This is a genomic window from Vibrio sp. 1978 (assembly GCF_033344345.1).
Genome location: NZ_JAWPOP010000035.1, coordinates 1 through 49,144, shown reverse-complemented (window position 1 = coordinate 49,144; position 49,144 = coordinate 1). Strand labels below are relative to the sequence as shown.

The following is a 49,144-nucleotide window of genomic DNA, read 5'->3' as shown; positions in this document are numbered from 1 at the left end:
TGTTTTACCGTGGTCAACGTGGCCGATAGTACCAACGTTAACGTGCGGTTTCGTACGTTCAAATTTTTCTTTAGACACGATCGTGTTCCTTCCTAGTTATGATTCGTCGTGATCATTATTGATCGACGACGCGCCAGAAATTGTTATTTTATGCGCCAACGCCCGTTAGCGCAATATTTGGACGCCCTGATCTCGCAAAAAGTCGTAAACTTTTTGCAGTTCAATCGTCAATTAGTAACCACGCTCTGCAATAATTTTATCTGCGAAGTTTTTCGGCACTTCAGCGTACTCGTGAAACTCCATAGAGTAAGACGCACGGCCTTGAGTTGCAGAACGTAGATCAGTTGCGTAACCGAACATTTCGGATAGTGGTACTTGAGCACGGATGATCTTAAGACCAGCCACACCTTCGTCCATGCCTTCAATGATACCGCGACGACGGTTTAGGTCACCAACAACGTCACCCATCCAGTCTTCCGGAGTGGTTACTTCGACATTCATCATAGGTTCTAGAATCACAGGTTGTGCTTCTAGTGCACCTTTCTTGAATGCCATCGAGCCAGCGATCTTAAACGCCATCTCGCTTGAGTCTACATCGTGGTAAGAACCATCAAATAGTGTAGCTTTAATATCTAGTACAGGGTAACCCGCTAGAACACCACTATTCATTTGCTCTTCGATACCTTTCGATACCGAACTGATGTATTCCTTAGGAATCACACCGCCCACGATTTCGTCTACGAATACGAAACCTTCACCAGGCTCAGAAGGCTCAAGTTTGACCCAAACATGACCGTATTGACCACGACCACCTGATTGACGAACAAACTTACCTTCAACTTCCGCTTTACCACGAATGGTTTCACGGTAAGCAACCTGAGGTTTACCAACGTTACAATCAACGCTGAATTCACGCTTCATACGATCAACGATAATGTCTAGGTGAAGTTCACCCATACCGGAGATCAGAGTCTGACCTGATTCGTCGTCCGTTTCCACGCGGAATGATGGATCTTCCGCTGCTAGTTTACCTAGCGCGATAGCCATTTTCTCTTGGTCTGCCTTAGAACGAGGCTCTACAGCAATCTGAATAACTGGTTCAGGGAACTCCATGCGCTCTAGAATCACTTTGTGGTTCTGATCACACAGTGTGTCACCTGTTGTTACGTCTTTCAGACCGATAGCAGCTGCAATATCACCAGCGCGAACTTCTTTCACTTCTTCACGCTTATTCGCATGCATCTGAACGATACGACCGAAACGCTCTTTCTTCTCTTTTACTGAGTTGTAAACAGCGTCACCCGAGTTTACAACACCGGAGTAAACACGCATGAAAGTTAGCGTGCCCACGAATGGGTCAGTCGCAATCTTAAACGCTAGCGCTGAGAAAGGTTCGTTGTCGTCAGCATGACGCTCAACTTCATTTTCTCTTTCGTCGACACCTTTAATTGCAGGTACGTCAACAGGCGATGGCAAGAACTCAACTACTGCATCCAGTACCGCTTGAACACCTTTGTTCTTAAACGCACTACCACAAGTAGCCAGTACGATTTCGTTATTTAGTGTGCGAGTACGTAGAGCTTGTTTGAGCTCAGCTTCAGTCAATTCACCTTCTTCAAGGTACTTGTCCATCAGCTCTTCGCTAGCTTCAGCAGCGGATTCAACCATGTGGTTGCGCCACTCTTCAGCAAGTTCAATCATGTCAGCTGGGATGTCTTCGTAAGTAAACGAAGTGCCTTGATCGGCATCATTCCAGTTGATCATTTTCATCTTGATAAGGTCGATGACACCTCTGAACTCATCTTCCGCACCAACGTTCAGCTGGATTGGAACAGGAGTCGCACCAAGACGATTCTTAATTTGGTTCACAACGCGTAGGAAGTCTGCGCCCGCACGGTCCATCTTGTTTACAAATACCAAACGTGGAACGTGGTATTTGTCTGCTTGACGCCATACAGTTTCAGACTGAGGTTCAACACCAGATGAGCCACAGAACACAACCACAGCACCATCAAGTACACGAAGAGAACGCTCTACTTCGATAGTAAAGTCAACGTGTCCAGGGGTATCAATGATGTTTACGCGATGCTCAGGGAACTGTGCTTCCATACCACGCCAGAATGTAGTAGTCGCAGCGGATGTGATAGTGATACCACGCTCCTGCTCCTGCTCCATCCAGTCCATGGTTGCTGCACCATCGTGAACTTCGCCGATTTTGTGAGAAAGGCCAGTGTAGAACAGAATACGCTCAGTTGTGGTTGTTTTTCCTGCATCTACGTGAGCACAGATACCGATATTACGGTATAGCTCAATAGGAGTTTTACGAGCCACGATTGTATCCTCTTACTAAGGTGTACCTTAGAGTATAGAAAAGTGCTGCGAGAGAACCTCGCAGCACAGAAGGTATTACCAACGGTAATGAGCGAACGCTTTGTTTGCGTCAGCCATGCGGTGAACGTCTTCACGTTTCTTAACCGCAGTACCTTTGTTCTCAGACGCGTCTAGCATTTCAGCAGCTAGGCGTTGAGCCATAGATTTTTCACCACGCTTGCGCGCAGCTTCAACCAACCAACGCATAGCAAGTGCGTTACGGCGAACCGGACGTACTTCTACAGGTACTTGGTAAGTTGAACCACCAACACGGCGAGATTTAACCTCTACCGCTGGGCGAACGTTTTCAAGAGCTTCTTCAAAAATAGCTAAGTGGTCTTTACCAGACTTTTCAGCCATAGCATCTAGTGCAGTGTAAACGATTTTCTCTGCAGTAGATTTTTTACCGTCAACCATTAGGATGTTAACGAATTTTGCCAGCAATTCAGATTTGAATTTTGGATCTGGAAGGATCTTACGCTGACCAATGACGCGACGACGTGGCATGGATTTATCTCCGTTGTCTTCTTCAGGTTTTATCCAAAACTTTTCAGTTTTTTCAAAAAATTAAAAATAATTTAGTGTTTGGCCTTACTTAACGGAATCCATTAAGACTTAGGACGCTTCACACCGTACTTAGAACGACCTTGTTTACGGTCATTTACGCCAGCACAGTCTAGTGCGCCGCGAACAGTGTGGTAACGCACACCTGGAAGGTCTTTAACACGACCACCACGGATTAGAACAACTGAGTGCTCTTGAAGGTTGTGACCTTCACCGCCGATGTACGATGTAACTTCGAAGCCGTTTGTCAGACGTACACGACAAACTTTACGAAGTGCTGAGTTAGGTTTTTTAGGTGTAGTAGTGTAAACACGAGTACATACACCACGTTTTTGTGGGCACGCTTCTAGTGCAGGCACGTTGCTTTTAACAACTTGCTTTGCACGTGGCTTACGTACCAACTGGTTAATAGTTGCCATTAACTAGCTCCTGATTTACTTGAAAGTAAGCTTTGTGAAAAATCTATCCCCAACTGCCAATGCAGCTAGGGACGCAAAATTCTATGCAGCAGTGAGAGGTGTGTCAAGAAATATACGGATCTTTTTTGTTCAATTAGAACAATTCATCCGTAAAGCTTTGTCGACAGCAAATCTTGTTCAATCCCAAGTTAGGGATTTATCCTGTTTTGCTGTTAGTTCAACGAAGCCTGAATAATTCACAATCGTCAGCGATGGACTAATACGATTTGCAATACCGCGAGCTTGTGCATCGCTCTCTAACACAAATACGCTGCGGTTTTTTAGATGGGAAAGTGCTTTATGTTGCGAGTTAGCAGCGTACACTGCATCTTCTATAAGTAAGATGTCATCCTGTTCACTGCATAAAGGCATAGCGTCTTCTAGAGCAGAGACTGTTTTTATGATGTGTAACATAACTTCCTCAAAAAGACAGTAGCTTGCCAGCGTGTTGTAACTTATCTTTGAGCTGTTCTGAGCTTAACGCTTGGGCTTCAATGACTAAATCCGCTTGCGCCAAACCTCGCTGGGTTAACGACTCTGAACACACAAAGACTTGTTCGATGTCGTATAAATCGAAAAGCTTTAACATCGGCGCGTAATCTTTACTCAAAATATTGTTGGGGTCTTGCCCGAGTAGAAGCTGGTATACCCCGTCACCCATGAAAATGACGCTGATATCTTCACAGTAAGCCGACGCGGCTAACAGTGCATCCACACCTTCACGACCAGCTGCACTGCCATGTGGCGCACTACGAAATAGATAAGTTAACTGACTCAAAACTGTACCACTCTGTCTTGGGTTAACATCGCTTCAGCTAGGCTACCTAAGCCTGCTTGTTCAAAACCATCGGCTAGATTGTTCTGTACCAAACCATGTTGATTTGCTTCTTCTTCACTTACAATCCCGCGACGCAAAGCGGCCGCGACACAAGTTTCTAGGCGAACACCATGCTCTTTAGCCAAAAACTGCCACGCCTTATTGAGATCAAACTCATCGTTGGCTGGCACACTCAAAGCAGTACCATTAGTCACACCATCTTGATAAAAGAAGACGCTCACTAGCTGATGGCCTTGCTCTATCACCGCTTTGGCGAACTGATAAGCACTGCGCGCTGACTGGCTGCCATAAACGGGACCATTCACCACTAACGTGTAAGTCAGTTTGCTCACCTTTCATCATCCTCGGTTTTACGTTGACGAATGTACAAGTAAACGGTGTGTTTTGAAATATTAAGGCGATCCGCGACACGGTTGATGGCATCTTTAATATCGAAGATACCTTTGTCGTACAACTCCATCACGATCTGGCGATTTTTGGTGTTGTTAGACACGGACTTATCCGCATTGATCTCTTCGATGGTGCGTTCAACAGTTTGGTCCACCAGCTCTTCTACATCACTAGCAAAGTTGACCGAGGAAGCCGCTTCTTTCGCTTCTTGCGTCGGCATGAAAGACTGAAGGACTTGCGAGAAAGGCGCATCCAAGTTGACGTTGATACACAACAAACCAATCACGCGATTTTCGCCATTACGAATGGCGACAGTAATCGACTTCATCAACACGCCACCTTTTGCACGGGTAAAGTACGAACGTGAGAAGTTGCGCTCCGAGCCTTCGATGTCTTTTAGCATCTTAAGCGCTAAATCGGTGATTGGTGAGCCGACTTGGCGCCCCGTGTTTTCACCGTTAGCGATTTTAATTGCAGAGGTATTTAAGTCTTCTAGAGAGTGAAGAACGATTTCACAAAATGGACCTATCAGGCTGGCGATACCATCCACGACCGCCTCATAAGATCTTAAAATGATTTTGTCGTGCTCGGTAAACGGCATCACGTTAACGGATTCCATTTCGAGCAACATCTCCGCGTTTATTGTTTCTGTAGTTGTCATAAGCCTTCGAGCGAAAAATCAACAAATTGGTGTAAGTTTATCAGAAAATTTGAAAAGCAACCTAGCAAACTCACCAACTAGTGACCTAGAACAAAAAAGGCCCGTTAAACGGACCTTTTTCAATAACTTATCGCAGCTTATTGTTATTGCTCTGCGTTGTCGTTCTCAACTTTTAGCAGCTCAACTTCAAATACTAGCGTTGAGTTAGCAGGAATGCTTGGTGTGTCTTGGTCACCGTATGCTAGCTCTGGCGGGATAACGAATTTGAATTTAGAACCCACAGGCATTAACTGAACACCCTCTGTCCAACCTGGGATTACACGGTTAAGTGGGAACGTTGCAGGTTCACCACGATCGTATGAGCTGTCGAACTGAGTACCGTCGATCAGAGTACCTTTGTAGTGTACTTGAACCGTATCAGTGTCTTTTGGCTTCTCACCTTCAGCTGGTGTCATTACTTGGTATAGAAGACCTGTATCTGTCTTCACTACGCCTTCTTGCTTCTCAAACTCAGCTCGGAAATCATCGCCAGCTTTTTTCGCTTCAGCTGCTTTCTCAGCCGCTTGTGCTTGCATCTTTTCTGCAACACGCTTGTCTAGAGATTCTAGTGCTGCACGTGTTTCTTCTTCATTCAATTCAGCATTGCCTTTGAAGACGTCTTCGATACCTTTTAGTACCAAATCTTTGTTAAGATTAATGCCGATTTCGCTTGGCTTGTCGATGCTTGTGCTTAGGTAGTTAGCAAATGAAACACCGATTGCGTATGCCGCTTTGTCGTCGTCGGTTTTAAAGTGAACCGCTTTACCGGTTTCTGCTTGAACTTGTTCTGCTTGAGGTGCGGTTTCTGTTTTAGTTTCTTCTTTCTGACAACCTACCGCTAGCATAACTGTTGCAGCAAGTAGCGACACTTTTAAAACTGATTTCATTAAATTCTCCCAATAATGGCTCTGCCATTGGTTGTTGTGCACAAATCTTCTATGAGACTAGTGAAGACAATCGTTATACCAATATACTAGCTATATGTCTTAAGACACAAACCGGATTATTAGATGTGATGCAAAGAATTTTTCATTTATTCCTATATTTAATTGTCATCACCACGTTAAATGGTTGCTTTTTCGCCGAGCGTGAAGTGCAGCGTTGGCCGATAGAACCTCAAGGTGCGACGAGCTTCGCACTTAGCAGAGATGGACGGTTTGCTCTGCTCTATTCTCAACAACGTCATTTGATGTTGTGGGACCTAGAGCAAAACGAACAACTAGCCAATCTGGGTGAACTCGATGCCGATGCCAATGTGGTTTCCCATATCCGCATATCTGACAATGGTCGCTACGCAATTACAGCAAGCCAAATGAACTTCGCAGTTTGGGACCTAGGCTGGACGCAATCCGAAGGCCTTTGGTCTATCTCTGATGCGCTCATTCGCGACGTTGATATCACCAGTAATGGTGAACAAGTTCTGCTTGGGTTATCCAACGGTAAAGCAATTTATGTCAACTTAGTCACCGGGCGTCGCATGGAGTTCCTTGCGCATCGTGAAAAAGTCAATTCCGTGGCCATTTCTCCTAATGGGCGCTTCGCCCTAACCGGAGGTAATGACTATAAAGCGTATCTGTGGGACACCGAAACCGGACAAGTACTACGAACCTTCGAACATGAACAACGAATTGTTCGCGTGGCCCTGCAAAGAGATGGAAAATTAGCAATGACATCTGATGGCGGAAACCAAGCGATTGTTTGGGATTTAAAAACTGGACAAGAAGTCACACAGTTGAGCAGTTGGTCACGCCAATTAATTTTCTCTACCGCACGATTTTCTGACGACGGGACTCAACTAGTCACAGGAAGCCCTTCTGGCCGTGTGTCGATATGGGATACTCAAACCGGAAAACGAATGAGTGGATTTGAAGTGGAGCCCAAAAAAGACACTCGCCCTCCCCGTGCGGTCGTGTATGATGCAGCCTTTGATTCAAAACAACGCGTAATTACTGCTACTTCAGCAGGTATTGCCCAAGCTTGGCAGTTAGAGAACGGATCATGACAGAAAAAATCATTCAGCAATTGGAAGCACGCATTAATGACTTAGAATGTCAGCTTGCGTTCCAAGAACAGACTATTGAAGATCTGAACGGCGCTTTATCGCAGCAACAACTGCAAATTACCAAGATGCTCGATCAGATGAAATATGTGGTAGGTAAAGTAAAAAATATGGACTCGTCGAATTTAGCCGATCCGTCAGAAGAAACCCCACCACCGCATTATTAAAATGCAGGCTCAAATAGCATAAAGCCCAGAACATGTTCTGGGCTTTGTTGTATTAATTACTTAAGAAGGTACTCAAGAGGAAGCTATTCGTCGGCGTAGATTTTAACGCTCAGCTCGCCTTGCGTATTAATGCCTGCTCGGTACATGCCAGAACTGTTCATCGCAAAGTGCATCTCACCTTTAGCATCAATGGCAATCAAACCGCCCTCTCCGCCCATCTGTTTGAGATCACCTTGGATAATGTGTTCACAAGCCGTATGAATATCTTCTTGTAAGTAACGCATACGTGCTGCAACGTCTTCCGCAACACGTTTACGAATAAAGAACTCGCCGACACCCGTAGTGGAAACTGCCACGACGCCATTTTCGGCCACCGTACCACAACCAATAAGAGCAGAATCTCCGACTCGGTTGTATTTCTTATTCGTCACGCCACCCGTACTGGTGGCAGCGGCTAAGTTGCCTTGTTGGTCCAATGCCACCGCACCAACCGTACCGTGCTTACGGTCATCTGGGTAACGAGATTCCGACAAAGCAAACAGTCCTTTCTCACGCATAGACAGCAACTGCTCATAACGGCGATCAGTAAAGAAGTAATCTTGCTCGGTATACTCATGGCCTTGCTCAAAAGCAAACTTCTCTGCGCCCTCACCCACCAACAGCACATGATTGCTGTTTCGCATCACGTCACGAGCGAGCTCAATTGGGTTTCTGATATGACGAACACCGGCAACAGCACCTGCCGCTTGGTTTCTACCATCCATCACAGAAGCGTCCATTTCAACCATTTCGTTGTTGGTCAGCACTGAGCCTTTACCCGCATTAAAGTTAGGAGAGTCTTCCAATACTTTCACTGCCGCTACGACTGCATCTAAGGCTTCACCGCCCGTGTCTAGAATTTGATGTCCCGCTTTTACCGCAGCTTCTAAATCCGCCAAGATGGATTGTTGCAGCTCATCGCTCATCTGTTCACGCAAGATTGTGCCCGCACCACCATGAATGGCAATCGAGAAAGGTTTCGTCATCACTTTGTCCAACTGTTATTCCTTGTATGGTTGGCACTACACCTTAGATAAACAAAAAGCGCAAGTTGAAAACTCAACTTGCGCTTTTCAAAGCTTTGCTAGATAAGATTATCTAGTGAAGGCGCTTATGATTAGTGAGAACCACAGCTACCGCCGCCACAGCAGCCGCCTTCTTCTTCGTGATCGTGGTCATGATCGTGACCACCACAACAGCCACCACCTTGGTGGATGTGACCGTGTTCGATCTCTTCTGCTGTTGCTTCACGTGTAGACATAACTTCTACTTCGAAAGTTAGTGTTTGACCAGCTAACATATGGTTACCGTCAACAACCACTTCGTTGCCGTCAACTTCTGTTACTTCAACAGGGATTGGACCTTGGTCAGTGTCAGCTAGGAAGCGCATGCCCACTTCGATTTGCTCAACGCCTTGGAACACGTCCGCAGGAACGCGCTGTACTAGCGCATCGTTGTGCTCACCGTAAGCTTCTTCAGGAGCTACCGTTACTGAGAACTTGTCGCCAGCCACTTTACCTTCAAGTTCTTTTTCAAGACCTGTGATTAGGTTGTTGTGACCGTGAAGGTAATCTAGAGGTGCTTCTGCTGTTGATTGATCAACAACGACACCGTCTTCCATCATTACTTTGTATGCAAGGCTTGCAACAACGTTCTTTTCAATTTTCATACTAACTCCAGGGAGATTAATTGACTTAACCTGAATGGGGTTAAGTACTGAGATATCTGGGTGTATTATGGGGATCAATTATCGAAGTTCAATTACTCCGGCTTAAAAATTCCGATCATTTCCTGATCTGAGTGTTTATTTTTCTCTACAGATTGTGGTTTGCGCTGCTCTGTAAACTCACACTCGACACACTCAACTAATTCGATGTTATTTTCAATCCACCAGCGCAGGGTATCTTGCTGGCTGCAATTTGGGCAGCTAGCGCCGGCAATAAAACGTTTCTTGATTTTCACGCTATTTCCTTAGCTTGAGTCTTGGCTCAAGTACTACTTCCAATGATTAGGTGACTGATGGTCGCTCTCCATTTCACGACCAAATATTTCTTCTAGCTCTTTGCGGGCCTCTTTCGCTCTTTGAGCTAATTTCTTATCTTCATTGTGTTGAGGCAATAAGTCCTTAAGCATAGCATTATCTAACTTGCGAAAATGTGCTTCTGCCCGCTTTGCTTGATAAGGATGCATACCCAGTTCTACGAGCGCTTGGCGACCGAGATCTAGTGCCCCTAGAAATGTTTCACGAGAGTAATTCTCTACACCATGACTCATTAACTGGTAAGCCTCGACACGGCTTCTTGCTCGGGCTAACAACTTAAGTTTCGGGAAGTGCACGCGACAAATGTCCACGATGGCCATCACCTCATCAGGTGAATCAGTACAAATAATCAATGCTTCCGCTTTATCAGCGCCAGCAGCCCTCAATAGGTCAATTTGTGTAGCATCGCCATAAAACACTTTGTAACCATACTTACGTAATAGGTGGATTTGGCTGGCATCACTTTCTAATACTGTCACTTTGATTTTATTGGCATACATTAAACGTCCGACGATCTGACCGAAACGTCCAAAGCCTGCAATGATAACGCGTGGTCGGCGATCCACGACTTTCGTGGTCATGCCCTCTTCTTCTTGATTCAGGGTATGAGCAAACCACTTCTTTTGTCCCATCAGCAAAAGAGGAGTCGTCACCATGGATAGACTGACCACCACCAACAGAAACGCCACTTGCTCTTTGGACAAAATGCCCTCTTGGCTCGCCGCGGTAAATATGACAAAGGCAAACTCACCGCCTTGGCTCAAAATTGCAGCCATACGGCTTCTCGCTTTGGCTCCGACACGGGCAGCTCTCGCCAATGCATACAAAACCAAACCCTTAACCACGACCAAAGCCACCACCGCACCGAGAATCTCTAAAGGATGTAATGCCAATAACCCCAAGTTTACCGCCATGCCCACCGCAATAAAGAATAACCCCAACAACAGACCTTTAAATGGCTCGATAGCGATTTCCAACTCATGGCGATACTCACTCTCTGCCAGCAAAACGCCTGCTAAAAAAGTCCCCAATGCCATCGAAAGGCCGAGCTTTTGCATCACGACCGAAATGCCAAGCACAACTAAAAGTGCAGCAACGGTAAAGAGCTCACGAACGCCGCTCATCACGACAAAACGAAATAGCGGACGTAGTAAAAAGTGACCACCAATCAACAGTGCTACCACGCTGCCTAAAATAGTGAAGACATCCAACCAACTTCCACCACTATGCCCGCCTGCTAGCAAGGGCAACATCGCCAGCATCGGGATCACTGCAATATCTTGAAAGAGCAGCACCGCAAAACCAGATTGCCCCGTTTCGGTACCATTAAGCCCTTGCTCTTCAATGACTTTAAGCGCAATCGCCGTCGAGGACAGCGCCAACCCCATCCCGATCACTAAACTCACTTGCATGCTTACGCCAAACATACTGACGACACTACCAATCACGGCGGTCGTGACCACAACCTGCGCACCGCCTAAACCTAAAATCGGCCCTCGCATCTGCCACAATTTTTTAGGGTTTAATTCCAGCCCTATCAAAAACAGTAACAACACAACCCCAAGCTCGGCAAAATGCAAAATGGCATCAACGTCGCTAATTAAGCCAAGCCCCCATGGGCCAATCAACACACCAGCGAGTAAATAACCTAAAACCGAGCCAAGCCCAAGGCGCTGAGCAATCGGCACCGCAATAACCGCAGCCGAAAGAAAGACCACACTGCTTTGAAGAAACTCACTGGTGATCGCCATACTGACCTCCTCGATCTGCCGCTTGCCAGTTTTCAAGTGGGTTACTCAGCCATCCACGGTATAACTCAGCATGTTCGTAGCGTTCAATATCCGAAACATTTCTTGACCAATACAACACCAGAGGTTCAATCCAGTGCATTTGGCATAGGGCTGCCGTCAGTTCAAACGGTTGCAAGATTTGCTCAAGTGGGTATTTGTTGTACCCCTTCGCGCTGAAGGCTTCTTCTTTACCACCTGTTGTAATGACACTGCGCCAGTATTTTCCTTCTAGCGCCGCACCTCCGCCAAACGCAAAGCCTTTACCTAACACTCGGTCTAGCCACTCTTTTAATAGGGCTGGACATGAATACATATAAAGTGGGTGGTGAAATACAATCACATCGTGAGCGAGCAACAACTCATGTTCGTAATTCACATCAATAAAGAAATCAGGGTAAACACCGTAAAGATCGTGCACAGTGACGTGATCAAGCGACTGAGCTTTTTTTATCATCACTTGATTGGCAATCGAGTTATGTGGCTCTGGATGAGCATAAATGACCAGAACTTTTGGGAGAATAGACGGTGCAACAGCCAAATGGTCGTCCTTGTGGTTATTTTTATCCGTTATCAAATTGTTATACTTTTTTGTACAGCATAATGCAATTAAAGCGAATCAATCGACTTTTCCGGCCAATACCCCTACTATTCACCGCTAGATATATACCCAAGTGGCTTTAAAAACGATTGAAACCACTTCGCTATGTAACCAAGCAACGCGCACTGCGCAAAGTGAATGAAAACTTTATGATTACCTTCTCTGATATTCAGTTACTGCGTGGCGGTAAACCTCTTTTAGACCAAGCTTCTGCGACTATTCACCCTGGCGATAAAGTCGGTCTTGTGGGCAAAAACGGCTGCGGTAAATCAACGCTGTTTGCCCTACTGAAAGATGAACTGTCAATTGATGCTGGCTCATTTAGCCAACCTCAACACTGGGAGCTGGCCTGGGTCGCACAGGAAACGCCTGCGCTAGAGCGCACTGCACTGGAATACGTCATTGATGGTGATCGCGAGTACCGCGCTCTCGAAAAGCAGTTAGCTGAAGCAGAAACACAAGACAACGGAACCCTAGTTGCCGAGATACACGGTAAAATTGAAACCATTGGTGGTTACAGCATTCGCGCTCGCGCGGCAGAACTGCTCGATGGTTTAGGGTTCAGCCAAGAGCAAATGAGTTGGAGTTTGACCCAATTCTCGGGTGGTTGGCGTATGCGTCTTAACTTGGCTCAAGCGCTATTGTGTCGTTCTGATCTACTGCTACTCGACGAACCAACCAACCACTTGGATTTGGACGCGGTAATGTGGTTAGAGCGTTGGCTACAAAACTACCCTGGCACGCTGATTCTGATCTCGCACGACCGAGACTTCCTTGATCCAATTGTTGGTCGCATCATTCACATCGAGAATCAGCAGCTGAACGAATACACGGGTAACTACTCGTCATTCGAAAACCAACGCGCACAAAAGATGGTGTTGCAACAAGCGATGTTTGAAAAGCAACAGAAGCAGATGTCGCACATGCAAAGCTACATCGACCGCTTCCGTTACAAAGCATCAAAAGCACGCCAAGCCCAAAGCCGTATCAAAGCTTTGGAGCGCATGGAAAAAGTACTGCCAGCTCAATTCGATAACCCATTTAGCTTTCAATTCCGTGAGCCAGCTGCGCTGCCAAACCCAATCATGATGATGGATGAAGTATCTGCAGGTTACGGTGACAACCTCATCTTAGAGAAGATCCGCTTAAACTTGGTTCCTGGCAGTCGTATTGGTCTACTCGGCCGTAATGGTGCGGGTAAATCGACCTTAATCAAGCTGCTCTCTGGTGAACTTAACGCGCAAGGTGGTGACCTAACTTACTCACAAGGCGTGAAAATTGGTTACTTCGCTCAGCACCAGTTAGAAACGCTTCATCCTGAAGAAACGCCGCTGCAACACATGATGCAAATCGCACCCGATCAAACCGAACAGCAGCTACGTGATTACCTAGGTAGCTTTGGCTTCCAAGGTGACAAAGCACTAGAAAAAGTTGCGCCGTTTTCTGGTGGCGAAAAAGCCCGTTTGGTATTGGCTTTAATTGTGTGGCAAAAGCCAAACCTGTTGCTACTTGATGAACCGACCAACCACTTAGACTTGGACATGCGCCAAGCACTTACGATGGCACTGCAAACATTCGAAGGTGCGATGGTGATTGTTTCGCACGACCGCTATTTACTGCGCGCTACGACCGATGACTTGTATTTAGTGCATGATAGACAAGTTGCTCCGTTCGACGGTGATTTAAATGACTATTATAAATGGTTAACCGAACAACAAAGAGCGGAACGCAAAGAAGCGCAGGCTGCGCAGCCAAGCAAAGATACGGCCAACAGCGCAGCTGCGAAGAAAGAGCAAAAACGTCGCGATGCAGAGTTTCGAAAACAGACAGCGCCAATTCGCAAAACGCTGACACAACTAGAAAATAAAATGGATAAGTTAGGTGCTGCACTGGCCGAAGCTGAAGAACAATTGGCGGACAACTCACTGTATGCGGCCGAAAATAAAGCTAAACTTAACCAAGTACTGGCACTTCAAGCTTCCAGTAAAGCTGAGCTCGAAGAAATTGAAATGGAATGGATGTCTGCTCAGGAAGAACTGGAGCAGATGGAGCTAGAGTTTAATCAATGAGTAATCAACACGCTGAATACACACTCACCCTAGAACACCTTTGGCAGTTCAGTCTGCAGTTTTATGGTGTGCGAGAAGTGAAAGAAGCGTGTTTATCATTGCAGAACAATTATCACGGCAACGTGAACCTACTCCTGCTGCTCAGATGGCTCGATGAGCAGCAACTCATTTTCCAAGAAAAAGACTGGCCCTTGGTGCAAGACTGTCTAGGTAGGAGCGAAACTTTACTTCACTCCTTTCGCGACCTTCGTCGCCACCTTAAGTCTCAAGTCAATGACGCTTTGTATCGTGAGACCTTGCAGTTTGAGCTGCAACTAGAAAAGCAGCAACAAGCGGATTTGGTGGACTGCATTAACTCACTTGCACTACTCAAAAATGATGATGACCCACTGACGTTGAGATACTGTCGTCAACTCGGTGGGGAACATTTGCAGCAAGCCTTTGCTATTCCGGTGCCAAACATTCAACCACCAAAACGCCCATAAATCTGTAGAATACCTATAATCTTTATAAAGGATTATATTAATAAGTTCTTCAACGGACACCGAAGGACCGCATAAGAGCAGTTAGGTATGACACAATTTTTCGCAGCCGCCGGGATCAAAAACCCGCATCTCCAAACGCTTTTGCCGCGTTTTATTCGCAAAAAAGCGTTGTTTACGCCGATTTGGCAAACCCTCGATACATCCGATGGCGACTTTCTCGATCTCGCGTGGAGCGAGGACCCAACCCAAGAGCCTGCACAAAAAAAGCCGATTTTTGTTTTATTTCATGGATTAGAGGGGTGCTTCTATAGCCCTTATGCCAATGGGCTAATGAATGCATTTGCTCAATCTGGATGGCTGTCGGTGATGATGCATTTCCGCGGTTGTAGCGGTAAGCCAAACAAGAAAGCTCGCGCCTATCATTCTGGTGAAGTGACTGACGCCCTCCACTTCTTAGAGCACCTTGAGCAACGCTTTCCTGATAACCCCAAGGTTGCGGTTGGTATTTCTCTTGGCGGTAACATGTTGGCGAATTATTTAGCCCAATATAAAGACCACCCTATTTTGAATGCAGCGACTATTATCTCAGCGCCTTTAGACCTAGCGGCGTGTGCGAACCGTATAGAACAAGGCTTTTCAAAAGTGTATCGCCGTTATCTGCTTTCTTCACTGAAACGTAACGCGTTACAAAAGCATCATCTACTGCATGGCGAGCTGGCGCTGTCCTACAACTCAATCAAACGTGTCACACGGCTGTATGAATTCGATGATTTGATTACCGCACCATTGCATGGCTTTAAAGACGCACAAGATTATTACGACCAATGCTCTGGCTTAAGTAAACTACAGCAAATCACGCTACCCACACTGATCATCCATGCCAAAGACGATCCGTTCATGACCGATGATGTGATACCGAAGTTTGTTCTGCCAGATAATATTGATTACCGTCTCTTTGAGCACGGTGGCCATGTTGGCTTCCTGACAGGAACGGCGTTAAAACCTAAGTTTTGGTTGGAGGAAGCGCTGCCCGCGTATTACGAAAGTATCGCCGCAGATTACCTTTCTGCTGTATCCAAGCAACGAACGCAGTAAACTAGCCGCTCATCATAAAAGTTAGAGGTATTTATGATCATTCCATGGCAAGACATTGCGCCGGAAACATTGGAAAACTTAATTCGTGAATTCGTCTTACGCGAAGGAACGGATTACGGAACCGTCGAGGTTTCTTTGCATGACAAAATTGATCAAGTTAAAGCTCAATTGGAAAAAGGTGAAGCGGTTATCGTGTTCTCTGAGCTACACGAAACCGTCGATATTCAGCATAAAACAAAATTTTAGACCCTTCACATTTTACCGTATCCCACTCGATGACAAGGTATTGTTACGTGCTATAGTGGGATATCGACCGTGCAGTAGTAACTCTACTGCACATTACAGGTAAGTAATTTTCGACAAGGTTTGTCATGTCAGCTAAACACCCAATTATTGCGGTTACTGGTTCGTCCGGTGCCGGCACGACCACTACATCTGAAGCCTTCCGTAAAATGTTCAATATGATGAACGTTAAACCCGCATGGGTTGAAGGCGATAGCTTCCATCGCTTTACTCGCCCAGAAATGGACATCGAAATCCGCAAAGCCCGCGAGCAAGGTCGACACATTAGCTACTTTGGCCCACAAGCTAATGACTTCCCGGGATTAGAAGAGTTTTTCCGTAAGTTCGGGCATGACGGCACTGGCAGCGTGCGCCGTTATCTGCACACGTTTGACGAAGCGGTTCCCTACAATCAAATGCCAGGCACGTTTACACCGTGGCAAGACTTACCCGAAAACAGCGACGTTCTGTTTTATGAAGGGTTACATGGTGGCGTGGTCGATGGCGATGTTAATGTTGCTCAACATGTGGATTTCTTAATCGGCATGGTGCCGATTGTGAACTTAGAGTGGATACAAAAATTCGTACGTGACACTCGCGATCGCGGCCATTCGCGTGAAGCGGTAATGGACTCAATCGTGCGATCCATGGACGATTACCTCAACTATATCACTCCGCAGTTTTCTCGTACTCACATCAACTTCCAGCGCGTACCGACCGTTGATACTTCCAACCCACTTAATGCAAAAGGCATCCCTAGTTTGGATGAGAGTTTTGTGGTGATTCGCCTACGCGGTATCAAGAATGTCGACTTCCCATATCTGCTGGCCATGATTGATGGCTCATTCATGTCACGCCACAACACGATTGTCGTACCCGGCGGTAAGATGAGCTTTGCAATGGAGCTCATAGTTCGGCCTATCCTACAACAGCTCATCGAAACAGGGAAAATTGGCTAAAAACCTGCCTGCGAAGATGTTTACTTTTCATACCGTGATCATGTGCACAGTTTTGCTTACAAAATCTCAATCATGGCACGATTAAAATCAAGAAATCGTTTTCGAAAAAGGATACTATTTCTTACCGAAACACAAGAGAGCTTGCAGCATATAAAAAGTGCTCTTATTCTAGTAGGCCTAATTCAGGCTTAGCTAAAATATGGATAGCGCAAGCGTACCCTGCAGAGGAAGTGAGATATTATGGTTCTAGGTAAACCTCAAACCGACCCAACATTAGAGTGGTTTCTTTCACACTGTCATATTCATAAGTACCCTTCAAAGAGCACGCTAATTCACGCGGGCGAAAAGGCAGAAACTTTGTACTACATCGTTAAAGGTTCTGTTGCGGTTCTTATCAAAGACGAAGAAGGTAAGGAGATGATCCTTTCTTACCTAAACCAAGGAGACTTTATTGGTGAACTTGGTCTATTCGAGGAAGACCAAGAGCGCACAGCTTGGGTTCGTGCTAAATCTCCTTGTGAAGTTGCTGAAATTTCTTTCAAGAAGTTCCGTCAGCTTATCCAAGTAAACCCAGACATCCTAATGCGTCTTTCTGCGCAGATGGCTCGTCGTCTTCAAGTAACTAGCCAAAAAGTGGGTGACCTGGCGTTCCTAGACGTAACTGGTCGTATCGCTCAGACGCTTCTGAACCTTGCAAAACAACCAGACGCAATGACTCACCCAGACGGCATGCAAATCAAGATCACTCGTCAAGAAATCGGTCAAATTGTTGGCTGTTCTCGTGAGACAGTAGGTCGTATTTTGAAGATGCTAGAAGAGCAGAACCTAATCTCTGCTCACGGTAAAACCATCGTGGTTTACGGTACTCGTTAATCTCAAACTAGAGTGACACGAACAAAATTATAAAAGCCACCAATGGCAACATTGGTGGCTTTTTATTTACTCATGACCAAATAAGATAGGGTGCAGCGAACACTAATGAGTAAGCTTAACAGGTTAACCCTAAAACTTAGCCATTCGTACTTTCAAAGATTTTGTCAGCTGAAGCGGCCACGAAACCTGGGTACAAATCACCATTTTCCATCGGATAGCGCTTAGCAAATTCATAAAACCCGCCAGGGATAATTTCAGTGCCTTCGCTAAAACGAACCGCTACTTTATCTGCCATGGTCGATGACTGCTCTAGCAACACCTCAGGAGTGCCCTTCACTTCACCACCATTTTCATTAATGGTAAACCCAGCGGTACGCAGATGATCGTTTACCTGCTTCACTTCTTCATATTCATTGAGTTGGTTAACGCTCACCGTGAAGTGGTTTGCTCCGTAACCATGCGCCGCAAGCCAAGATGCGTACTCACTTTCTTTAGCCAACGTTTGGTAATCAGCAAAGCTTAAATCCCACAAGCGTCCACCATGTAAGAATGCGCTATCGTTCAGCTTGTCAGCATCGACTTGTGCCACCAAATTTTTCACAATCTCTTGTAGCTCAGGCGAGCACTCTTCAACTTTTAGCTCACTAATAAATACTTTAGGTTGCTTCGGATCTGGGTGCTCATAGTGCTTAGCAACCAGCTTTTTGCTTTCGAAAACGTAATCACCACACGCCTTGTAACCAATAGCTACAAATGGCTTAGCTAGAGTTTCAATACCAAGAGGCGCGATATTGAAGGTACGTAAAGCTATATGATCATTAATCAGAGGCTCATCTTCTTGAAGCAGCTGATGCACTTTAGCCGCCGAAGGGCAAAGACGTTGAATGTAATCTTGCCATAGCGATTCAAATAACACATCGGGCGTCATAACGACTCCTTGTTACGAGATGTAGAGTTTAAAGGTAAGCGGAAGTTGGCTGCTCGTTCACAACAAAAGTTGTCCAGAATAATGAACGAGCAACCATCAACCTGTGACGGTAAATGCCAGTCAGTCAACACGCTTTTCCGAGTCTTTGCTCACTTTTCGTGTTCTGCCAACGATCACTACAACCCATACCTAAATGATGCGCCGGCAAGGTGAGCCGCAATGCATAGTTGCGACTCTATTATTAAAACTTATAGCGCTACACCTGGACTCAATGTTGCAGGCAAGACAGTCTCTTGACCTTCCATTGATGCCATTGGGTACGCACAGTAATCTGCTGCGTAGTAAGCGCTTGGGCGCAAGTTACCCGACGCCCCCGGACCACCAAATGGCGCATCACCGCTTGCACCAGTGAGCTGGCGGTTACGGTTCACGATACCTGCACGAATGTGGTCAACGAAGTATTCCCATTCTTGGTCGTCGGTTGAGACCAAACCAGCAGATAAGCCAAAGCGCGTATCGTTTGCTAGCGCCACGGCTTTGTCTAACCCTTCGTAACGCACCACTTGCAGAAGTGGGCCGAAGTATTCTTCATCTGGTAACTCAGCAATGTTCGTTACATCAATGATGCCAGGAGAAACAAACGCCGCCTCTCCTGCTTTCGCTTCAATCAAGCTTTCACCGCCAAGAGACTGTAGATTAGCTTGTGCATCAAGAATAAACTTGGCTGCCACGACCGAAATTTGCGGTCCCATAAATGGCGCAGGTTCTGCAAATGGTTGGTCTACGCGAATATTGCGTGTCGCTTCAACGAGCTTGGTGATAAGCGCATCGCCTTTTTCACCCAATGGCACATACAAACGACGAGCACACGTACAACGCTGCCCAGCACTGATAAACGCTGACTGGATGATGGTGTAAACCGTGGCATCCAAATCACCATATTTATCAGAGATCACCATCGGGTTATTACCACCCATTTCTAGTGCGAGCATCTTGCCTGGTTGACCCGCAAATTGACGGTGTAATACATGCCCCGTATTCGCGCTACCCGTAAACAGTACGCCATCAATGCCTTTTGCGTCAGCGAGGGCGATACCAGTTTCTTTCGCGCCTTGGACAAGGTTAATCACGCCTTTCGGCAGACCGGCTTCTTCCCATAGCTTCATTGCCAATTCACCCGTCCATGGCGTTTGCTCAGACGGTTTGAAGACTACCGTGTTACCAGCCAATAGCGCAGGCACAATGTGACCATTTGGTAGGTGGCCTGGGAAGTTGTAAGGACCAAACACCGCCATCACGCCCAATGGGCGGTGGCGCAATACGATTTGGTTGCCTGCTGCTTCACGGCTCGCCTCACCAGTGCGGTCATGATAAGCGCGAATAGAAATCGCAATTTTTCCTGCCATCGCTGCCGCTTCGGTACGTGTTTCCCAGATTGGCTTGCCGGTTTCTTTGGCAATCACTTCAGCGATTTTTTCGCTGTTCTCTTTTACTTTCTCAGCAAAAGCCAACACGATCGCCTCACGCTCTGCAAATGGACGCTTTTTCCAGTCAATAAACGCTTCACGCGCTGCAGATACCGCCTGGTTCACCTGCTCTGCCGTTGCACCTTTGCCTTGCCAGATTACTTCTTGGTTGTACGGCGACAGAGACGTAAATGCTTCACCCTGACCTTGTACCCACTCACCTGCAATCCAATGTGTCATTGTTTCTATCCTTAAATTCTGTCGTCTGTTACTGCGGAAGAAGGCGAACGAAATCCCCTTCTTCAACCGAAAGTGCATCCGCAACGTCTGGTGCAATCATCACGCTTTGTGTTTCTGCGTCATACGCCGCTTTAGTGACTGTCGCACGGAAGTTCTCGAAAGATGAATTACACATCAAGAAGTCTTGTGTGCTGGAATGTTCAGAGATTTTGACTTGCGCACGGAATGAATGACGTACCGACTCAATATTACGCAGATCACACTCAACCGTTGGGCCACCGTCGAAGATGTCGACGTAGCCTCGGTTGGTAAAACCTTCACGCTCAAGCAGCTTCAGCGCTGGACGCGTGTTGTCATGTACTTGACCAATCACGGCTTGCGCTTCTGGGCTGAGCAGATTGATGTAAATAGGCAGTTTCGGCATCAAGTCGGCGATAAAGCCTTTCTTGCCGATACCTGTCAGGTAATCTGCAAGAGTGAAATCGATAGAGAAGAAATGCTCTTGAAGCCATTGCCAGAATGGTGAATTACCCTCGTCGTCTGAAACGCCACGCATCTCCGCAAAGATCGTTTCAGAGAAGCGCTCTGGGTGCTCTGCCATCATTAGGAAACGACACTTCGACATTAGACGACCATTCAGACCTTGGCGGAATTTCTCACGCAAGAACAAGGTACAAATTTCGCTGTTACCCGTGTAGTTATTACCAAAAGTAAGCAGTTTAACGACGTTGTTAACGCCAAGCTTTGGCGACGAGTGCACAACTTTACTAATGTGATATGAGTAAAATGGGACATCCCAGCCGATAGATGCTTCGATTCCGGTGGTACCCGCAACCTCACCCGTTTCAGAGTCAAAGCCAACCATCAGGTAGCCTTCATCGCCTGGTTCTGCCACATCTGGCTTACCAAAGCTGTACTCTGAATGTTTGATTCGATTGGTTAACAGTTCTTCGTTAACCGGTAGAGATGTAAATCCGTGACCAGACTCCACCGCACAAGTGTGCAGTGCGTCGTAATCCGACATCGCGATAGGGCGAACTACTAGCATCAATACTCCCTCCAGATGCAAGAAGATCCTAACTATATTGTAGGAACAATTCCCCCATCAGAGATCCTTGACGGGGGTGTCTGCGTTGACGTTTAAACTGATATCGCGCTTAAACTAAAGTCGCGATCGCTTTATCCAGTTTCGCCAAGCCTTCTTCAATTTCTTGTTGTGTGATAACGAGTGATGGTGTGAAACGTACGACATTGGCACCCGCAACCAATACCATGAGACCTTGTTTACCTGCAGCAACCAGCACGTCACGCGCACGGCCTTGCCATTCTTCATTTAGTGCAGCGCCAAGTAATAGGCCTTGACCGCGCACTTCTGAGAAGATGTTGTACTTCGCGTTGATCTTCTCTAGACCTTCACGGAACATTGCTTCGCGTTCTAGTACACCAGCCAACACCTCTGGCTTAGTGACTTCATTTACAACCGCTTCTGCAACCGCACACGCTAGTGGGTTACCGCCATATGTAGAACCGTGAGTGCCCACTTTCATGTGCTCTGCCAATTTTGCTGTCGTTAGCATTGCACCGATTGGGAAACCGCCACCAAGTGATTTCGCAGTACTTAGAATATCTGGCGTGATACCTAAACCTTGGTAAGCGTAGAAGTTACCTGTTCGGCCATTACCAGTTTGCACTTCATCGAAGATCAGTAAGGCGTTGTGTTTGTCACACAGCTCGCGAACCGCTTGAGCGAACTCAGGCGTTGGTGGCACGATGCCGCCTTCACCTTGTAATGGCTCCATCATGACCGCACAAGTACGATCAGACATGTGTGCTTGTAAAGCTTCGATATCGTTGTAAGGAAGGTGTGTCACGTCGCCTGGCTTAGGACCGAAGCCGTCAGAGTATGCCGCTTGGCCACCAACCGTTACGGTAAAGAATGTACGACCGTGGAAACCTTGTTTGAATGCAATGATTTCAGATTTCTCAGTACCATGAACGTCTGCTGCATAACGACGTGCCAGCTTCAAAGCGGCTTCGTTTGCTTCTGCGCCAGAGTTAGCAAAGAACACACGCTCAGCAAAACTCACTTCTGTTAGCTTTTTCGCCAGACGAAGGGCTGGTTCGTTCGTCATAACGTTACTTAAGTGCCAAAGCTTGTTAGCTTGCTCTGTTAGTGCGTTTACCATTACTGGATGACAATGGCCAAGACAGCTCACTGCAATACCACCAGCAAAGTCGATGTATTCATTACCTTCCTGATCCCAAACACGTGAACCTTTACCTTTAACAGGGATCATTTCCATCGGGTTATAGCAAGGTACCATTACCTCATCGAATAAACCGCGCTCTACTTTAATTTCCGTTGTCATTGCACATTCCTTCTTGATACCGCATGCGTAGCAGATAAGCGAATTTAACCGGCTCTCTTTGCCAGCAAATAATGTTTTGCATTTAAGCTATTGCGGCATTGTATTTACATTTAATTAACCATTTCAATAGTGATTTATTCTTTTCGTTCTCGAAAGCAACTTCCATTAATCACTGCTTATGACTATTTATGCATCAAGAAAGTAAAATAGAGAAGTGATTTTTTATAAATGTTATGTAATACAGGGGATAGAAGGTTTAAAAAGACATGAATAGACAAAGAGACTCGAGAGAATCGCATAGTTTTGCAATCTGCTCACCTCAGCAAAAAGATGAATGATTTGTTAAGAAAAGTGATCGCGATCAGATCGCTTTGCGTGCTAAAAAGTTCGCAAGCAACTCGTGACCTTGCTCAGTTTTGATTGATTCTGGGTGGAACTGCACCGCATCAATTGGCAAGGCTTTATGTTGGTAACCCATTATTTCATCCATGCTTCCGTCCGGCAGTTCTGTCCATGCAGTCAGTTCAAACACGTCGGGTAAAGTACCGTTTTTCACCACAAGAGAGTGATAACGGGTTACCGTGAGTGGGTTATTCAGATTTTTAAACACACTACGACCGTTATGACGAATCGGTGAGGTCTTACCGTGCATCACTTGTCGTGCACGTACCACTTCACCCCCAAACACTTGCGCTATCGCTTGATGGCCAAGGCAAACACCCAATATTGGAAGCTTACCAGCGAAGTGTTCTATCGCTTTCAGTGAAATACCTGCTTCGTTCGGCGTACATGGCCCTGGCGAGATCACCAAATGAGTTGGGTTGAGCGCCTCAATGCCTTGGATATCGATTTCATCGTTACGCACCACCTTTACGTCTGCACCAAGCTCGCAGAAGTATTGGTAAAGGTTGTAGGTAAAAGAGTCGTAGTTATCGATGATCAACAACATAAAGGGTCGGTTGCTCCAATCCGTTTTGGCAATGCTTACGTAGTGAATCGCCACGTTCGTGACAATCAAGGGCGGTATTTTGCTATACCAAGCAAGAAAGGCAAGTTTTTGCTGAATAAAAAGGCCAGCATAGGCTGGCCTTTGGTCTTTACAGTTATTTAGGAACTGTTTGTCAGGAAGTAAATTCGCTTAGCGGCGACGACGGAATAAGCCGAGACCTAGCAGCGCAAATAGAGCACCAAAACCAAACGAACCACCATCTGAATCCTTCGACCCTTCTGTTCCAGCTTCAGTTTGCGTCATTGAAACATCACGAACAGAGCTAAACTTCACGATATTACCTGTCGAGTCAGTCACTTTCTCTTCTAACTGATAATTACCTTGCTCTGGCGTTTGTTCAAACTCAATATTCACGCTACGCGCATCAATATCAGCTTGAACTAAAGTTTGGCTAGCCGAGTAAGCTTTCGTATCGCTGCTTGCCGCAGCCGCTTGTGTGGATGGCGTTAAGTTCACCGTAACAATATCGCCCACAACCGCCGTTGGTGGTAAACGGACATCGACGGCTAAGTTGTCACCTGCTTTCGGTAAATCGATGTCATCATCTGGTAAATCAATCGCGATGATCACTGGATCGTGGTCAGAGGCAGAGAACGCATCTTTGTACTTCGGCATATCACCTGTGTACTTGCTGCTGTATTCGAACAAGTTACTCTCTAGTGAGTTGATGTGCCAATCTTCAATTGCTACCACTTTTTGCGCTAGGCTGCTGCTTGCCAATGCGTGGTCCAAATTACCCAGCTCGCCCGAATAGGTGTAAGAAAACGTATCAGTGCCGTGCAGCAACGTGTTTAAATTGTGCAGACCGTAACCTTTTTCAATTTTGGTCTTCTCTACTTGAAGTTCACCATCACCAATGGTTGTGTAAGCAGCAGTATAAATGTCACGGCCGTATTTCTCTTTCGAGTAATCAGTCAGTGTCAGAAGTGGGTCTTCCATGCCATAAGCATTGAGGTCGCCCATGAGCAATACATCGCCTTTCACCTCTTTCAACGCTTCACCCACTGCGTGCGCAGCAGAAACGCGGAAGTTGTTACAGTTGCCTTGCAGATCCGCTGGCTCAGAATCTTCTACACCAGCAATCCACTCTTCAATACACTCAGAGCCTTTCGACTTAAAGTGGTTTACGACAATAGACAAATCTTCACCCGTCTCTTTCACCGTAAAGGTCTGAAGTAGACTGTGGCGTTGGTACTTATCGTAAGCAGGGTTACTTTCTGTGCCCTCTTTACGAGTAATTGTGTTTTCTGCAATGTGCTGCTCTGGCGTGATGATCACTTTTGCAGCGTCTTTTGGCGTTACTGCGTTAGCACGATATAAAATCGCCACCATGATCGCATCACTGCCAAAGTATTCGTCTTGGTATTTGTCTTGCTCTTCGATTTCGACATACGTGTAATGAGCTTCAGCGTCATCAATCTCAGCATTTAGGGCATCAACTAAGTTTTGGATAGCACTGCCATCACCAAAGCCGTTGTTTTCCACTTCCATCAAACCAATGATGTCAGCGTCCATCTTGTTCATCGCCGCAACGATTTTCGCTTGTTGGATCAGGAACTCATCTAGGTTAGTCGCACCACGGTTTTGTCCGGTTGGGTTTTCATGGCCACTGTCAGCCACGGAGTTGAAGTAGTTCAGTACGTTGAAGCTTGCAATACGCAAATCTGAGTCCGCAATCGCTGGGGCATCTTTACGAGCCACATCGAAGCCTTCACCTGAAGTCACAAAGTTGGTGTTATCGACTTCATTGGTCGCAATCAGGCGGTATTCGTTGTAGCTGTAAGCCACGACACCCTGAAGACCTTCTACTCGAGAACCAAGGCGAATGTGCTGCTCTGAAGAGCCATCTTGGTCTGCATCTTTAGCAAAATCTGGGTAGTATGGGATTTGGCCGTTTGGTGCTTTGCCATCTGATTCTAGGTATACGCGGTTTGCTGCGTTGTCTTTTGCTAGCTCAACGGCTGCATCGCTCTCTGCCGCGTGTAATTGAGTCGGCTTTAACAATGGCGCTTCATGAGAGAGCATCATATTGTTACGACGTGAATCGTAGTCGTAAGAGAAGTTGCGAGTTACAAACAAGTCACTTGCCGAGGTCAACTCAACTTGCATCCCTTCATGACGCTCAAGCGCATCACGTAGTGTCTCACCTTCTTTGATAACAAGATCGGTAACTCGAGAGGTTTCAGAGGTGCCTGTTTTCACATAGCTGTTAGCATCAGAAGCAAGCTGAGTATTGCTGTAATACTCTTGAACTTTACCTTTCACACAAACAACATCACCAGCTTTCAGCGCCGTGTCCGCCGCGTCGGTATGAATGAACAAGCCTTCTGAGGTCTTGTCGTTGTTGTCGCTTTCTAATGCTTGTAGGTAGAAACCTTTGGTTAGGCCAGTGGTAACAGCAGTCACGACACCAGTTACGAAATGATCTTCGTCAGTAATGTATGGGTAACCATCAATGAATGGAGACGTATCGCCTTCACCTTGAATATCTTGGATGGTAGTGAAGTTAGGTTGCTGACCGTCGACTTCACAAGCGAATGGTGCTGGTGGCTCAGTCGCATTTAGCTCACCAAGGCCGTCAATGTTGTCTTTCTCAAATGCCGTCCACTGAGATGCATCATAAGTAGCAGAAGGGGTTAGTGCATCACTGTTACGAACTAATGTGGTGTCTTTACCAAAATCTACGTCACCCATCACACCGATGATGTCGTGCACTTCACCATCTTTAAGCAGTGCGATCGGGTCGTCACCGTTAAAGTTCGCAACGCTTTTATCTGTGATACCTGCTACCGCTTTGATGGCGTCGCTCGCGTCACCATGCGCCAGTACATACACTTGGTTAGCTTGTAGCGTCACTTGGCTAAGGTCGAATGTGCTGCCCCAAGTACCACCACCATTTGATGATTTCGCCAACTCGTAGCCAGTGAGTGTCACCGCAGTATCACCCGTATTAGCGATCTCTACCGCTTTATTATAAGCGCCGCCTTCTACGTATTGGGAAATAATAATCTCTGCGTTCGCGTTTGCACTAAGTGCACTGGCGATGGTTAATGCGAGTATTGAGGGTTTGATTAACGTGTCCATTGTCGTACCTGATATTTATGTAAATGCAAACTTAGCTCTGATTAGAGCCTGCCATTTGCGTCTACTATCAGGTTTATTTATGAAATAAATAAGAATGAGTAATTAAAGCCGTGAAATGAATCACATGTGAATATAAGAAAATATGCCAGAGCATCCCATTCAAACATTTTTTGTAATAAATACAGAGCGCTATTGATAAACAAGTCAGAATTTAGATTGATTACTCAGTTTACTTTTTCACTTCATGTTAAGGAGTAGAAAATACATCACTTGTTGAGTTGCTTATTAACCCAACCGTTCCGTTACAAATAAAAAATATAATTAGTCACTAATTTAGAATGCTTTAATTTTCACTTGTATCACTGTTCAAGCCCAAGAATCTATTACTCGCTTCGTTCTCTCTTATACAGGCCCCTCATACTTCAAAGTTTTCATGATTTATTCAATAACTTTTCATTACTCACTAGCCAAAAACATACACAAAAGATATAACACCTGCGCGAGACAATAAGATCTCATTAGCTGTAAACCCAGGAACGACAAATGAAAAAAATTCAACGCAGTGTGCTAGCTCTCTCCCTACTTGGCTTGATAGCGGGGTGTCAGTTGACCGCCAGTGAGCCACTTCAACCTACGGCGAATCAAGACATCATCGAATCAGCCAAAAATGAACTGGATGGTATTGAAGAGCTAGAAGTCAGTGACGAGGGTGTTATTACCTTTACTCAGCGTCTAAGAACGCCAGGAACCTACTGGATTCCAGCGAGAATTAAAGAACTCAGCTACGATATATCATGCGTACAGCTTAGTTACTTCATTGATAGAGGCATGGTTGTGAAGTCTGCCTTTCTAGGGGCTCGAGGACGTGTTGAATATTACGACATGGAACGCTGTATGAAAGACACACCATTTCAGTAATACAGGCATAAAAAAAGCTCCACCAAAGTGGAGCTTTTTCGTATTCGTTCTTAGCAACTATGGGCGAGCTACAAAACCTACTGCTTCGTATGCTTTCTTAAGCGTTTCAGCCGCTCGTGCCGAGGCTTTCTCAGCGCCTTGCTGCATTACCTCGTCCATGTAAGCACGATCAGCGCGAATACGGTGATATTCTGCTTGAATTGGCTCAAGCATTGCTACAACTGCCTCACCAACATCTTTCTTAAATGGGCCATACATTTCTACGCCTTGGTACTTCGCTTCAATCTCTTCGAAGCTCATACCTGTCGCCGCGGAGTACAGACCCATTAGGTTAGCAATGCCCGCCTTGTTCTCGATATCATGACGGATACTTGGTGGCGTTTCGGTATCGGTTTGCGCTTTGTTGATCTTCTTAAGGATCGACTTAGGCTCTTCCAGCAGCGTGATAACGTTCTTACGGTTGTCATCAGATTTAGACATCTTCTTCGTTGCGTCTTGAAGGCTCATTACACGCGCATTTACTGTCGGAATGTAAGGCTCTGGAACTTGGAAGATTGGCTGCTCTGGCGAGTAAATATTGTTGAAACGCGTTGCGATATCGCGCGCTAATTCTAGATGTTGCTTCTGGTCACTGCCTACAGGTACTTGGTGTGCACCGTAAAGCAAAATGTCAGCCGCCATCAACACCGGGTAGTCAAATAGACCGACGTTTACGTCATTCGCGTAACGTGCCGATTTGTCTTTAAACTGAGTCATACGGCTCAGCTCACCCATTTGAGTGTAGCAGTTAAGAAGCCAACCTAATTGAGCATGCTCTGGTACATGTGACTGAACAAATAGCGTGCTCTTCTTCGGGTCAACACCAACTGCCAGACAAATTGCCAGTGCGTCTAGAGTTGCTTCATGCAGCGCTTTAGGGTCCTGACGAACCGTAATCGCGTGAAGGTCTACCACACAATATTGGCAATCATAATCGTCTTGCATCTGCTGCCATTGACGTAGAGCACCCAAGTAGTTACCGATACTTAGTTCACCTGAAGGTTGAACACCACTCAATACAATGGGTTTGCTCATTAGAATGATTCCTTTGACTTCTTAATCTAATTAAATGAAAAAAACCGTGCAGTAATAGGTGCACGGTTTACTCAGTGTACTCATTAACGAGTATTTTGGAAGCTCTTTTGTAGCCGTTATGCAGAAACCGCTACAACGTCCAATAATTCTGCCAAACTGTCAGCGACGAAATCTGGATTTGATGCTGAAATAGGTTCACCGTGGTTGTAACCATATGTCAGACCAAATGAGGCACAGCCTGCATTCTTTGCTGCGAGAATATCGTTTTTCGAGTCGCCAACCATCAGCATTTCACTTGGTTGGATTTGGTGCTTTTCCATCAACCAGTTCAATGCTACTGGGTTTGGTTTTTTCTCTGGGAATGCATCACCGCCAAGGACATCAACGAAGTATTTTGCGATGTCGTGCTTTTCCAAAACGTCAGGCACAAACTTTGAAGGTTTGTTGGTCACCAATGCCATAACAAAGCCCGCTTTGTGCAGCTCTGCTAGTGTCTCTTTTACCGTTGGGTAAAGATGACTTAGCTTGTGACCGCTTTGCTCGTAGTAATCATCAAACAATACACGCGCTTTAGCACGAAGCTCTTCACTCAGCTCCGGGTTGATGGTCAGGCTTTGGCTTAATGAGCGACCAATAAGCACGTCTGCGCCGTTACCCACGTAATCACGAACTTGTTCTTCTGAAACCGATGGAAAGCCAAGCGCCTGTACTGCTTGGTCTGCCGCGACAGCTAGATCGGGCACGCTATCAAGCAAAGTACCATCTAGATCGAAGGCGATGAATTTAATGTCTTGTTGAGTCATAACTTCCCTGAGGATTTTTATTTATAAATCGGTGAAAACGACAAAGGATGGCACCCCATCCTTTGTTTTTATCATTATGTCTGATTCTACAGTAACTGTTTGTTTCGTCGTTACTTTGCAGCAATACGCTGACGAACTGCCTCAAACAAACAGATGCCGGATGCCACAGATACGTTCAAGCTTGAAACGCTACCAGCCATTGGGATCTTAATCAAATCGTCGCAGGTTTCACGAGTTAGACGACGCATACCGTCACCTTCTGCCCCCATTACGATAGCAAGGGGGCCAGTCAGTTTGGCTTGGTAGATGTCGTGCGTTGCTTCACCCGCAGTACCAACAAACCAGATGCCTTTCTCTTGCAATGTACGCATAGTACGAGCCAAGTTAGTCACTCGGATCAATGGCACGACTTCAGCTGCACCACAAGCCACTTTGCTTACGGTTGCGTTCATTGGCGCAGAACGATCTTTCGGTACGATGATCGCCGCAGCACCTGCCGCATCTGCGTTACGTAAACACGCACCAAGATTGTGTGGATCGGTCACGCCGTCTAACACTAATAGCAGTGGTGATTCGTGCTGCGCCAGGATGTCATCTATATCGTTCTCATTCAGCTGCTTCGCTGGTTTCACACGAGCGATGATGCCTTGGTGATTTGCACCGCGCGCTTTGTCATCCAAGGTTTTACGTGTCATCTGCTGAATAGAAACACCACAAACCTGAAGATCATTTAGGATTGGCATTAGGCGATCATCTTGACGACCTTTTAAAACGTACGCCTCGATAAAACGCTCTGGTTCGCGCTCCAATACCGCCTTCACTGCGTGAATGCCGTAGATAAATTCGTTACTCATTGTTTAACCTGTTGTTCTGGTCGTATTGCCTGCGCCAACCGAGTTTGAACTAAGTTGGCGCTTCAACCTACTGCGCTTCTTTTTTAGTGCGCTTGGTTTTCTTCGGCTTACTGTGCGGCTTCTTTTTACGTGCTTTTTTCACTTTAGGCTTCTCGTTGCCTTCGGCGTCACCACGTTTTGGGCCATTGCGCTTACTCGTTGCGCCCGTTTCTTCTGGGCGTTTAGTTGGCTCTATCGCAGGAACTGCACGAGCCGCGCCACCTTCTTTCGATGAAGAGCGAGTCGCAGCGCGTTTTTTATCTTTCGCTTTGCGTTTTGCTTCCGCTGCGCGTTTCTTCGCAGTCTTACCTTCGCCGCGTAGCTTACGACTTGTTTCGACCAATTCAAAGTCAATTTGCTTATCATCGAGGTTAACAGCCAGTACTTTTACTTTTACTGCATCACCTAAGCGATAGATGTTACCGAAACTTTCACCAATAAGTCGTTGACCAATCGGGTCAAATTGATAGTAGTCGTTCGCAAGGGTAGAAATATGTACCAAACCATCGATGTGCAAATCCGTTAAACGTACAAAGAAGCCAAAGCTAGTGACATTAGCAATAACACCGTCTAGTTCGTCACCGACGTGGTCTTGCATATATTCACACTTCAGCCAATCCGCAACATCACGTGTTGCATCATCAGCACGGCGCTCTGTCATCGAACATTGTTCGCCGTAAAAATCCATGTCGTCAAACGAGTAATGATAGCCACCTGTTGGTGTCCAGCGATCTTGATTACGACCTTCTTCTTTAGCAATCAGATACTTGATTGCACGGTGAAGTAACAAGTCAGGGTAACGACGAATTGGCGACGTAAAGTGCGCATAGCGTTTCAATGCCAACCCAAAGTGCCCCGCGTTATCTGCGTTGTATACCGCTTGCTTCATTGAGCGTAGCAGCATGGTCTGAATCAACTCTTGATCTTGACGCCCGGAGATTTGACGTGCGAGATCAGCATAGTCCGTTGGTGAAGGCTCTAAACCACCTTTTAGCTCAAGACCAAGTTCACTTAAGAAGTCACGGAAACCTTGCAGGCGTAATTCACCTGGAGATTCGTGGATACGATAAAGCGCGGGCTCTTTCGCTTTTTCTACCAGCGATGCCGAAGCAATGTTGGCTAAAATCATACATTCTTCGATGATCTTATGCGCGTCATTACGAATTACTGGCTCAATGCTTTCGATTTTACGTTCCGCATTGAAAATAAATTTGGTTTCAACGGTTTCAAATTCGATTGCACCGCGTTGATCTCGTGCTTCTTTCAGCACTTTGTACATCTTGTGCAACTCTTCTAGATGAGAAACAAGCGGCTGGTAGCGCTCACGTAGTTCTTCATCCCCTTCTAGAATCGCGCTCACTTTGCTATATGTGAGACGAGCGTGCGAGTTCATCACCGCCTCGTAATGCTTGTAACCAGACAGCTTACCTGTATCGGAAATGGTCATTTCGCACACCATACACAAGCGATCTACTTGCGGGTTAAGCGAACATAGACCGTTCGACAGTACTTCTGGCAACATTGGCACAACTTGCGAAGGGAAATATACTGAGTTACCACGATTGATCGCTTCTTTATCCAACGCAGAGTCAGGACGAACGTAGTAACTGACGTCAGCAATCGCTACCCATAAACGCCAACCACCTTCTTTGTTCTTTTCACAGTAAACGGCATCATCAAAGTCTCGTGCGTCTTCGCCGTCAATGGTCACTAGTGGCAAATCACGTAGATCCACACGACCAACTTTCGCTTCTTCTGGTACTTCTTCGCCTAAGTTTTCGATTTGTTTATCGACGGCTTCTGGCCATTCGTGAGGGATTTGGTGTGTACGAATCGCAATTTGTGTTTCCATACCTGGTGCCATGTTTTCACCAAGGACTTCAACCACTTTACCCATCATGCCGCGTGAGCGTGAGCCACGATCAGTAATTTCAATTACGACTACGTTACCCATGCGTGCACCCGCTTTGTGCTCATTTGGGATCAGGATATCTTGGCTGATACGCGAGTCATCTGGGACAACATAGGAGTATCCATATTCAAGGAAGAAACGACCAACGATTTGATCATTGCGCTCCTCTAGCACACGCACCAAACGTCCTTCACGGCGGCCGCGCTTGCTGTTGTCTGTCGGTTGCACTAAGACAAAATCACCGTGGATGATGTTCTTCATCTGATGGTGCGGTAACAGAATATCATCATCCTTGCCGACGCTGCCTTCTGGACGTACCCAACCATGGCCATCACGATGACCAATCACGTAACCTTTCACCATTTCAAGTTTTTCAGGCAATGCATAGCACTGACGGCGGGTAAACACCAGTTGGCCATCTCGCTCCATCGCACGTAGCCGACGACGCAACCCTTCGTATTGCTCTTCGCCCTCAAGCTTTAGTGCCTCAAACAAGTCGTTACGATTCATTGGAACGCCCGCTTGCTCTAGAAACTCGATGATAAACTCTCGGCTTGGAATTGGATTTTCGTAATTTTTGGATTCACGATCTGCAAAAGGATCGTTTGGAATATTGTCTGACATAGGCACGCCTATCTAGCAAGGAAGGTATATGGCTAGTATATCTGAGTCTCTCGATAAGCTACAGAATTGCTTTGAAAAAAGAATGATCGAGATCGACTCTAGGCATGCAAATGAGTTAAGGACGAGCCAGCAAGATCAAAAGTTCAGAATTGTCACTGAGCAAGGATTCAATCGTGCAGTCATCCAACTCCGCCAGAAAGGCACTTTTTGCTTTCGCCAATTTATCTTTGAGGCGGCAAGCAGGGGTAATATGGCAAAAATCCACACCACAGTTGACTAAATCTAACGGCTCTAAATCGCGCACAACACCACCGACTGTGATTTCAGACGCTGGCTTCATCAGCCGGATACCACCGTTTTTTCCGCGCACGGTATGGACATAACCCAACTGCCCTAACCGATTGATAACTTTAACCATATGGTTGCGCGACACACCAAATAAATCCGTCACTTCGGTAATGCTGGTTAACTCATCTTCCGGCAACGAAGCCAAGAAAATTAAGGTTCTCAACGCATAATCAGTGAAACTAGTTAACTGCATATTCTCTCCCAAAGTGCGACTCAATAACCCGCTGGTGATGCTAAAACCCCAAACTTGAGCTATCGATAAAAGTGTAAATCTTTTCTTGATCGAAAGATACATTTGAGATACAACTTTAAACATGCATTATAAATACAACTTAAAGTAGGAAGCCCTTATGCTCAGCAATCAAACTATCGAGATCGTCAAAGCGACCGCACCACTCATCGCCGAAACAGGACCAAAACTGACCGCGCACTTTTACGAGCGTATGTTTACTCATAACCCTGAGTTGAAAGATATTTTTAACATGAGTAACCAGCGTAACGGCGATCAGCGTGAAGCATTATTCAACGCTATCTGTGCCTATGCTGCCAATATTGAAAATTTGCCAGCTCTGCTTGGCGCAGTAGAGAAAATTGCGCATAAGCACACGAGCTTTTTGATCACAGAAGATCAGTACCAAATCGTTGGTAAGCATTTACTTGCGACAATCGATGAGCTTTTTAATCCAGGTCAAGAAGTGTTGGATGCTTGGGCTGAGGCTTACGGCGTACTTGCGAATGTATTTATTCAGCGCGAAGAACAAATTTACCAACAAAATGAAGCTTTGGAAGGCGGCTGGCGCGGTCTACGCGAATTTGAATTAGTCGATAAAAAGATTGAGAGCGAACACATTTGCAGCTTTGTGTTCAAGCCAACCGATGGCCAAAAAGTGGCGCCGTATAAACCGGGACAATACCTTGGCATCTACATCAACAGTGACCAGTTAGAAAACCAAGAAATTCGCCAATATAGCCTGTCTTCTGCGGTCCAAGAGAACACCTACCGTATCTCAGTAAAACGTGAAGAAGGCGGAAAAGTGTCGAACTACCTGCACGATAGCCTGAACATTGGCGAAAAAGTGCAGCTTGCGGCCCCTGCCGGTGATTTCTTTATGGATGCCGAACCACAAACACCCGTTGTTCTAATTTCTGCTGGTGTGGGACTTACTCCAACGCTGTCAATGCTAGAAAGTCTCTCAGCACATCAAGCACCTGTAACTTGGGTTCATGCAACCGAAAATGGCCAACAGCATGCTTTCAAGCAACACGTAAACCAACTCGTTGCAGAAAAAGAAAATATGAACGCGCTCGTTTGGTATAACCAACCAACGGCAGAAGACAAGCTAGGTGAAGACTTCCACTTCACGGGCTTTGTCAATCTGTATGAAATTGAAGCTGCATTAAAGCAAGATAAAGTGCAGGTGTACTTCTGTGGTCCTGTAGGATTTATGCAGCACGTAGCGAAACAGCTATTAGAACTTGGCGTACCAGAAGAGCAATTCCATTACGAATGCTTCGGTCCACACAAAGTGGTTTAAGCGCTACCAACTATCGGGAAAACAACAAAGCCCACGTGACGTGGGCTTTGTTGTATGAAGTTGTTTGCAATATTGAAGCGTTACCAAAAGGTGTCTCGCCGTTTAGCTCGAGCAATAACGTTTTGTGGCATGCGCTGTTCAAGGCCGTTTCTCAATACAGTTATGCGCTTATGCTGCCGCTTATCTGCTGTGACAGAGTTATATAACCAACGATACGCATCTTCGTAATCGAGTGGACTGCCATAATCACGTAAAAGCAACTCGGCCAGATGAATACGCGCGTTTAGGTTTCCCATTGACGCAGCTTCTCGCAAATATGGAATTGCACGTTCTTTATCTTGCTGTACTAAAGTGCCACGCGAATAGTATCGGCCAATCTGCTCTAGTGCAGCTGGTAACCCCTGATGCGCTGCATTTTCGATGTAGTAAAGACCCAGTTCGACATCTTGCTCGACACACACCCCCCAAGCCAACATATCTCCGTACAGAAATTCATAAGCGGGTAAGTTAATTCGAGTCGCACGAGCTACGATATCCTCCACCAGCTGGCAGTTATCAGCGCGCACACGTTGTAAGTGCTTATTTTGCTCAATAAGCTTTATCAGCTCTGCTTCGGTATAGATCGGAACTGGTGCCCCCACATCAGCAACATTGGCTTTCACTGTGGTAGCAACCAAGGTCAACAACAGTGAAGCAGCCACTGTTCGTAACTTCATAAACGTACCCTTAAGGTATCTAAGAAACCAAAGATCGGTGAAGGATCTCCTCTGCTTGATAACCTTATCGGCAAAAAACAGCTAAGCTTTAGACAATTTTTGCCTCTGATTTAGGCTCAGCGGCAAAAGCTTGCCATATGAGAGTCACGCTGTTTTTGTTCAGATACAAAAAAGCCGACCAGAAGGTCGGCTTTTGCAATCTTTAACGGCTATCAATTAAGCTTCGAATGGGTGAACTTTGATGATAGTTTCGTTACGGTCAGGACCTGTAGAGATGATGTCTACTGGAACGCCAGTTAGCTCTTCAATACGCTTGATGTAGTCAAGAGCGGCTTGTGGTAGAGCATCTAGTGACTTAGCACCAAATGTGTTCTCAGACCAACCAGGCATTGTTTCGTAGATTGGCGTTGCTTTTTCGAATGCTTCAGCAGCCATCGGAGAAACTTCTAGCACAGAGCCATCTTCCATCTTGTAACCAGTACAGATTTTTAGCTCTTCTAGACCATCTAGTACGTCTAGTTTAGTTAGACAGAAACCAGATACAGAGTTGATTTGGATTGCACGACGCATAGCAACAGCATCGAACCAACCTGTACGACGTAGACGACCAGTTGTCGCACCGAACTCGTGGCCAACTTCACCTAAGTGCTTACCAATTGGATCTTGCTTATCTAAACCGTCGTATAGTTCAGTCGGGAATGGACCAGCACCAACGCGAGTACAGTACGCTTTTGCGATACCCAAGATGTAACCGATGTGACGAGGACCAAAACCAGAACCTGCAGCAACACCACCAGCAGTCGTGTTAGAAGACGTTACGTACGGGTAAGTACCGTGGTCGATATCAAGTAGTGTACCTTGTGCACCTTCGAACATGATCTTGTCGCCGCGCTTACGTGCTGCGTCTAGTTCGTCAGTTACGTCGATAACCATTGACGTTAGTAGTTCAGCGTAGCCTTTAGCTTGCTCAAGTACTTCTTCGTAGCTTACTGGCTCCGCTTTGTAGAAGTTAACTAGTTGGAAGTTATGGAACTCCATGACTTCTTTTAGCTTCTCTGCGAAAGTCGCCATATCGAATAGGTCGCCAACGCGTAGACCGCGACGAGCAACTTTATCTTCGTATGCTGGACCGATACCACGACCAGTAGTACCGATAGCTTTTTTACCGCGAGCGATTTCGCGAGCTTGGTCCATTGCAACGTGGTAAGGAAGAATTAGCGGACATGCTTCAGAAATGAAAAGACGCTCGCGTACTGGAATACCGCGCTCTTCAAGAGGCTTCATTTCTTTAAGTAGAGCTTCAGGTGATAGTACAACACCGTTACCGATAACACATTTTACGTTATCGCGAAGGATACCTGATGGAATTAAGTGAAGAACGGTTTTTTCACCGTCAATTACGAGAGTGTGACCTGCGTTGTGACCGCCTTGGTAGCGTACCACGTATTTTGCATCTTCAGTTAAAAGGTCTACGATTTTACCTTTACCTTCGTCACCCCATTGGGTGCCTAGAACGACTACGTTATTTCCCATCTTTCCAAGTCTGATTGCTAGTTAAAAATGGATTCTAGCACCGAATCACGCTTCTTGCAGTCATTTTTTGTTCACAGAGTTGCTACCAGAATGTCATCTTGCCGCTTTGTTCATTTTGAAATCAGCATATCACTGATAGTATTTAGCTTTCTCTATTCGACTGGAAAGCGCTATGTCTGAATCCATATGGTTGGCGATTGGGCTCGTCTTGATCGTGGAAGGCATTGGGCCACTGATTGCTCCTAACGGTTGGCGGAATATGGTGGCTCAATTAAGTGAACAACCCAACAATCAGCTACGACGCATCGGTGGCTGCCTAGTAGTTGCTGGAGCCGTCATCGCCATCATGATGAGCTAGCACTTAGCATCAGATACAAAAAAGGCTCCCTAAGGAGCCTTTTATTTCAATGAGACGCGGAGATTATTTCTCCATGCTGCCCTTCGACTGGTTCATGTATTGGAAGAACTCACTCTTCGGATCAAGCACCAGAATATCGCTCTTAGAGCTGAAGGACTTCTCATACGCACGTAGCGAGCGTAGGAAGCTAAAGAACTCAGGGTCTTTGTTGTACGCTTCAGCATAAATCTTCGCAGCTTCAGCATCCGCTTCACCTCGTGTCACACGCGCCGTTTTATCAGCTTCAGCTAGAATAGTTGCTACTTCTAGTTCTGCTTGAGCACGAATAACTTCCGCTTTTTCACGACCTTGAGAACGGTGCTTACGAGCAACGGACTCACGCTCCGCACGCATACGACGGTAGATAGACTCACTGATTTCATCAGGCAGGTTGATTTTCTTCATTCGGAAATCAACGACACGAACACCCAAGTCTTTCATTGCGCTTTCACGCGTGTCTTTCAATACTTCAGACATGATTAGGTCGCGTTCACCATCAATCTCAAGCGCTTCACGAGCCGCTTCAGTTGCGACAACATCGGCACTTGCGTCTTCTGGTAGCACATCATCGTTACGTGGACCAGATACGATCTGTTTGATTTCACGAGCACCGATTTCAGAACGAAGCACGTCCGTCACTTTACGCTCAAGTAGTGCCTCTGCCGTTAGCGAGTTACCACCGCCTGTCGCGAGGTAGTAGCGACCAAAATCTTCAATACGCCACTTCACGTAGGTATCAATGATAACGTCTTTTTTCTCAGACGTTACGAAACGGTCTGCACGACCATCCATTGTTTGGATACGTGCATCAAGTTGTTTCACACGGTCAAACAAAGGCATCTTGAAATGCAGACCAGGCTCGTAAATTCGAGTGATGTCGTTGTTGTCTTTCAAGACACGACCAAATCGAACCACGATACCGCGCTCACCTTCAGGAATCACAAACAAAGACATCAACATTAATGCCAGTGCGATTACCAGTACAGGGATCATTAACTTACGCATTCTTAGTATCTCCCTTGACGTGAACCTGTTGAACGAGACTGCGTGTTCGAAGTGTCTTCTTGTGTACGATCAGACTCAAGTTGAATTTGATCATAGGTTGAAGATGACTTCGATTTACGTTTGGTATCTGCTTTGCCCTCTTGTCCCGCCAACTTATCGATTGGAAGGTAAAGAAGATTGCCGCTTGATTCCGAGTCAATCAACACTTTCGAAGTGCTTGAGTACACCTCTTCCATTGCGTCGATGTACAGACGATCACGCGTTACACCAGGCGCTGCTTGGTATTCTGGTAGTAGTTTTTCGAACTGTGCTACCTGACCAAGAGCCTCGTTAGTGACACGCTCATTGTAACCTTGTGCTTCTTTCTTCAAACGCTCTGCTCGACCCGTTGCCTTAGGCAAGATTTCGTTCTTGTATGCTTCAGCTTCACGAATGAAACGCTCTTCATCCTCACGTGCTGCGATTGCATCATCAAACGCATCTTTCACTTGCTCTGGTGGACGAGCAGACTGGAAGTTCACATCAACAAGTACCAGACCCATATCATAGCTATCAATGATTTGGTTCAGTGTTTCTTGCGTAGTTTGACGAATTTGCTGACGACCACTGGTTAGAATGCTATCCATCAATGAGTCACCAATTACTGCACGTAGTGCAGAATCCGTTGCTTGACGCAAGCTGTCGTCTGCATTGGTTACACGGTACAAGTATTTGTATGGGTCAGTCACTCGGTACTGCACATCCATCGCAACTGTTACAACGTTTTCATCTTTGGTCAGCATTAGACCAGATGCACGTAGTGAACGAATCGCTTGTACGTTTACCGCTTCGTACTCATCAATAAAGCGAGGACGCCAGTTAAGACCTGGGTCTACGATACGATCGTATTTACCTAAACGCAGTACAACACCACGCTCTGCTTCACCGATGGTGTAAAAACCAGCGAAGAACCAAACTGCAACAGCAATCAGAGCAATCACGCCAAAGCCAATTGCACTACCACCACCGCCGCCGATTGGAGAACCACCGCCGCCTTTTTTACCAAACTTGCCGCCCAGCTTTTGACTCAGTTTGTTGAACACTTCATCTAAATCTGGCGGACCTTGATCTCGGCCACCAGGACGCTGGCCACCACGATTATTATTACCCCAAGGGTCATTATCGCGGCCATTGTTGCCGTTGTTATTTCCAGGCTCATTCCACGCCATTAGAAAGCTCCATCATTTGATATGACGTTATACTGTAGCAGTCCTTTAAGTGACTATAAAGCCAGTCAAAACTGCCCCTTCTCTTTTTTCAAGTCTAGACCAATCTACTTGCTGCATTCGAATATCGATCAACAAGTTACCATCCTGGTCATATTCCTCACGTTGAATACACTTCATTTGGAAGAAGGTACTACGGAATCGTCCTTGATACTGTGGAGGAATTCGCAACTGATGCTCGACCATTTGTGACGCCAGACGTTCCGTCAGCGCCTCAAACAGGACATCAATGCCCAACCCATCCATTGCTGAAACCCAAACTGCGCGAGGTACGCCTTCCTCGTCTCGTTCTATACGTGGTTTCTGCGAATCTAGATTGTCGATTTTGTTCATGACAACCAGAGTCGGCACTTCATGCGCGTCGATCTCTTCTAGTACTTCATGAACAGCTTGAATATTCTCACGAAAACGCTCATCACTGGCATCAACAACATGTAACAAAATGTCAGCTTCTTGCGTTTCCTGCAAGGTTGCCTTGAAGGCCGCAACCAAGTCGTGTGGCAAATGTCGAATAAAACCAACCGTGTCTGCCAAGATGGCAGGACCAACATCTGCTAACTCTATCTTACGTAAAGTCGGGTCCAAAGTAGCAAATAATTGATCAGCCGCGTACACGCCAGCTTCTGTAATACGGTTGAAGAGTGTCGACTTACCCGCGTTGGTGTAACCCACAAGTGAAACCGTTGGGATTTCAGCTCGATTTCGGGCGCGGCGCCCTTGTTCACGCTGCTTCGCTACTTTGTCTAAGCGTCGCAGGATGGCTTTGATTCTGTCACGCAATAAGCGACGGTCGGTTTCCAGCTGGGTTTCACCCGGGCCACGTAAACCGATACCACCTTTCTGCCTTTCAAGGTGTGTCCAACCACGAATCAAACGAGTAGAGATATGACGAAGTTGAGCCAGCTCTACCTGTAGCTTACCTTCGTGTGTTCGAGCTCGTTGAGCAAAGATATCGAGAATAAGACCAGTGCGGTCGAGAACTCGACATTGGCACAGTGCTTCGAGGTTACGTTCTTGGGCAGGAGAGAGGGCGTGATTAAAAATCACAATTTCGGCACCAGTTGATTGTACCGCTGTAGCAATCTCTTGGGCCTTACCCTCTCCGACATAGTATTTCGGGTGTGGGGATTGACGACTACCAGTTACCACTTGTAGCGCCTCTACCCCAGCAGAAGAAACCAGCATTTCGAACTCAGCCAGATCTTCCCATTCACCTTCTTGCGTGAAGTTGATATGAACAAGTACGGCTCGCTCACCGGATTCATAACGGTCAAACAAGCAATCAACTCCTTATTTTAAAAATACTCGATGAAGAATTAATCTTCAGATTTCTCTTGTGGACGCTCACCTTGTGGACGTTCACCGCTGTGATGGCTCACTGGACGAGCCGGCACAACTGTTGAGATCGCGTGCTTGTACACCATTTGGTTAACAGTATTCTTCAGCAGGATCACAAATTGATCGAATGATTCGATCTGACCTTGTAGTTTAATACCATTCACAAGGTAGATAGATACCGGGATACGCTCACGACGTAGCGCGTTTAGAAATGGGTCTTGTAGAGATTGCCCCTTAGCCATTTTTATTTTCCTTATTTAATTTGTAGTTGTAATTATTTAGCTAGTGGTGCAATGCAAAAGATACGGCTTTTGCATCTGAGCTAAACGAATCAAAAATGCACTCTAAGTAATTAGCAGCATAGTATAAAAACCGCCAACAACAGATCCTTTGAGAGTGCGTTCACGCAAAAACGATCACATTATACACAGCTATGTCAATCAGATGCTATTGCTTCCGACATCGTTTCTAATGCCTGTTCAATGTTCTCGCTATCCAACCAAGTTAAATCATCCCAGCTGCGTAACCAGGTGATTTGACGCTTGGCCAATTGACGAGTCGCGCATACGCCACGAAATACCGCTTCGTCACGTGTACACTCCCCATCTAAATACTCCCACATCTGTCGGTAACCGACGCATCGTATGGAAGGAAGATCGGGGTGAAGATCTTTTCGCGAATGTAACGCTTTCATTTCTTCTTCAAAGCCCGCTTCCATCATCTTCTCGAAACGGAGTTCAATCCGACGGTGAAGTTCTGCCCTATCCTTGGGAGCTATTGCAAACTGCTTGACTCGGTATGGTAGGCTTTCACCTTTCGTTTGAGTCAATTCAGTCAAAGTTTTACCTGAAATGCGAAAAACTTCCAATGCCCGAGATAAACGTTGGGGATCATTGGGATGGATTCTCGCGGCTGACACAGGATCAACCTCTTTGAGTTCATCGTGCAACACTGACCAACCTTTAGTCAATGCCTCTTGTTCAATTTGCTGACGAATTTCAGGATTTGCAGCAGGAAGTGGTGATAAACCTTCAAGTAACGCCTTGTAATACAGCATTGTTCCACCCACAAGAAGTGGAATTTTTCCTTCTGCAACAATATCATCCATCGCTTTCAATGCATCTCGACGAAAGTCGGCGACAGAGTAAGATTCACTTGGATCCAAAATATCTATCAAGCGATGAGGCGCCAAACTTAACTCTTTTTCATCCGGTTTCGCCGTACCGATATCCATCCCTTTGTAGATCAAAGCAGAATCAACACTGATGATCTCAATCGGAAATTTTTGACGAAGACGAATCGCCAGCTCAGTTTTGCCTGATGCAGTTGGCCCCATTAAAAATAGCGCCAAAGGTAGTTTATCTGTCATGGTTTTAATTTGGCTATCGTGGCAGAGAAATCAACAGCGGATACGAATTTTGTATCTTCTAATGGCAATTGACCATGTCTTAGCTGTTCAAGTTCCGCAATAATTTGAATGGCTTCAGAAAAAGTATAGTGACTCTTCACTGTCGTGACCTGTAATGCGAGCCAATCTATCAACTCAGACAGCATCTGAGCCGCTGCTATACCTTCGTTCACACAAGATTGCGCGTAAGATAACAGATCTGGTACTAAATTTTGTAAGTTTTGTTGACGCAGCGGAGCTGGGACGCCCATCACCATTAAGGCGTGCTCGTTTCTCGCTTTCAATTGAATACCAAGCAATGCCAAATCTTGTTGATAATCTTGGGCCAGTCTCACTAATTCGGCCTCTAACTTAATAGATAGAGGAACAAGCAGAGGTTGTGCCTTGAGTGCACCATCGCTTGGAGAAAGCTGGCCTTTTACACGATAAAATTCTGCTCTAGGTAACGAGACTAACGCCGCCCCACTGTCACTGCTCATCAAAACAAATTGTTCATCGACCACCATCAGCGCTTTGCCTAATGCAGTAATCGATGGCATTGATGTGTGCGAAGTTATCGTTTGGGGCGCTATTGGAGTGACTGCCTGAGCCTCAAACTCTAGCGTTTTCAACAGCTCGTGATAAGCGCGTACTTCTTGTTTAGTTGGCGCTGGTTCTACGTGGCGCTCTTTACTGTGACTTGGCTTTGGTGCAGGTTTGGATTCCACCCAATCATTACGTTTGAATGACTCCACTACGCGCGCCTCTCGCACGGAGGTTTCACTAGGACCGCTATTACGAGGCTTCACTTCATAATCACTGCGTCCAGGATAAGCCGGTGTACTCTCTATCGCTTGATAAACCCGCTCTGGTACTGGTGAAGATGCTGGCTCTTGTACTTTTTCAGGCTCTGGCGAATGCTCAATCTCTTCGGATTCAGTCGGTTCCACGCGATGAAATGCCGATTCATTCACCTGTGGTTTATCAATCACGGCGCTTTGTGAAAGTGCATCCGTCAAAGCTTGATAGATGAAATCATGCACCAAACGAGCTTGGTGGAAACGCACTTCATGCTTAGCAGGGTGAACATTCACATCTACTTGGTGCGGATCTAGCTCAATAAAGAGCACATACGCAGCAAACTGATCTGGCTTTAAGCTCATTTCATAGCTTTGACGAATCGCGTGATTGATTAATTTGTCACGCATCATTCGGCCATTCACATAGCAATATTGTAAATCGCTTTGCTGCCTTGCTCCCTCTGGTGTGGTAATCCACCCATGTAGCTTTAACCCTTGATGCTCAAGCTCGATTCTGAGCATATGCCGCACAAACGCATTACCGCAGACAGCAGCAATACGCTTTTCGGTTTGAAGCTGATTTTTCGCCGCGCGATATTGACGGATGATCTTGCCGTTATGACGCACATTGATGGTGACATCAAAGCGGCTTAACGCAATGCGTTTCAATAACTCATCAATATGAGCAAATTCGGTTTTCTCCGTACGAAGAAACTTGCGACGCGCTGGAGTATTAAAAAATAAGTCCAACACCTCAACGGTAGTGCCAATCGGGTGCGCTGCTGGCTTAAGCTTCACCTGCATATCACGCCCTTCGGAGTAGGCACTCCAGGCTTCTTCTTGTGCCGCAGGACGCGACGTGAGCGTCAAACGCGAGACTGAGCTAATACTGGCTAACGCTTCACCGCGAAAACCTAGACTCATAATGGCTTCGAGATCATCTAAGGTATGTATCTTAGATGTCGCATGACGACTGAGCGCTAAGCCGAGTTCATCTTTCGCGATACCTTTTCCGTTATCACGAACACGAATCAGCTTTGCGCCTCCTTTCTCGATATCGATATCGATTCGAGTTGCGCCAGAATCAAGACTATTTTCAACCAGCTCTTTAATCACAGAAGCAGGTCTTTCGACCACTTCCCCTGCGGCGATTTGGTTTGCAAGTCTGGCTGGCAAAATTTTAATCGTCATAATGAGTTAGAAGCTCACCTACTTGTTTGGAATGATCAGGACTTGCCCAACCGCTAGCTGATCAGAGCGTAAGTTATTCGCTTTACGAATGCTCGATACGCTAACGCCGTATTTGGACGCTATTTTGCCAAGGAACTCACCCCGAGAAACCTTGTGCTTACGAATCGGTTTATCTTTTACCGCGACCGTTATCTTCAACTTTTGCCCTACCCACAACGTATCTGACTTCAAGTTATTCTCTCGGCGGATATCTGAAACCTTCACTTTATAGTGATTCGCAATCTTACCTAAGAACTCACCAGACTTAACCTTGTGCGTAATGGTTTCTGTCTCAACAGTAATCGGTTTACTTGGCACTTTAATCGTACCAGCAGAAGGAATGTTGAGCTTCTGACCAATTGCCAAGCCTGTCGACTTCAAGTTGTTTGCCGACATCAGCGCTTTAGAGCTAAGCCCATATTTGTTCGCGATCACCGATAATGACTCGCCACGCTTTACAATATGTACCATTGGCTTCGCTGAAGGCGAGAACACCGTACCCTCTGGTGGGTTATCTTTTAAGTACTTGACGACCGCCTTAGTGATAGCCTGAGCTAACTTATCTTGGTGCGCTCGTTGAAACAGTAAACGCTCTTCTGTTGGGTTAGAAATAAAGCCCGTTTCCACTAGCACAGACGGAATCTGTGGAGAGCGTAAAACCGCAAGGCTGGTGTTGATCGGTTTGGTGTTATGCAGGTGCGCAACACGTCCCATCTCACCTAGGATTTCTGTTGCCAGTTTATAGCCTTCTTTTTGTGAGTGACTAAACTGCAAGTCCAGCAAAGTTTGGTTCACATTACGATCTTTTGTCTTCGTGAAGAACGCATTACCCGAGCCGCCCAATAACTCAGACTGTTTCTCATGGTTCTCGACCCAACGAGCAATTTCGGTATTTGCACGACGAGTATTTAGTACGAAGACCGAACCACCGCGAGGCTTCGGTGAGGTAAACGCATCAGCGTGAATGGAGATCAGTAAGTGTGCATCATTTTCACGAGCAATCGCGACACGACGGTTTAAGTTTACAAAGTAATCTCCCGTACGAGTCATGCGCGTTTTAATACCAGGAGTCGCATCGAGCTGAGCAGCAATTTTTCTTGAGATACTCAATACCGCATCTTTCTCGTACTTACGACGTGAAGGGCCAATAGAGCCAGGGTCTTCCCCACCGTGACCAGGGTCGATAACAATTAACACTTCTTGAGCTCGTTGAACTGAGCTCATGTCTTTGCTGGCCGCAGCTGGCTTACTCGGTTTAGAGGTCGATGCCTTCTTACCGTGCGGTAAATCAATCACCAAGCGGTGACCATACTGCCCACCTGGTGTTGGGCTTAATTTAAATAACTCCGCTTGAACGCTCTTTTTTAGTTCAAACACCAAACGATAAGTGCCCTTCTCTGGAGGCGAGCTTTTTCGTACCAGTTTTAAAACAGGGCTATCCGTAACAGTAACAGGTAGTTTGGCCTGCATCGTCGTGCTTTTTAAATCCACGACAAGGCGATCCGGCCCTGATAAAGAGAAATAGGAATAGTCAGCTTCCGAGCCTAAATCGATGACAACACGCGTTTCATCAGGTGAAGGCCAAACTCGAAAACTCTTAACGACGTTAGCAAATGCTAAATTGGGGATGAGAAGGAGAAAAGTGGCGACAAACGTCGCCACCACTCTAAAATTTGAAAAACTCAACATAGCTCCAATCGACTGAGTAACTGCACACCATAATCATTATTAGCTGTTAGTTCGGCTACACGTTGCTCACCTTGGTAGCGAATGTTTACATCAAGATCCGGTTGTGGCAGTAAGCCATGCCCTTTTTCAGGCCATTCAACCAAGCAAATCGCATCGTCTGTGAAATAGTCTCGAATCCCCATAAACTCAAGCTCTTCAGGATCCGCAAGACGATAAAGGTCGAAGTGATATACTTGCCACTGATCCAACTGGTACGGTTCGACTAGAGTATAAGTTGGACTTTTCACGTTACCTTGATGACCAAGAGCACGGACAAAACCACGACTAAAGGTTGTTTTACCTGCACCCAAATCACCATGCAGATAAATTGTGGTTTGCTGGGAACAAAGCTGAGCCAGAGCGGTGCCTAGTGCAACCGTTTCATGCTCATCTTTTAAATTGAATTGTTTCGTGCTCATTGATGCTTCTCTAACTAATGATCGTTGACTATATAAAAATCAAAAGAACAGGAATAGTAAACCGTGTTGGTTTTGAGAGACAAGCTTTCAAATGTCATATGTGCGAAAAAAGTATCCAATAAACGGTATCTTAATCATCTTAGTATCGACCTAGATTTAGAATATATGCAAATGACTTCAATAAGCAGTATTCACAACATCAAAAACGTACCTAACTGGGTAGCACCAAAGCCAGAGATCCGTTAAGATCCGCCCCCCTTTATTCCGGTGGTTAACATGAACTACGAACAACTCGCACAACAAATCAAAGTTTGGGGAAAAGAACTCGGCTTCCAAAAAGTTGGGATCTGCGACGTTGATCTGAGTGAACATGAAGCAGCACTACAAAAATGGCTTGATGCAGGCTATCACGGCTCAATGGATTGGATGGCTCGTCACGGCATGATGCGTGCTAGACCCCATGAGCTACTCCCGGGAACCGTTCGTGTTATCAGCGTCCGGATGGACTATCTGCCACCAGAGGCTCAATTCGCTTCAAACCTCGCGAATAAAAGTCATGCCTATATTAGCCGCTACGCACTAGGGCGTGATTATCACAAGCTCGTCAGAAAGCAGCTAAATAAGCTCGGCAAACTTATTGAACAAGAGGTTGGTCAATATGGTTACCGACCTTTCGTTGATTCCGCACCAATATTAGAGCGACCTCTCGCCCAAAAAGCGGGCTTAGGTTGGACCGGGAAACATTCCCTGATTTTAGATCAAGACTGTGGATCGTGGTTCTTTTTAGGTGAACTACTTATCGACTTACCACTACCCGTAGATGAGCCAAGCGTTGATCAGTGCGGTAAATGCAAAGCATGCATTACATCATGCCCAACACAAGCCATCGTTGAAGACAAAGTTGTCGATGCCAGGCGTTGTATCTCTTATCTCACCATCGAGTTCGATGGCGTGATTCCTGAAGAGTTTCGAAAGCCAATGGGTAACCGCATTTATGGTTGTGACGACTGTCAATTGGTTTGCCCATGGAACCGCTACGCCGACATAACGGAGCAAGATGATTTCCACCGTCGTGACAGTTTCAAAAACCCTGACCTCGTCGACATGTTTAACTGGGATGAAGCGACTTTTCTAAAAAATATGGAAGGCTCCGCTATCCGTCGTATTGGTCATATACAGTGGCTACGTAACATCGCTGTCGCACTTGGTAATGCAGAATATAGTCAGCGAATCATAGATGCGCTGGAAAGTCGGCAAGGTGAAAATAAATTACTTGATGAGCACATTAAATGGGCTTTGACAGAGCAACTGAATCAACTCCCCACTGAGAGTAATTCATCTATAGAGACGAAAAAGCAACGCTTAATAAGGATAGTCGAGAAGGGACTGCCGAGAGACGCATAGAGCGTAGTCTATATGCAAGAGATTGAAAGTACTTTTGCATGTTCAATTCATGACCTTGTTCTCAATTTTGTAATGTGGAAAAAAATTTGAGATTCAAGAAAAACAAGCTAACAGAAAAAAGTTAAACACAGCTCGGAGAAATGACTAGGATCAAAAAAATACCAGTTAATGATCGTATTTTAACGTACTCGATCCGACAAAAAACTTATTTTTTCTTTATATAACAAAGATTTAATTGGTATTTCTTTGTTGTTTCAACTTCATTTTAGAGAAAAGATCTTTCTTCCCCATCATAAAAAGTCAAGCTAAAAACACTTTATCAACCAACTTATCCACAGAACGACGTATGTGGATAACTCTGTTAATTAAAGTAGATAAAACACGCGAAGCCTCATCATACTGTACGTCAGCCGATTCATATCGTGTTTTAAACACAAACGAAATCGTCCGACATCATATGATGCGGATAAAAGTTTAGCTTTTGGGGATTCATGCTTCGCAGCATTATGAAAAGAGCGATGTGATTGGTTGCGAGAAGCAGGCGTTGAATCAAGCGGCGCATCCGTAGACGACTTAACAATTGTATACTAAATAAGTACTCAATCTATCGTCTTGTATTTGGTTGCGGGGGCCGGATTTGAACCGACGACCTTCGGGTTATGAGCCCGACGAGCTACCAAGCTGCTCCACCCCGCGTCCGAGTGCTTCATCTTCGTTGATGATGAAGGCTTTGCTTTCATTTATAAAAAGAAACTGGAGCGACACACGAGGTTCGAACTCGTGACCTCAACCTTGGCAAGGTTGCGCTCTACCAACTGAGCTAGTGTCGCCTTGTGTCACCGTTAAGCACGATAAAGGCTATATATTGGAGCGACACACGAGGTTCGAACTCGTGACCTCAACCTTGGCAAGGTTGCGCTCTACCAACTGAGCTAGTGTCGC

Annotated in this window: 46 protein-coding genes and 3 tRNA genes; 12 read left to right on the top strand and 37 right to left on the bottom strand. The window is 46.0% G+C overall.

The genetic code is table 11. The features are described from left to right. Positions 1-231 precede the first annotated feature (231 nt). From fusA to fkpA, 8 genes are all read right to left on the bottom strand, one after another. Positions 232-2,331 (bottom strand): elongation factor G, encoded by a 2,100-nt coding sequence (gene fusA / locus R8N49_RS22640; protein WP_005382794.1) that lies wholly within the window; start codon positions 2,329-2,331, stop codon positions 232-234. Positions 2,332-2,406: 75 nt separating this feature from the next. Further along, positions 2,407-2,877 carry a 30S ribosomal protein S7 gene (gene rpsG / locus R8N49_RS22635; RefSeq protein ID WP_005382796.1) on the bottom strand — a complete coding sequence of 157 codons (471 nt, stop codon included), beginning with the start codon at positions 2,875-2,877 and terminating at the stop codon, positions 2,407-2,409. A 101-nt stretch (positions 2,878-2,978) separates the two neighbouring features. Further along, positions 2,979-3,353, bottom strand: a complete 375-nt coding sequence (gene rpsL, locus R8N49_RS22630; RefSeq protein ID WP_004399892.1) for a 30S ribosomal protein S12 — start codon at positions 3,351-3,353, stop codon at positions 2,979-2,981. A gap of 177 nt (positions 3,354-3,530) precedes the next feature. Then, a complete protein-coding gene (tusB, locus tag R8N49_RS22625; RefSeq protein WP_054575286.1) occupies positions 3,531-3,806 on the bottom strand; it encodes a sulfurtransferase complex subunit TusB in 276 nt (91 codons plus the stop codon). 7 nt (positions 3,807-3,813) lie between these two features. Further along, the gene (gene tusC / locus R8N49_RS22620; protein WP_005382801.1) at positions 3,814-4,170 is read right to left on the bottom strand and encodes a sulfurtransferase complex subunit TusC; all 357 of its coding nucleotides are present in this window, start codon (positions 4,168-4,170) and stop codon (positions 3,814-3,816) included. After that, positions 4,167-4,562, bottom strand: coding sequence for a sulfurtransferase complex subunit TusD (gene tusD / locus R8N49_RS22615; protein ID WP_005382803.1), 396 nt, complete (start codon positions 4,560-4,562; stop codon positions 4,167-4,169). The genes tusC and tusD overlap by 4 nt, the downstream gene beginning before the upstream one ends. Further along, positions 4,559-5,281, bottom strand: a complete 723-nt coding sequence (locus R8N49_RS22610; protein ID WP_005382804.1) for a transcriptional regulator — start codon at positions 5,279-5,281, stop codon at positions 4,559-4,561. The genes tusD and R8N49_RS22610 overlap by 4 nt, the downstream gene beginning before the upstream one ends. Positions 5,282-5,424: 143 nt before the next feature. Beyond that, a complete protein-coding gene (fkpA, locus tag R8N49_RS22605; protein WP_017821751.1) occupies positions 5,425-6,207 on the bottom strand; it encodes an FKBP-type peptidyl-prolyl cis-trans isomerase in 783 nt (260 codons plus the stop codon). Between the two features lie 128 nt (positions 6,208-6,335). Between fkpA and R8N49_RS22600 the strand changes: the two genes are divergently transcribed. Continuing rightward, on the top strand, positions 6,336-7,322 hold the full coding sequence (locus R8N49_RS22600) for a WD40 repeat domain-containing protein (protein WP_005381457.1): 987 nt from the start codon (positions 6,336-6,338) through the stop codon (positions 7,320-7,322). Then, the gene (locus R8N49_RS22595) at positions 7,319-7,546 is read left to right on the top strand and encodes a SlyX family protein (RefSeq protein WP_005381455.1); all 228 of its coding nucleotides are present in this window, start codon (positions 7,319-7,321) and stop codon (positions 7,544-7,546) included. Before R8N49_RS22600 ends, R8N49_RS22595 begins: the two co-directional genes overlap by 4 nt. An 83-nt stretch (positions 7,547-7,629) precedes the next feature. Here R8N49_RS22595 and R8N49_RS22590 read toward each other — a convergent pair whose 3' ends face one another. From R8N49_RS22590 to kefG, 5 genes are all read right to left on the bottom strand, one after another. Then, positions 7,630-8,571, bottom strand: coding sequence for an isoaspartyl peptidase/L-asparaginase family protein (locus tag R8N49_RS22590; RefSeq protein WP_186584613.1), 942 nt, complete (start codon positions 8,569-8,571; stop codon positions 7,630-7,632). Between the two features lie 131 nt (positions 8,572-8,702). Next, a complete protein-coding gene (gene slyD / locus R8N49_RS22585; RefSeq protein ID WP_005381451.1) occupies positions 8,703-9,254 on the bottom strand; it encodes a peptidylprolyl isomerase in 552 nt (183 codons plus the stop codon). Between the two features lie 92 nt (positions 9,255-9,346). Then, a complete protein-coding gene (locus tag R8N49_RS22580; RefSeq protein ID WP_005381449.1) occupies positions 9,347-9,547 on the bottom strand; it encodes a YheV family putative zinc ribbon protein in 201 nt (66 codons plus the stop codon). Between the two features lie 33 nt (positions 9,548-9,580). Continuing rightward, complete coding sequence (kefB, locus tag R8N49_RS22575; RefSeq protein WP_017633740.1) at positions 9,581-11,377, bottom strand: glutathione-regulated potassium-efflux system protein KefB; 1,797 nt, start codon at positions 11,375-11,377, stop codon at positions 9,581-9,583. After that, entirely contained in the window at positions 11,361-11,954 is a 594-nt protein-coding gene (gene kefG, locus R8N49_RS22570; protein ID WP_005381444.1) for a glutathione-regulated potassium-efflux system ancillary protein KefG, read from the bottom strand. Before kefG ends, kefB begins: the two co-directional genes overlap by 17 nt. Before the next feature lie 209 nt (positions 11,955-12,163). On the opposite strand from kefG, the gene R8N49_RS22565 reads away from it, so the two are divergent. The 6 genes from R8N49_RS22565 (at position 12,164) to crp (ending at position 17,777) form a co-directional block, all read left to right on the top strand. Then, positions 12,164-14,083, top strand: coding sequence for an ABC transporter ATP-binding protein (locus R8N49_RS22565; protein ID WP_085570108.1), 1,920 nt, complete (start codon positions 12,164-12,166; stop codon positions 14,081-14,083). Continuing rightward, entirely contained in the window at positions 14,080-14,568 is a 489-nt protein-coding gene (locus R8N49_RS22560) for a TIGR02444 family protein (protein ID WP_017633738.1), read from the top strand. The genes R8N49_RS22565 and R8N49_RS22560 overlap by 4 nt, the downstream gene beginning before the upstream one ends. Before the next feature lie 87 nt (positions 14,569-14,655). Further along, the gene (locus tag R8N49_RS22555) at positions 14,656-15,663 is read left to right on the top strand and encodes a hydrolase (RefSeq protein ID WP_085570107.1); all 1,008 of its coding nucleotides are present in this window, start codon (positions 14,656-14,658) and stop codon (positions 15,661-15,663) included. Positions 15,664-15,696: 33 nt separating this feature from the next. Beyond that, complete coding sequence (locus R8N49_RS22550) at positions 15,697-15,909, top strand: YheU family protein (RefSeq protein WP_005381436.1); 213 nt, start codon at positions 15,697-15,699, stop codon at positions 15,907-15,909. Between the two features lie 125 nt (positions 15,910-16,034). Beyond that, the gene (locus R8N49_RS22545; protein WP_005381434.1) at positions 16,035-16,904 is read left to right on the top strand and encodes a phosphoribulokinase; all 870 of its coding nucleotides are present in this window, start codon (positions 16,035-16,037) and stop codon (positions 16,902-16,904) included. Between the two features lie 240 nt (positions 16,905-17,144). Further along, positions 17,145-17,777: a cAMP-activated global transcriptional regulator CRP gene (gene crp, locus R8N49_RS22540; RefSeq protein WP_005381432.1), complete on the top strand. Its 633-nt coding sequence runs from the start codon at positions 17,145-17,147 to the stop codon at positions 17,775-17,777. A 136-nt stretch (positions 17,778-17,913) separates the two neighbouring features. On the opposite strand, the gene R8N49_RS22535 is transcribed toward crp, so the two are convergent. The 6 genes from R8N49_RS22535 to R8N49_RS22510 form a co-directional block, all read right to left on the bottom strand. After that, positions 17,914-18,705 (bottom strand): DUF1338 domain-containing protein, encoded by a 792-nt coding sequence (locus R8N49_RS22535; RefSeq protein ID WP_042523639.1) that lies wholly within the window; start codon positions 18,703-18,705, stop codon positions 17,914-17,916. Between the two features lie 248 nt (positions 18,706-18,953). Beyond that, complete coding sequence (gene astD / locus R8N49_RS22530) at positions 18,954-20,411, bottom strand: succinylglutamate-semialdehyde dehydrogenase (RefSeq protein WP_186584612.1); 1,458 nt, start codon at positions 20,409-20,411, stop codon at positions 18,954-18,956. Positions 20,412-20,439: 28 nt separating this feature from the next. Further along, on the bottom strand, positions 20,440-21,459 hold the full coding sequence (astA, locus tag R8N49_RS22525) for an arginine N-succinyltransferase (protein WP_005381422.1): 1,020 nt from the start codon (positions 21,457-21,459) through the stop codon (positions 20,440-20,442). 109 nt (positions 21,460-21,568) lie between these two features. After that, positions 21,569-22,780 carry an aspartate aminotransferase family protein gene (locus R8N49_RS22520; RefSeq protein WP_064354372.1) on the bottom strand — a complete coding sequence of 404 codons (1,212 nt, stop codon included), beginning with the start codon at positions 22,778-22,780 and terminating at the stop codon, positions 21,569-21,571. Between the two features lie 361 nt (positions 22,781-23,141). Then, positions 23,142-23,729, bottom strand: a complete 588-nt coding sequence (locus R8N49_RS22515) for an aminodeoxychorismate/anthranilate synthase component II (RefSeq protein ID WP_031780782.1) — start codon at positions 23,727-23,729, stop codon at positions 23,142-23,144. Between the two features lie 189 nt (positions 23,730-23,918). Then, the gene (locus R8N49_RS22510; RefSeq protein ID WP_186584611.1) at positions 23,919-26,873 is read right to left on the bottom strand and encodes an ExeM/NucH family extracellular endonuclease; all 2,955 of its coding nucleotides are present in this window, start codon (positions 26,871-26,873) and stop codon (positions 23,919-23,921) included. Positions 26,874-27,416: 543 nt separating this feature from the next. On the opposite strand from R8N49_RS22510, the gene R8N49_RS22505 reads away from it, so the two are divergent. Then, positions 27,417-27,791 carry a hypothetical protein gene (locus R8N49_RS22505; RefSeq protein ID WP_005381401.1) on the top strand — a complete coding sequence of 125 codons (375 nt, stop codon included), beginning with the start codon at positions 27,417-27,419 and terminating at the stop codon, positions 27,789-27,791. Between the two features lie 57 nt (positions 27,792-27,848). Here the strand turns inward: R8N49_RS22505 and trpS are convergent, their stop codons facing one another. From trpS to nsrR, 5 genes are all read right to left on the bottom strand, one after another. After that, the gene (gene trpS / locus R8N49_RS22500) at positions 27,849-28,865 is read right to left on the bottom strand and encodes a tryptophan--tRNA ligase (protein WP_005381398.1); all 1,017 of its coding nucleotides are present in this window, start codon (positions 28,863-28,865) and stop codon (positions 27,849-27,851) included. A gap of 116 nt (positions 28,866-28,981) precedes the next feature. Further along, positions 28,982-29,668 carry a phosphoglycolate phosphatase gene (locus tag R8N49_RS22495; RefSeq protein WP_005382834.1) on the bottom strand — a complete coding sequence of 229 codons (687 nt, stop codon included), beginning with the start codon at positions 29,666-29,668 and terminating at the stop codon, positions 28,982-28,984. A gap of 110 nt (positions 29,669-29,778) precedes the next feature. Further along, positions 29,779-30,522, bottom strand: coding sequence for a 23S rRNA (guanosine(2251)-2'-O)-methyltransferase RlmB (gene rlmB / locus R8N49_RS22490; protein WP_005381395.1), 744 nt, complete (start codon positions 30,520-30,522; stop codon positions 29,779-29,781). Positions 30,523-30,589: 67 nt separating this feature from the next. Next, positions 30,590-33,097, bottom strand: a complete 2,508-nt coding sequence (rnr, locus tag R8N49_RS22485; RefSeq protein WP_017821742.1) for a ribonuclease R — start codon at positions 33,095-33,097, stop codon at positions 30,590-30,592. Positions 33,098-33,212: 115 nt separating this feature from the next. Then, positions 33,213-33,638, bottom strand: a complete 426-nt coding sequence (gene nsrR / locus R8N49_RS22480) for a nitric oxide-sensing transcriptional repressor NsrR (protein WP_005381392.1) — start codon at positions 33,636-33,638, stop codon at positions 33,213-33,215. Positions 33,639-33,795: 157 nt separating this feature from the next. On the opposite strand from nsrR, the gene hmpA reads away from it, so the two are divergent. Then, positions 33,796-34,980 (top strand): NO-inducible flavohemoprotein, encoded by a 1,185-nt coding sequence (gene hmpA, locus R8N49_RS22475; RefSeq protein WP_186584610.1) that lies wholly within the window; start codon positions 33,796-33,798, stop codon positions 34,978-34,980. Positions 34,981-35,060: 80 nt separating this feature from the next. Here hmpA and motX read toward each other — a convergent pair whose 3' ends face one another. Together motX and R8N49_RS22465 are read right to left on the bottom strand one after the other, a co-directional pair. Next, the gene (gene motX / locus R8N49_RS22470; RefSeq protein WP_005381388.1) at positions 35,061-35,696 is read right to left on the bottom strand and encodes a flagellar protein MotX; all 636 of its coding nucleotides are present in this window, start codon (positions 35,694-35,696) and stop codon (positions 35,061-35,063) included. 216 nt (positions 35,697-35,912) lie between these two features. Continuing rightward, positions 35,913-37,229, bottom strand: a complete 1,317-nt coding sequence (locus R8N49_RS22465) for an adenylosuccinate synthase (protein ID WP_005381385.1) — start codon at positions 37,227-37,229, stop codon at positions 35,913-35,915. A 172-nt stretch (positions 37,230-37,401) separates the two neighbouring features. Here R8N49_RS22465 and R8N49_RS22460 point away from each other — a divergent pair, with 172 nt between their 5' ends. Further along, complete coding sequence (locus R8N49_RS22460; protein ID WP_005381383.1) at positions 37,402-37,587, top strand: DUF2065 domain-containing protein; 186 nt, start codon at positions 37,402-37,404, stop codon at positions 37,585-37,587. A gap of 63 nt (positions 37,588-37,650) precedes the next feature. On the opposite strand, the gene hflC is transcribed toward R8N49_RS22460, so the two are convergent. The 8 genes from hflC to tsaE all read right to left on the bottom strand — a co-directional run bounded on the left by hflC (position 37,651) and on the right by tsaE (position 46,798). Then, positions 37,651-38,631, bottom strand: a complete 981-nt coding sequence (gene hflC / locus R8N49_RS22455; RefSeq protein WP_005381382.1) for a protease modulator HflC — start codon at positions 38,629-38,631, stop codon at positions 37,651-37,653. A gap of 2 nt (positions 38,632-38,633) precedes the next feature. After that, positions 38,634-39,839 (bottom strand): FtsH protease activity modulator HflK, encoded by a 1,206-nt coding sequence (hflK, locus tag R8N49_RS22450; RefSeq protein WP_017633728.1) that lies wholly within the window; start codon positions 39,837-39,839, stop codon positions 38,634-38,636. Between the two features lie 45 nt (positions 39,840-39,884). Continuing rightward, entirely contained in the window at positions 39,885-41,174 is a 1,290-nt protein-coding gene (gene hflX, locus R8N49_RS22445) for a ribosome rescue GTPase HflX (RefSeq protein ID WP_005381380.1), read from the bottom strand. Positions 41,175-41,212: 38 nt separating this feature from the next. After that, on the bottom strand, positions 41,213-41,476 hold the full coding sequence (hfq, locus tag R8N49_RS22440; RefSeq protein WP_005381379.1) for an RNA chaperone Hfq: 264 nt from the start codon (positions 41,474-41,476) through the stop codon (positions 41,213-41,215). 194 nt (positions 41,477-41,670) lie between these two features. Then, positions 41,671-42,603, bottom strand: coding sequence for a tRNA (adenosine(37)-N6)-dimethylallyltransferase MiaA (gene miaA / locus R8N49_RS22435; protein WP_005381378.1), 933 nt, complete (start codon positions 42,601-42,603; stop codon positions 41,671-41,673). Further along, positions 42,600-44,612, bottom strand: coding sequence for a DNA mismatch repair endonuclease MutL (gene mutL, locus R8N49_RS22430; protein ID WP_005381376.1), 2,013 nt, complete (start codon positions 44,610-44,612; stop codon positions 42,600-42,602). Before mutL ends, miaA begins: the two co-directional genes overlap by 4 nt. Positions 44,613-44,630: 18 nt before the next feature. Next, positions 44,631-46,340: an N-acetylmuramoyl-L-alanine amidase gene (locus tag R8N49_RS22425; protein ID WP_005381374.1), complete on the bottom strand. Its 1,710-nt coding sequence runs from the start codon at positions 46,338-46,340 to the stop codon at positions 44,631-44,633. Continuing rightward, the gene (gene tsaE, locus R8N49_RS22420) at positions 46,334-46,798 is read right to left on the bottom strand and encodes a tRNA (adenosine(37)-N6)-threonylcarbamoyltransferase complex ATPase subunit type 1 TsaE (RefSeq protein ID WP_005381372.1); all 465 of its coding nucleotides are present in this window, start codon (positions 46,796-46,798) and stop codon (positions 46,334-46,336) included. Before tsaE ends, R8N49_RS22425 begins: the two co-directional genes overlap by 7 nt. A gap of 276 nt (positions 46,799-47,074) precedes the next feature. Here tsaE and queG point away from each other — a divergent pair, with 276 nt between their 5' ends. Continuing rightward, positions 47,075-48,202, top strand: a complete 1,128-nt coding sequence (gene queG, locus R8N49_RS22415) for a tRNA epoxyqueuosine(34) reductase QueG (RefSeq protein ID WP_005381370.1) — start codon at positions 47,075-47,077, stop codon at positions 48,200-48,202. Positions 48,203-48,821: 619 nt separating this feature from the next. Here queG and R8N49_RS22410 read toward each other — a convergent pair. The 3 genes from R8N49_RS22410 to R8N49_RS22400 all read right to left on the bottom strand — a co-directional run bounded on the left by R8N49_RS22410 (position 48,822) and on the right by R8N49_RS22400 (position 49,144). Then, positions 48,822-48,898 (bottom strand) — tRNA-Met (locus tag R8N49_RS22410). 58 nt (positions 48,899-48,956) lie between these two features. Next, positions 48,957-49,032, bottom strand: a tRNA-Gly gene (locus tag R8N49_RS22405). A gap of 36 nt (positions 49,033-49,068) precedes the next feature. Next, positions 49,069-49,144, bottom strand: a tRNA-Gly gene (locus tag R8N49_RS22400).

What these genes read in the sequence shown, in the direction of transcription:
- rpsG (WP_005382796.1), bottom strand. Translation starts at nt 2,877, where the DNA reads ATGCCACGTCGTCGCGTCATTGGTCAGCGTAAGATCCTTCCAGATCCA.
- rpsL (WP_004399892.1), bottom strand. Translation starts at nt 3,353, where the DNA reads ATGGCAACTATTAACCAGTTGGTACGTAAGCCACGTGCAAAGCAAGTT.
- tusB (WP_054575286.1), bottom strand. Translation starts at nt 3,806, where the DNA reads ATGTTACACATCATAAAAACAGTCTCTGCTCTAGAAGACGCTATGCCT.
- R8N49_RS22610 (WP_005382804.1), bottom strand. Translation starts at nt 5,281, where the DNA reads ATGACAACTACAGAAACAATAAACGCGGAGATGTTGCTCGAAATGGAA.
- fkpA (WP_017821751.1), bottom strand. Translation starts at nt 6,207, where the DNA reads ATGAAATCAGTTTTAAAAGTGTCGCTACTTGCTGCAACAGTTATGCTA.
- R8N49_RS22600 (WP_005381457.1), top strand. Translation starts at nt 6,336, where the DNA reads ATGCAAAGAATTTTTCATTTATTCCTATATTTAATTGTCATCACCACG.
- R8N49_RS22595 (WP_005381455.1), top strand. Translation starts at nt 7,319, where the DNA reads ATGACAGAAAAAATCATTCAGCAATTGGAAGCACGCATTAATGACTTA.
- R8N49_RS22590 (WP_186584613.1), bottom strand. Translation starts at nt 8,571, where the DNA reads ATGACGAAACCTTTCTCGATTGCCATTCATGGTGGTGCGGGCACAATC.
- slyD (WP_005381451.1), bottom strand. Translation starts at nt 9,254, where the DNA reads ATGAAAATTGAAAAGAACGTTGTTGCAAGCCTTGCATACAAAGTAATG.
- kefB (WP_017633740.1), bottom strand. Translation starts at nt 11,377, where the DNA reads ATGGCGATCACCAGTGAGTTTCTTCAAAGCAGTGTGGTCTTTCTTTCG.
- R8N49_RS22565 (WP_085570108.1), top strand. Translation starts at nt 12,164, where the DNA reads ATGATTACCTTCTCTGATATTCAGTTACTGCGTGGCGGTAAACCTCTT.
- R8N49_RS22560 (WP_017633738.1), top strand. Translation starts at nt 14,080, where the DNA reads ATGAGTAATCAACACGCTGAATACACACTCACCCTAGAACACCTTTGG.
- R8N49_RS22555 (WP_085570107.1), top strand. Translation starts at nt 14,656, where the DNA reads ATGACACAATTTTTCGCAGCCGCCGGGATCAAAAACCCGCATCTCCAA.
- R8N49_RS22550 (WP_005381436.1), top strand. Translation starts at nt 15,697, where the DNA reads ATGATCATTCCATGGCAAGACATTGCGCCGGAAACATTGGAAAACTTA.
- R8N49_RS22545 (WP_005381434.1), top strand. Translation starts at nt 16,035, where the DNA reads ATGTCAGCTAAACACCCAATTATTGCGGTTACTGGTTCGTCCGGTGCC.
- crp (WP_005381432.1), top strand. Translation starts at nt 17,145, where the DNA reads ATGGTTCTAGGTAAACCTCAAACCGACCCAACATTAGAGTGGTTTCTT.
- R8N49_RS22535 (WP_042523639.1), bottom strand. Translation starts at nt 18,705, where the DNA reads ATGACGCCCGATGTGTTATTTGAATCGCTATGGCAAGATTACATTCAA.
- astD (WP_186584612.1), bottom strand. Translation starts at nt 20,411, where the DNA reads ATGACACATTGGATTGCAGGTGAGTGGGTACAAGGTCAGGGTGAAGCA.
- astA (WP_005381422.1), bottom strand. Translation starts at nt 21,459, where the DNA reads ATGCTAGTAGTTCGCCCTATCGCGATGTCGGATTACGACGCACTGCAC.
- R8N49_RS22520 (WP_064354372.1), bottom strand. Translation starts at nt 22,780, where the DNA reads ATGACAACGGAAATTAAAGTAGAGCGCGGTTTATTCGATGAGGTAATG.
- R8N49_RS22515 (WP_031780782.1), bottom strand. Translation starts at nt 23,729, where the DNA reads ATGTTGTTGATCATCGATAACTACGACTCTTTTACCTACAACCTTTAC.
- R8N49_RS22510 (WP_186584611.1), bottom strand. Translation starts at nt 26,873, where the DNA reads ATGGACACGTTAATCAAACCCTCAATACTCGCATTAACCATCGCCAGT.
- R8N49_RS22505 (WP_005381401.1), top strand. Translation starts at nt 27,417, where the DNA reads ATGAAAAAAATTCAACGCAGTGTGCTAGCTCTCTCCCTACTTGGCTTG.
- trpS (WP_005381398.1), bottom strand. Translation starts at nt 28,865, where the DNA reads ATGAGCAAACCCATTGTATTGAGTGGTGTTCAACCTTCAGGTGAACTA.
- R8N49_RS22495 (WP_005382834.1), bottom strand. Translation starts at nt 29,668, where the DNA reads ATGACTCAACAAGACATTAAATTCATCGCCTTCGATCTAGATGGTACT.
- rlmB (WP_005381395.1), bottom strand. Translation starts at nt 30,522, where the DNA reads ATGAGTAACGAATTTATCTACGGCATTCACGCAGTGAAGGCGGTATTG.
- rnr (WP_017821742.1), bottom strand. Translation starts at nt 33,097, where the DNA reads ATGTCAGACAATATTCCAAACGATCCTTTTGCAGATCGTGAATCCAAA.
- nsrR (WP_005381392.1), bottom strand. Translation starts at nt 33,638, where the DNA reads ATGCAGTTAACTAGTTTCACTGATTATGCGTTGAGAACCTTAATTTTC.
- hmpA (WP_186584610.1), top strand. Translation starts at nt 33,796, where the DNA reads ATGCTCAGCAATCAAACTATCGAGATCGTCAAAGCGACCGCACCACTC.
- motX (WP_005381388.1), bottom strand. Translation starts at nt 35,696, where the DNA reads ATGAAGTTACGAACAGTGGCTGCTTCACTGTTGTTGACCTTGGTTGCT.
- R8N49_RS22465 (WP_005381385.1), bottom strand. Translation starts at nt 37,229, where the DNA reads ATGGGAAATAACGTAGTCGTTCTAGGCACCCAATGGGGTGACGAAGGT.
- R8N49_RS22460 (WP_005381383.1), top strand. Translation starts at nt 37,402, where the DNA reads ATGTCTGAATCCATATGGTTGGCGATTGGGCTCGTCTTGATCGTGGAA.
- hflC (WP_005381382.1), bottom strand. Translation starts at nt 38,631, where the DNA reads ATGCGTAAGTTAATGATCCCTGTACTGGTAATCGCACTGGCATTAATG.
- hflK (WP_017633728.1), bottom strand. Translation starts at nt 39,839, where the DNA reads ATGGCGTGGAATGAGCCTGGAAATAACAACGGCAACAATGGCCGCGAT.
- hfq (WP_005381379.1), bottom strand. Translation starts at nt 41,476, where the DNA reads ATGGCTAAGGGGCAATCTCTACAAGACCCATTTCTAAACGCGCTACGT.
- miaA (WP_005381378.1), bottom strand. Translation starts at nt 42,603, where the DNA reads ATGACAGATAAACTACCTTTGGCGCTATTTTTAATGGGGCCAACTGCA.
- mutL (WP_005381376.1), bottom strand. Translation starts at nt 44,612, where the DNA reads ATGACGATTAAAATTTTGCCAGCCAGACTTGCAAACCAAATCGCCGCA.
- R8N49_RS22425 (WP_005381374.1), bottom strand. Translation starts at nt 46,340, where the DNA reads ATGTTGAGTTTTTCAAATTTTAGAGTGGTGGCGACGTTTGTCGCCACT.
- tsaE (WP_005381372.1), bottom strand. Translation starts at nt 46,798, where the DNA reads ATGAGCACGAAACAATTCAATTTAAAAGATGAGCATGAAACGGTTGCA.
- queG (WP_005381370.1), top strand. Translation starts at nt 47,075, where the DNA reads ATGAACTACGAACAACTCGCACAACAAATCAAAGTTTGGGGAAAAGAA.